This window comes from Alteromonas sp. Cnat3-28, assembly GCF_022348265.1.
In the GTDB taxonomy this organism is placed as follows: Bacteria; Pseudomonadota; Gammaproteobacteria; order Enterobacterales; family Alteromonadaceae; genus Alteromonas; species Alteromonas macleodii.
In genome coordinates this window covers 57,672-115,342 of record NZ_JAKREY010000001.1, presented here as the reverse complement: position 1 = coordinate 115,342, position 57,671 = coordinate 57,672, and the positions used below count along the sequence as shown (strand labels likewise).

The 57,671-nt window shown below is 44.1% G+C and carries 54 protein-coding genes and 6 tRNA genes (2 of these 60 cut by a window edge); 20 read left to right on the top strand and 40 right to left on the bottom strand.

Translation table 11 applies throughout. The annotated features are described in order from the left end of the window. The 11 genes from MHM87_RS00565 to MHM87_RS00515 all read left to right on the top strand — a co-directional run. On the top strand, nucleotides 1-71 hold the final stretch of the coding sequence (locus MHM87_RS00565) for a cbb3-type cytochrome c oxidase subunit 3 (RefSeq protein ID WP_014949591.1). 91 nt of this gene lie to the left of the window's left edge; 71 of the gene's 162 nt are visible here — the last part of the coding sequence; the start codon falls outside the window, past its left edge; its stop codon occupies nucleotides 69-71. A 16-nt stretch (nucleotides 72-87) separates the two neighbouring features. Next, entirely contained in the window at nucleotides 88-1,041 is a 954-nt protein-coding gene (gene ccoP, locus MHM87_RS00560; RefSeq protein ID WP_014949592.1) for a cytochrome-c oxidase, cbb3-type subunit III, read from the top strand. Nucleotides 1,042-1,257: 216 nt separating this feature from the next. Then, entirely contained in the window at nucleotides 1,258-1,737 is a 480-nt protein-coding gene (locus MHM87_RS00555) for a FixH family protein (RefSeq protein WP_039227668.1), read from the top strand. Continuing rightward, the gene (locus MHM87_RS00550; RefSeq protein ID WP_239257499.1) at nucleotides 1,737-4,259 is read left to right on the top strand and encodes a heavy metal translocating P-type ATPase; all 2,523 of its coding nucleotides are present in this window, start codon (nucleotides 1,737-1,739) and stop codon (nucleotides 4,257-4,259) included. Before MHM87_RS00555 ends, MHM87_RS00550 begins: the two co-directional genes overlap by 1 nt. Before the next feature lies 1 nt (nucleotide 4,260). Continuing rightward, nucleotides 4,261-4,491 (top strand): cbb3-type cytochrome oxidase assembly protein CcoS, encoded by a 231-nt coding sequence (ccoS, locus tag MHM87_RS00545; RefSeq protein WP_014949594.1) that lies wholly within the window; start codon nucleotides 4,261-4,263, stop codon nucleotides 4,489-4,491. Beyond that, the gene (locus MHM87_RS00540) at nucleotides 4,478-5,137 is read left to right on the top strand and encodes a sulfite exporter TauE/SafE family protein (protein WP_014976623.1); all 660 of its coding nucleotides are present in this window, start codon (nucleotides 4,478-4,480) and stop codon (nucleotides 5,135-5,137) included. Before ccoS ends, MHM87_RS00540 begins: the two co-directional genes overlap by 14 nt. Before the next feature lie 45 nt (nucleotides 5,138-5,182). Beyond that, nucleotides 5,183-5,920: a fumarate/nitrate reduction transcriptional regulator Fnr gene (fnr, locus tag MHM87_RS00535; protein ID WP_014949596.1), complete on the top strand. Its 738-nt coding sequence runs from the start codon at nucleotides 5,183-5,185 to the stop codon at nucleotides 5,918-5,920. A gap of 95 nt (nucleotides 5,921-6,015) precedes the next feature. After that, a protein-coding gene (locus tag MHM87_RS00530) for an IS3 family transposase (protein WP_156080643.1) occupies nucleotides 6,016-7,244 on the top strand; the annotation gives its coding sequence in 2 pieces (ribosomal slippage) (nucleotides 6,016-6,367 and nucleotides 6,367-7,244; 1,230 coding nt in all). Between the two features lie 222 nt (nucleotides 7,245-7,466). Beyond that, complete coding sequence (gene uspE, locus MHM87_RS00525) at nucleotides 7,467-8,390, top strand: universal stress protein UspE (protein WP_014949597.1); 924 nt, start codon at nucleotides 7,467-7,469, stop codon at nucleotides 8,388-8,390. 148 nt (nucleotides 8,391-8,538) lie between these two features. Continuing rightward, entirely contained in the window at nucleotides 8,539-9,492 is a 954-nt protein-coding gene (gene ttcA / locus MHM87_RS00520) for a tRNA 2-thiocytidine(32) synthetase TtcA (RefSeq protein ID WP_014949598.1), read from the top strand. Further along, complete coding sequence (locus MHM87_RS00515) at nucleotides 9,493-10,515, top strand: patatin-like phospholipase family protein (RefSeq protein WP_014979378.1); 1,023 nt, start codon at nucleotides 9,493-9,495, stop codon at nucleotides 10,513-10,515. A 14-nt stretch (nucleotides 10,516-10,529) separates the two neighbouring features. Here the strand turns inward: MHM87_RS00515 and MHM87_RS00510 are convergent, their stop codons facing one another. From MHM87_RS00510 to ovoA, 17 genes are all read right to left on the bottom strand, one after another. Then, on the bottom strand, nucleotides 10,530-11,177 hold the full coding sequence (locus MHM87_RS00510) for a DUF2987 domain-containing protein (protein WP_014976627.1): 648 nt from the start codon (nucleotides 11,175-11,177) through the stop codon (nucleotides 10,530-10,532). Then, nucleotides 11,174-11,965 (bottom strand): glucosaminidase domain-containing protein, encoded by a 792-nt coding sequence (locus MHM87_RS00505; RefSeq protein WP_014949601.1) that lies wholly within the window; start codon nucleotides 11,963-11,965, stop codon nucleotides 11,174-11,176. Before MHM87_RS00505 ends, MHM87_RS00510 begins: the two co-directional genes overlap by 4 nt. Beyond that, nucleotides 11,958-12,689 (bottom strand): stress protein, encoded by a 732-nt coding sequence (locus MHM87_RS00500; RefSeq protein ID WP_014949602.1) that lies wholly within the window; start codon nucleotides 12,687-12,689, stop codon nucleotides 11,958-11,960. Before MHM87_RS00500 ends, MHM87_RS00505 begins: the two co-directional genes overlap by 8 nt. Before the next feature lie 82 nt (nucleotides 12,690-12,771). Continuing rightward, complete coding sequence (locus MHM87_RS00495) at nucleotides 12,772-13,398, bottom strand: LysE family transporter (RefSeq protein WP_014949603.1); 627 nt, start codon at nucleotides 13,396-13,398, stop codon at nucleotides 12,772-12,774. A 12-nt stretch (nucleotides 13,399-13,410) separates the two neighbouring features. After that, entirely contained in the window at nucleotides 13,411-14,136 is a 726-nt protein-coding gene (cobB, locus tag MHM87_RS00490; RefSeq protein WP_049588221.1) for a Sir2 family NAD+-dependent deacetylase, read from the bottom strand. Between the two features lie 82 nt (nucleotides 14,137-14,218). Beyond that, nucleotides 14,219-15,049 (bottom strand): sulfurtransferase, encoded by an 831-nt coding sequence (locus MHM87_RS00485; protein WP_049588222.1) that lies wholly within the window; start codon nucleotides 15,047-15,049, stop codon nucleotides 14,219-14,221. Between the two features lie 122 nt (nucleotides 15,050-15,171). Further along, nucleotides 15,172-15,669, bottom strand: a complete 498-nt coding sequence (gene tpx, locus MHM87_RS00480; protein WP_014949606.1) for a thiol peroxidase — start codon at nucleotides 15,667-15,669, stop codon at nucleotides 15,172-15,174. A gap of 74 nt (nucleotides 15,670-15,743) precedes the next feature. Further along, entirely contained in the window at nucleotides 15,744-16,436 is a 693-nt protein-coding gene (locus MHM87_RS00475; RefSeq protein ID WP_014976631.1) for a DTW domain-containing protein, read from the bottom strand. Between the two features lie 128 nt (nucleotides 16,437-16,564). Next, nucleotides 16,565-16,651 (bottom strand) — tRNA-Leu (locus MHM87_RS00470). A gap of 59 nt (nucleotides 16,652-16,710) precedes the next feature. After that, nucleotides 16,711-16,784, bottom strand: a tRNA-Cys gene (locus MHM87_RS00465). A gap of 41 nt (nucleotides 16,785-16,825) precedes the next feature. Beyond that, nucleotides 16,826-16,901: transfer RNA gene (locus tag MHM87_RS00460), tRNA-Gly, on the bottom strand. 169 nt (nucleotides 16,902-17,070) lie between these two features. Continuing rightward, entirely contained in the window at nucleotides 17,071-17,643 is a 573-nt protein-coding gene (gene pgsA, locus MHM87_RS00455) for a CDP-diacylglycerol--glycerol-3-phosphate 3-phosphatidyltransferase (RefSeq protein WP_014949608.1), read from the bottom strand. 123 nt (nucleotides 17,644-17,766) lie between these two features. Continuing rightward, nucleotides 17,767-19,584: an excinuclease ABC subunit UvrC gene (uvrC, locus tag MHM87_RS00450; RefSeq protein ID WP_239257498.1), complete on the bottom strand. Its 1,818-nt coding sequence runs from the start codon at nucleotides 19,582-19,584 to the stop codon at nucleotides 17,767-17,769. A gap of 31 nt (nucleotides 19,585-19,615) precedes the next feature. Then, nucleotides 19,616-20,260 (bottom strand): UvrY/SirA/GacA family response regulator transcription factor, encoded by a 645-nt coding sequence (gene uvrY / locus MHM87_RS00445; RefSeq protein ID WP_014949610.1) that lies wholly within the window; start codon nucleotides 20,258-20,260, stop codon nucleotides 19,616-19,618. 180 nt (nucleotides 20,261-20,440) lie between these two features. Further along, nucleotides 20,441-21,169: a pirin family protein gene (locus tag MHM87_RS00440; protein ID WP_069944393.1), complete on the bottom strand. Its 729-nt coding sequence runs from the start codon at nucleotides 21,167-21,169 to the stop codon at nucleotides 20,441-20,443. A 207-nt stretch (nucleotides 21,170-21,376) separates the two neighbouring features. After that, the gene (locus MHM87_RS00435; RefSeq protein ID WP_239257497.1) at nucleotides 21,377-22,840 is read right to left on the bottom strand and encodes an aminotransferase class I/II-fold pyridoxal phosphate-dependent enzyme; all 1,464 of its coding nucleotides are present in this window, start codon (nucleotides 22,838-22,840) and stop codon (nucleotides 21,377-21,379) included. Between the two features lie 137 nt (nucleotides 22,841-22,977). After that, nucleotides 22,978-25,089: a 5-histidylcysteine sulfoxide synthase gene (ovoA, locus tag MHM87_RS00430; protein ID WP_239257496.1), complete on the bottom strand. Its 2,112-nt coding sequence runs from the start codon at nucleotides 25,087-25,089 to the stop codon at nucleotides 22,978-22,980. Nucleotides 25,090-25,517: 428 nt separating this feature from the next. Between ovoA and MHM87_RS00425 the strand changes: the two genes are divergently transcribed. After that, nucleotides 25,518-25,919, top strand: a complete 402-nt coding sequence (locus tag MHM87_RS00425) for a hypothetical protein (RefSeq protein WP_014949614.1) — start codon at nucleotides 25,518-25,520, stop codon at nucleotides 25,917-25,919. Between the two features lie 70 nt (nucleotides 25,920-25,989). Here the strand turns inward: MHM87_RS00425 and MHM87_RS00420 are convergent. The 4 genes from MHM87_RS00420 to MHM87_RS00405 form a co-directional block, all read right to left on the bottom strand. Then, nucleotides 25,990-26,081 (bottom strand) — tRNA-Ser (locus tag MHM87_RS00420). 401 nt (nucleotides 26,082-26,482) lie between these two features. Further along, a tRNA-Ser gene (locus tag MHM87_RS00415) sits at nucleotides 26,483-26,574 on the bottom strand. Between the two features lie 169 nt (nucleotides 26,575-26,743). After that, nucleotides 26,744-27,634 carry a class III extradiol ring-cleavage dioxygenase gene (locus MHM87_RS00410; RefSeq protein ID WP_239257495.1) on the bottom strand — a complete coding sequence of 297 codons (891 nt, stop codon included), beginning with the start codon at nucleotides 27,632-27,634 and terminating at the stop codon, nucleotides 26,744-26,746. A 177-nt stretch (nucleotides 27,635-27,811) separates the two neighbouring features. Continuing rightward, a complete protein-coding gene (locus tag MHM87_RS00405) occupies nucleotides 27,812-28,261 on the bottom strand; it encodes a DoxX family protein (protein ID WP_061095150.1) in 450 nt (149 codons plus the stop codon). 194 nt (nucleotides 28,262-28,455) lie between these two features. Here MHM87_RS00405 and MHM87_RS00400 point away from each other — a divergent pair, with 194 nt between their 5' ends. Continuing rightward, nucleotides 28,456-29,361: a LysR family transcriptional regulator gene (locus tag MHM87_RS00400; RefSeq protein ID WP_239257494.1), complete on the top strand. Its 906-nt coding sequence runs from the start codon at nucleotides 28,456-28,458 to the stop codon at nucleotides 29,359-29,361. A 182-nt stretch (nucleotides 29,362-29,543) separates the two neighbouring features. Here MHM87_RS00400 and MHM87_RS00395 read toward each other — a convergent pair whose 3' ends face one another. Together MHM87_RS00395 and MHM87_RS00390 are read right to left on the bottom strand one after the other, a co-directional pair. Next, nucleotides 29,544-31,010: a DUF3360 family protein gene (locus MHM87_RS00395; RefSeq protein ID WP_239257493.1), complete on the bottom strand. Its 1,467-nt coding sequence runs from the start codon at nucleotides 31,008-31,010 to the stop codon at nucleotides 29,544-29,546. 143 nt (nucleotides 31,011-31,153) lie between these two features. Next, a tRNA-Ser gene (locus tag MHM87_RS00390) sits at nucleotides 31,154-31,245 on the bottom strand. A gap of 239 nt (nucleotides 31,246-31,484) precedes the next feature. Between MHM87_RS00390 and MHM87_RS00385 the strand changes: the two genes are divergently transcribed. From MHM87_RS00385 to MHM87_RS00360, 6 genes are all read left to right on the top strand, one after another. Next, nucleotides 31,485-32,150 carry a Bax inhibitor-1/YccA family protein gene (locus MHM87_RS00385; RefSeq protein WP_014949619.1) on the top strand — a complete coding sequence of 222 codons (666 nt, stop codon included), beginning with the start codon at nucleotides 31,485-31,487 and terminating at the stop codon, nucleotides 32,148-32,150. A gap of 55 nt (nucleotides 32,151-32,205) precedes the next feature. After that, nucleotides 32,206-32,595 (top strand): sulfurtransferase complex subunit TusD, encoded by a 390-nt coding sequence (gene tusD, locus MHM87_RS00380; protein ID WP_014976653.1) that lies wholly within the window; start codon nucleotides 32,206-32,208, stop codon nucleotides 32,593-32,595. Next, nucleotides 32,595-32,963, top strand: coding sequence for a DsrE family protein (locus tag MHM87_RS00375; protein ID WP_239247687.1), 369 nt, complete (start codon nucleotides 32,595-32,597; stop codon nucleotides 32,961-32,963). The genes tusD and MHM87_RS00375 overlap by 1 nt, the downstream gene beginning before the upstream one ends. Continuing rightward, entirely contained in the window at nucleotides 32,963-33,283 is a 321-nt protein-coding gene (locus MHM87_RS00370) for a DsrH/TusB family sulfur relay protein (RefSeq protein WP_239257492.1), read from the top strand. Before MHM87_RS00375 ends, MHM87_RS00370 begins: the two co-directional genes overlap by 1 nt. Continuing rightward, on the top strand, nucleotides 33,280-33,627 hold the full coding sequence (locus MHM87_RS00365; RefSeq protein ID WP_014949623.1) for a TusE/DsrC/DsvC family sulfur relay protein: 348 nt from the start codon (nucleotides 33,280-33,282) through the stop codon (nucleotides 33,625-33,627). The genes MHM87_RS00370 and MHM87_RS00365 overlap by 4 nt, the downstream gene beginning before the upstream one ends. 270 nt (nucleotides 33,628-33,897) lie before the next feature. After that, nucleotides 33,898-34,335, top strand: a complete 438-nt coding sequence (locus tag MHM87_RS00360) for a host attachment protein (RefSeq protein WP_014979395.1) — start codon at nucleotides 33,898-33,900, stop codon at nucleotides 34,333-34,335. Nucleotides 34,336-34,411: 76 nt separating this feature from the next. On the opposite strand, the gene MHM87_RS00355 is transcribed toward MHM87_RS00360, so the two are convergent. The 9 genes from MHM87_RS00355 to lrp all read right to left on the bottom strand — a co-directional run bounded on the left by MHM87_RS00355 (nucleotide 34,412) and on the right by lrp (nucleotide 48,198). Next, nucleotides 34,412-35,125, bottom strand: coding sequence for an SOS response-associated peptidase family protein (locus MHM87_RS00355; RefSeq protein WP_239257491.1), 714 nt, complete (start codon nucleotides 35,123-35,125; stop codon nucleotides 34,412-34,414). Between the two features lie 144 nt (nucleotides 35,126-35,269). Next, the gene (locus tag MHM87_RS00350; protein ID WP_239257490.1) at nucleotides 35,270-37,234 is read right to left on the bottom strand and encodes a S9 family peptidase; all 1,965 of its coding nucleotides are present in this window, start codon (nucleotides 37,232-37,234) and stop codon (nucleotides 35,270-35,272) included. A 65-nt stretch (nucleotides 37,235-37,299) separates the two neighbouring features. Next, entirely contained in the window at nucleotides 37,300-40,233 is a 2,934-nt protein-coding gene (locus MHM87_RS00345; protein ID WP_239257489.1) for a TonB-dependent receptor, read from the bottom strand. A 496-nt stretch (nucleotides 40,234-40,729) separates the two neighbouring features. Beyond that, nucleotides 40,730-42,031 carry a serine--tRNA ligase gene (gene serS / locus MHM87_RS00340; protein ID WP_239257488.1) on the bottom strand — a complete coding sequence of 434 codons (1,302 nt, stop codon included), beginning with the start codon at nucleotides 42,029-42,031 and terminating at the stop codon, nucleotides 40,730-40,732. Between the two features lie 10 nt (nucleotides 42,032-42,041). Continuing rightward, entirely contained in the window at nucleotides 42,042-42,425 is a 384-nt protein-coding gene (gene crcB / locus MHM87_RS00335) for a fluoride efflux transporter CrcB (RefSeq protein WP_014949631.1), read from the bottom strand. Nucleotides 42,426-42,497: 72 nt separating this feature from the next. After that, a complete protein-coding gene (locus MHM87_RS00330) occupies nucleotides 42,498-43,805 on the bottom strand; it encodes a replication-associated recombination protein A (protein WP_239257487.1) in 1,308 nt (435 codons plus the stop codon). Then, entirely contained in the window at nucleotides 43,792-44,616 is an 825-nt protein-coding gene (gene lolA, locus MHM87_RS00325; protein ID WP_239257486.1) for an outer membrane lipoprotein chaperone LolA, read from the bottom strand. Before lolA ends, MHM87_RS00330 begins: the two co-directional genes overlap by 14 nt. Nucleotides 44,617-44,632: 16 nt before the next feature. Continuing rightward, nucleotides 44,633-47,428, bottom strand: a complete 2,796-nt coding sequence (locus tag MHM87_RS19945) for a DNA translocase FtsK (RefSeq protein WP_239257485.1) — start codon at nucleotides 47,426-47,428, stop codon at nucleotides 44,633-44,635. A gap of 284 nt (nucleotides 47,429-47,712) precedes the next feature. Next, nucleotides 47,713-48,198: a leucine-responsive transcriptional regulator Lrp gene (gene lrp / locus MHM87_RS00315; protein WP_014949635.1), complete on the bottom strand. Its 486-nt coding sequence runs from the start codon at nucleotides 48,196-48,198 to the stop codon at nucleotides 47,713-47,715. A 185-nt stretch (nucleotides 48,199-48,383) separates the two neighbouring features. On the opposite strand from lrp, the gene ald reads away from it, so the two are divergent. Continuing rightward, nucleotides 48,384-49,517, top strand: a complete 1,134-nt coding sequence (gene ald / locus MHM87_RS00310; protein WP_239257484.1) for an alanine dehydrogenase — start codon at nucleotides 48,384-48,386, stop codon at nucleotides 49,515-49,517. Nucleotides 49,518-49,632: 115 nt separating this feature from the next. On the opposite strand, the gene pyrF is transcribed toward ald, so the two are convergent. The 8 genes from pyrF to aroA form a co-directional block, all read right to left on the bottom strand. Beyond that, complete coding sequence (gene pyrF, locus MHM87_RS00305; protein WP_014949637.1) at nucleotides 49,633-50,331, bottom strand: orotidine-5'-phosphate decarboxylase; 699 nt, start codon at nucleotides 50,329-50,331, stop codon at nucleotides 49,633-49,635. A gap of 6 nt (nucleotides 50,332-50,337) precedes the next feature. Further along, nucleotides 50,338-51,507, bottom strand: a complete 1,170-nt coding sequence (gene lapB, locus MHM87_RS00300; protein WP_014949638.1) for a lipopolysaccharide assembly protein LapB — start codon at nucleotides 51,505-51,507, stop codon at nucleotides 50,338-50,340. Then, nucleotides 51,507-51,764 carry a lipopolysaccharide assembly protein LapA domain-containing protein gene (locus MHM87_RS00295; protein ID WP_014949639.1) on the bottom strand — a complete coding sequence of 86 codons (258 nt, stop codon included), beginning with the start codon at nucleotides 51,762-51,764 and terminating at the stop codon, nucleotides 51,507-51,509. Before MHM87_RS00295 ends, lapB begins: the two co-directional genes overlap by 1 nt. Before the next feature lie 129 nt (nucleotides 51,765-51,893). Then, nucleotides 51,894-54,236, bottom strand: a complete 2,343-nt coding sequence (locus MHM87_RS00290) for a PilZ domain-containing protein (RefSeq protein ID WP_014949640.1) — start codon at nucleotides 54,234-54,236, stop codon at nucleotides 51,894-51,896. A 206-nt stretch (nucleotides 54,237-54,442) separates the two neighbouring features. Continuing rightward, nucleotides 54,443-54,730 carry an integration host factor subunit beta gene (gene ihfB, locus MHM87_RS00285; RefSeq protein WP_014949641.1) on the bottom strand — a complete coding sequence of 96 codons (288 nt, stop codon included), beginning with the start codon at nucleotides 54,728-54,730 and terminating at the stop codon, nucleotides 54,443-54,445. 76 nt (nucleotides 54,731-54,806) lie between these two features. Continuing rightward, nucleotides 54,807-56,477, bottom strand: a complete 1,671-nt coding sequence (rpsA, locus tag MHM87_RS00280; protein ID WP_014949642.1) for a 30S ribosomal protein S1 — start codon at nucleotides 56,475-56,477, stop codon at nucleotides 54,807-54,809. A 118-nt stretch (nucleotides 56,478-56,595) separates the two neighbouring features. Continuing rightward, the gene (gene cmk, locus MHM87_RS00275) at nucleotides 56,596-57,267 is read right to left on the bottom strand and encodes a (d)CMP kinase (protein ID WP_039227644.1); all 672 of its coding nucleotides are present in this window, start codon (nucleotides 57,265-57,267) and stop codon (nucleotides 56,596-56,598) included. A 183-nt stretch (nucleotides 57,268-57,450) separates the two neighbouring features. Next, nucleotides 57,451-57,671 carry the final stretch of a 3-phosphoshikimate 1-carboxyvinyltransferase gene (gene aroA / locus MHM87_RS00270; protein WP_239257483.1) on the bottom strand. It continues 1,063 nt past the right edge of the window, so the window shows 221 of its 1,284 coding nt (coding positions 1,064-1,284); the start codon falls outside the window, past its right edge; the stop codon is at nucleotides 57,451-57,453.

Genomic DNA, 57,671 nt, shown 5'->3' with positions numbered 1-57,671 from the left:
AGAAAAAATTCGATGAAGCTGCAAACCTAGTGTTTGCAGACGAAGAAAAAGAAAAATCAAAAGAAGATTAGCAGGAGTCTCGAACTCATGAGTATGTTTTGGACAATTTGGATTTCAGTGATAACCCTAGGGTTAATCATTGGTTGCTACTTCCTTCTTCGCTGGTGCCTTTCTAACAAGACTGGCGTAGCTGAAGGTGAGTCAATGGGCCACGAATTTGATGGTATTGAGGAGTTGAACAACCAACTTCCTCGCTGGTGGACAATTATGTTCTACATGACCATCGTTTGGGGCTTTTTATACCTAGCGCTTTATCCTGGCCTAGGTGCGTATGAAGGTATTTTGGGTTGGAAGAGCTCTAACCAAAATATTCAATCGCTAGAAGAGTCAGCTCAGGCGCGTATTGATGCTAAAGAGCAAGGCTACCTAGTAGAATATGACCGTGAACTAGATTTCGCTGCCGAGAAGTTCGATCCGATCTTCGAAGCGTATGCACAAGTTCCTGTTGAAGAACTGGCTAAAGACCCAGAAGCAAATAAAGTAGGTCAGCGTTTGTTCCTACAAAATTGCTCTCAGTGTCACGGTTCTGATGCACGTGGTCAAAATGGCGGCTTCCCTAACCTAACGGACAACGACTGGTTGTACGGTGGTTCAGGTGCGAAAATCGTTGAAACTCTTACGCTTGGTCGTAAAGCAGCTATGCCAGCATGGCTAGATGCTATGGGTGAAGACGGTATCGAAGAAGTGGTTAACTACGTACTTAGTTTAAGCGGTCGCGATGTGGACCCTCAGCTTGCAGAAGCAGGTAAAGCTCGTTTCGCAGCGTGTGCGGCTTGTCACGGTATGGACGGTAAAGGTAACCAAGCACTTGGTGCACCAAACCTTACTGACAATATCTGGCTATACGGCGGCAGCCACAGAGCGGTAACAGAAACGCTTACTTACGGTCGTAACGGTGTAATGCCTTCATTCAAGAAAACCTTGGGTGATGACAAAATTCACGTTGTTGCAGCGTATGTATACAGCCTTTCAAATGATTAATGATTTAAATCATTAAATATCTTAAAAAGCCTCGTTACTACGGGGCTTTTTTTATGAGAAAATACAGCGGTATAGAGAGTGCCATGCGAACATTCTTTGTACACTTTTAACATGTCTCGCCAACACTATATTTATCATTATTTGCCGGCTTTACGTGTAGTTGGGGAAGTAAAAATAAATATGTTGTTAGTGAAGTAAATACGAGAAAAGATTTCGATGAATAGACCCTGGTATAAAGAGTTCTGGCCCTGGTTTTTAATTGCCGTTCCTATCATTACCCTCATCATGGGTGGCGTGTTATTAAACCTTGCTATTTCTACCGAAGATAGCTTGGTGGTAGACGACTACTACAAAGAAGGAAAAGCAATTAATGCCCGTCTGGACAAAGAAGCCATAGCCCGCCGCATGAATATCACCACTGATTTAACCATTGAAGATGGAAGCATAGCGCTGCAATTTCATTCGGGGATTCCTCAAGAAGGTAACGCGGTTAAATTAAGTTTCTATCACGTAACGCTAGAAGAGCGCGATGTTAGCGTTTTATTGAGTCGCGACGCTAACGGTATTTATCGCGGCTTTATTGAAGAAAACCTTGACGGTAAATGGCGCATATCGCTGACGCCGATTGATGATAGCTGGAAAATTCAAAACACGGTCTATCTGCCCCACACTGGCAAAATGAAATTCAATCCATAATGACGAAGCACGACTGTTACCATTGCGGCTTGCCTATAGCGAGTCCAGACAATGGGAAATTTACTACTGTCATTTTAGGGCAACAACGAGACATGTGTTGCCCTGGCTGCTTAGCGGTAGCTGAAGCGATCGTTAACAACGGCCTTGAAGACTATTACCAGTTTAGAACCGAACCGGCGCAAAAATCTGACGACAGTATTTTAGAAACGTTAGATAAGCTAAAAGTCTATGACGACCCTTCCCTTCAAGAAGAGTTCGTGTTTGAAGAAGGTCAGGACAAACAGATTCAGTTGACCCTTGAAGGTATTACATGCGCTGCGTGTGGCTGGCTTATCGAAAAGCAGTTGTCAAAAGTTGAAGGAATAAAGCAAGTCGCGGTGAATGTACAAGAGCGCCGCGCTTTAGTCACTTGGTCACCGTTTCAAATTAAGCTTAGCCAAATTCTATCTACGCTAAAACGCATTGGTTATGTTGGGTCACCATTTCACCCCGACGAACACGAAGCCAGCTATAAGCGCGAACAAAAAACCTTTCTTAAAAAGCTTGGCCTAGCAGGCATTATGACCATGCAGGTAATGATGCTGATGACGGGGCTTTATTTTGATTGGTTTGGCGCCATTGAGTTAGAGACCCGCCAATATTTTTATTGGGTTGCCCTTACACTTACTACACCTGTGGTGCTGTATTCAGGCAGCAACTTTTATATGGGCGCCGCTAAAGCGCTAAGCGCCAAAACGGTTAATATGGACGTACCCGTTACGCTCGCAATATTCGGTACTTACATTGCTGGAATTCGTTCTACAGTATTAGAGCAAGGTGAAGTGTATTTCGAATCCATTTGTATGTTTATTTTTCTGCTGTTACTTAGCCGATTCTTAGAACATCGCAGTCGTCATCGCGCCGCACAAATCTCTGCCAATATGATGCAGTATGTGCCCGTATCAGCTACCAAAGTAAATCCGGATGGCAGCCTAACCGAGTGTCTGGCTAAGCAGCTAAAAATTGACGACGTAGTGCTGGTGAAGCCTGGTGAAACAGTCCCCATTGATGGGGTGGTAACGGACGGCAACGCAGCGGTTGACGAATCTATGCTTACCGGCGAGTTTAACCCCGTGCGTAAGTCGAACAGTAGCCCGGTATACGGCGGCACGGTTTGTCAAGATGGTACGCTAACCATTACGGTTACGCAGACCCTCAAAAATGCGCTGGTAAATCAAATTGTACGGCTGCAAGCAAGTGCGATGGCGAGTAAACCTAAAGCAGCGCAGATAGCCGATAATTTTTCTCGCTATTTCGTTACTGCGGTATTGCTGATTTCGGCGTTAACCTATGGCTTTTGGGCGTATCAGGGTAGCGACGAGGCATTTTGGATCACCATATCGGTGCTGGTTGCCACCTGTCCTTGCGCATTAGGATTGGCTACGCCATCAGCGTTAACCTGTGCTATGGCAAAGTTAAACAGACAAGGTATTTTATTAAAACGGGCCGATGCGCTTGAACAAATTACTGACATTGACACTATCGCATTAGACAAGACCGGTACGCTCACAAAAGGCAAGTTCACTATTTCAAATGCCTGGTACGCAGACGGTGTGGATAGTGACAGTGCGCTATCAATTGCACGCGCTTTGGAGTCACGCTCTGAACATCCAATTGCCAAAGCCTTTAGCGACGGTATAGCCTTTAGCGACGGTATAGCCTTTAGCGACGGTATAGCCTTTAGCGACGGTATAGCCTTTAGCGACGGTATAGCCTTTAGCGAGAATTCTGCCTCTAGCGGCAGTGCTGACGTTATCGATAGCACGGTACACAAAGTGACTAATTTTACCGTTACGCCAGGAGGTGGTATCAGCGGTGAGATCAATGACACGTTGTTTTCTATGGGTTCTGCAGCATTCAGCGTTCACGAATCTCAGCTAAAACTCATTGAAGCGTTCCCTTCAGCTAACGTGTTTCTCACGGTTAAGGGGCGTATTATGGCGGCGTATGAAGTAAAGGATTCACTAAGAGAAGATACGCAAGAAACTCTCGATATATTAGCTGCAAGCCATACCCTCGCCGTTTTAAGTGGTGATACACAGCAAAACGTTAATGCGCTTACCGCACCATTGCCAATTTCGACCGCTAAAGGTGGCCTAACACCTGAGCAAAAGTACGAAGCCGTTCAAGCTATGCAGCAATCTGGCGCGAAAGTGATGATGATGGGTGACGGTATTAACGACGCTCCAGTTCTTGCCAGTGCTGATGTGGCAATTGCAGTGGGTAATGCCACAGACGTGGCTAAAACTGCCGCCGACGTGATACTGCTTGGCGATCAGCTGCTTTCTGTACCAGAACTTATTCGAACTGCGCACCAAGTGAAGCAAAAAATAAGGCAAAATATTGGCTGGTCGGTAGGTTACAACGTTTTGATCTTACCTTTCGCCGTATCAGGCCTACTTTCACCGTGGATGGCTGTTGTTGGTATGTCGTTAAGCAGTATCATTGTGGTCACAAACTCAACGCGACTCTTGAGCAAATAGCATGAGTATTATTTACGTATTAATTCCAATCGCCATCATCATTGTTGCCGTCGCTATCGTGATATTCTTTTGGGCGGTGAAAACCAATCAATTTGAAGATTTAGATCGCCAAGGTTATAGCATACTGTTTGACGATGATCTTCCGCCAGAAGAAAAAAAGCTAGCTGAGCAACGCAAGCAACTTCAAGACAGTAAAGTAGACAAAAGCCAAGCGCCACATGGAAGGGATTAACTACTTCTCTGCCTTTCTTATCGGCTTAGCCGGTGGAGTTCACTGTGTGGGAATGTGCGGTGGAATTGTCGCTGCGCTAAGGATGGTATCGCCTAAAGGCGCTTCAGCACTACCCTATACCCTTGCCTATAACATGGGACGTATAGTGAGCTACACTATCGCCGGAGCAATAACCGGGGCACTTGGAAAAATTGCAGCAGATTATATACCTCTTGCCAACTATGCCCTTTCCCTACTTAGCGGAATCATGTTGCTTCTACTGGCGTGTTATTTGGGTAAGTGGTGGACTGGCTTAACAGTGCTGGAAAATGCGGGTAAAGGCCTATTTTCCAAAGTCCAGCCGCTTTCAAAACGCTTTTTGCCATTTAAGACCCCTTTAAGTGCGTTGCCTTATGGTTTTATTTGGGGTTGGCTTCCTTGCGGTTTGGTGTATTCCACACTTACCTGGTCTCTCGCGGCGGGTAACGCGCTAGAAGGCGCTGCTATTATGTTCTTCTTCGGTTTGGGTACATTACCCACCTTGCTCGCTGCAAGCGCTGGTAGCCAATATATTGTTCGAAGTTTTCAACATAATCATTTTAGACAAATTATTGCAGTAATAATGGCAATATATGCCGCTTATCTTATTCATGGCGCAATCGTTTAAAAATGGGTGTATTATTGTCGGGTATTCTTTTAGAGAGCGTGCATTATGAGCAAAGGAAGCCAATTTTCTATTCACTGTCAAAACTGTAGTTTCAGTCACCTGTGTTTACCGGTGGCGTTAAACAAAACAGAAATCGAGTCTCTTGACGATATTATTGAACGCAAGAAGCCGCTTCATAAAGGTGACACGCTGATTCAAACTGGTGATAAATTCCGTTCTCTATTTGCAGTGAGAACCGGTTCATTCAAATCATTTGTGACTAATACCGAAGGTGAAGAACAGATTACCGGCTTTCACTTTCCTGGTGACATTATCGGTTTCGATGCATTAAGAGAGAACAAACACCAAAGCTATACCTCTGCGTTAGAAACTGCCATGGTGTGTGAGCTTCCCTACGAGACCCTCGACGAAATGTCAGTGCAATTTCCAAAGCTGCGCCACCAAATCATGAGCTTCATGAGCGCTGAAATAAAACAAGATCACGACATGATCATGCTTTTAAACAAGCGAACCGCAGAAGAGCGTTTATTGTATTTTATATCACATCTTTCTCAGCGCTTTGAAGAGCGTGGCTTTTCCCATAGAGAATTCCACTTAACCATGACGCGCAACGAAATTGGAAACTATTTAGGGTTAACGATTGAAACGATTAGTCGTCTGTTAAGCCGTTTTCAAAAAGACAACATCATAAAAGTAGACGGCAAGCTTATTACTATTTTGGATTTCGATAGGCTAAACACCAAACTAGCGGCGCTTAACGGCCCTAGCGTTGTCTGCGGTTAGTCCTTTTTAAGTGTTAAATAAGGCGCGCACTAAGCGCGCTTTTTTGTAACCTGTTGTCCCGTCCTAAAATACGTTGACATAAAGAGGACTTCTTTATGACAACTTCAAGTAATCAAAGACCTAAGCGCACACAGCGTGATTACACCTTAGCTTTTAAATTGGGTGTGGTTGAGCGTGTAGAAAAAGGCGAATTCACTTATAAACAGGCACAAGCTCACTTCGGAATACAAGGAAGGTCGACGGTACTGGTTTGGCTCAGAAAGCATGGTAGACTCGACTGGTCGAAACCATTTCAGCATCCACTTATGCCAAGTTCAAAAGAAACACCAGCCGAAAAAATAAAACGTCTCGAGAGAGAATTAGCTGACGAAAAGCTCCGTAATAAAATCCTTAATGGAATGGTAGATATTATGGATAACGAGTATGGAGCGGGTCTCAGAAAAAAGTACTTATCCGGTACGTCTGGCAAGCCAAAAAAAGAAAAGAAATAAATTTGGCGGCAGCATGCCGGGTTGTGGGAGTATCGAGACAGTCGGTTTACCAGGCTGTTTCTCGCATGGAATGTAGAAGAGCAGAGCTATCGATAATTAAAGATTGGGTACTTTACTGGCGCAAGTATATGCCGCAAATAGGGACGCGTAAGCTCTATAAACTTATAAAACCAAAGTTGGTTGAGCATGGGATTAAACTAGGTCGAGATGGCTTTTTTACTTACTTAAGGAGCGAGGGGCTACTCGTTAAGCCAAAGAAAAGCTTTACCAAAACTACATTCAGTAAACATTGGATGAAAAAGCATCCAAATTTACTTAAGGAAGAAGGTCTGCATAATGCAAAGCATGTGCTTGTTAGCGATATCACCTATCTCGAATCCGACCAAGGTGTACACTATCTATCGTTAGTAACAGACTCTAGCACGCGTAAAATTGTAGGGCACCACTTGAGCTTGGACATGAGGGCTGAAAATGTAGTCAAAGCACTGAAGATGGCCGTCAGAGATAAACGATATGCAGGTAACAGTGTTCACCACTCAGACAGAGGGCTACAATACTGTTCAGCTATCTACCAGAATGAGTTGAATGCGAATGGGATCCAGCCGTCAATGACAGATGGTTACGACTGTTATCAAAATGCATTAGCAGAACGAATAAACGGTATACTTAAGCAAGAGTTCTTACTCTACCGATGTAAAACAATCGAAGAGTTGAAAATACTCGTTACCGAATCAATCAATATTTACAATGAAATGAGACCGCACTTAGCATTAGATATGGAAACGCCTAACGCAGTGCATAATAGAAAAGGCCAGCTTCGAGAGCTGGCCTAATAACTGTCAACCTATATTAGGACGACACATGTGTTAGCCACCTATCTACCCTTTCAGCGCCACGCCGGTTGCTCCATATTCAATTAGGTAGGTTCACTCATGGTCGCCTCGTAAAATTCTTGATCTAAAACAACTTACGTTTTTCCCAATGTCGTTTATAGTTAGTATTAGAAAGCTTCGATTTCGACAGCCGCTACTAAGTTTCGTAGTTAGGGGAACGTTATGATTGAGTGTAAACGAATTCTGGCCGTGGTAGATGCCGAGCGCGATAACCAACCTGCACTAAGCCGAGCTTATGAACTCGCTTCAAAAACAGGCGCTTCAGTTACCGCAATGATGGTGGTATACGACTTATCTTATGATATGACGACCATGCTTAGCCCGGATGAGCGCGAGTCAATGCGCGATGCAGTTACAAAGGAGCATGCAAAATGGCTTGCCACCCACTTAAGAGAACAAGGATTCACTGAAACTGATATCGTTGTAGAATGGAATAATCGTGCGTATGAGTCGATTATTTACTACACCCTAAACAATCAGATAGATTTAGTGGTAAAGGCAACCAAAAAGCACGACGATCTTGCTTCTGTTATTTTCACCCCCACCGACTGGCATTTAATGCGTAAATGCCCTCGGCCAGTATTGCTCGTTAAAGAGCACGACTGGCCAGAAGGAGGAGAGATTATTGCTGCAGTAAACGTAGGCAGTGAAGACGATGAGCATGCCGCACTTAACGATAAGCTCACCCTCATTGCTAACGACTACGCCTCTTTATTGAAAGGTAGCGTAAATTTGGTCAACAGTTACCCTTCTACACCACTTAATATCGCCATAGAAGTGCCTGAGTTCGACCCCGATACCTATCACGACGCGGTAAAAAATCATCATTTAAAAGAAATGCGTAGTCACGCGTTAAAGTACGGTATTCCTGAAAACAAATGCGTAGTAAGAGAAGGCCTTCCGGAAAAAGTTATCCCACAAGTGGCAAAAACACTGGATGCAGAGCTGGTTGTTATTGGTACCGTTGGCCGTGTGGGAATTTCAGCGGCCCTAATTGGTAACACTGCAGAACACGTAATCGACGAACTCAATTGCGATGTGCTTGCAATTAAGCCTGATGGATTTGTGTCGCCGTTGTCGGTGTAGTCTTTTCATCAAGTCTACATAGCCCGTGTTTGCCGTTACTTAGCGGCCAACACGGTATGTCACCAACAAATTTAACTTCACAAGCATGGTCTCGAAAAGCCGCTTTAATGTATAATGGTGGCTTTATCACAAACCAAGCTAGTTAATTATGAGTTTAGGCACAAACAGTGCTGACGCGTCGCCATTAAATGCTGCGCAAAGTAAGCAAAAGTACAACTTCAACAAACTTCAGAAACGACTTCGCCGCAATGTGGGTAAAGCCATTGGCGATTTCGGTATGATTGAAAACAACGACAAAGTAATGGTGTGTTTATCTGGCGGTAAAGACAGCTACACCATGCTAGATATTTTATTGTTTTTAAAGAAGATTGCGCCTATTCACTTTGATATCGTTGCGGTTAATCTTGACCAAAAGCAGCCTGGTTTCCCAGAACATATCTTGCCTGAATATCTAGAAAGCATTGGCGTTGACTACAAAATTGTAGAAGAAGACACCTACTCTATTGTTAAAGACAAAATTCCAGAGGGAAAGACGACTTGCTCTCTCTGTTCTCGCTTGCGCCGTGGTATTCTGTACCGCACGGCAAAAGAGTTAGGTGCGACTAAAATTGCATTAGGTCATCACCGCGACGACATGCTAGAAACGTTTTTCCTCAATATGTTTCATGGTGGCAAGCTTAAGTCTATGCCGCCAAAGCTAGTCAGCGACAACGGTGAACACATCGTTATTCGTCCATTGGCGTACTGCACAGAAAAAGACATCGAGAAATATTCTCAGGCCGCTGAATTTCCGATTATTCCGTGTAACCTTTGTGGCTCACAAGAAAACCTACAGCGCCAAAACATAAAGGCTATGCTTCAAGACTGGAACCGTCGCTTCCCAGGTCGTATAGAGTCGATGTTCCGTGCGCTTCAAAACGTAGCGCCTTCACACTTAATCGACAGCAACCTTTATGATTTTAAAGCTATAGCTACACAAGAAGGCCCGGTAGAAGACGGTGATATCGGGTTCGATGAACCTTCTTTCACTACAGAAAATAGTACGGACTTCAGTGATGAAGATAATACTATTGAAGTAATAAACATTATGGAACCTAAGTAAATGAAAATCGGACTTGCGCTAGGTGCCGGTGCCGCAAGGGGCTGGACTCACATTGGCATAATTGAAGCATTAGAAAAACTCGGCGTAAAAATTGACGTTGTAGCGGGATGCTCTATTGGTGCCTATGTTGGTGCTGCCTACGCAAGTGGCAAGCTGGAAGGATTGAAAGAGTGGGCCTGTTCCCTTAGCGACTGGCAGGTACTTGCTCTTATGGGTGTAGGACTTAGACGCGGCGGCATTGCCAGCGGACAGAAGGTTTTCGACAAGCTAGCAAGCGAGTTTTGTGAATCGACTTATGAAGACATGCTTAAGCCGTTTGCGGCTGTGGCTACCGACCTTTATACCGGCCGTGAAGTAGTGTTTAACTCTGGTCCTATCGGAGACACCATTCAAGCATCCTGCGCTATTCCCGCACTTTTTGCGCCCGTAGCACATGGTGATCGTTGGTTGGTAGACGGTGCCGTTGTAAACCCTGTACCGGTGAACTTATGTCGCCAATTAGGGGCCGATTTTGTAATCGCGGTTAACCTTAACGCCGATTTCCGACCACTTCGTCTTGAAAAGTTGAGACAAGATCATGAAGAAAACCAGCGCAAAACCGAGGACTTTTTTACAAAGAGTCAAAACGTACTACGCCAATGGTTCTCTCCTGACAACAAAGAAGAAAAAGCCCTAGAGAAAAAAGATGAAAAAGACAGCGTCTCGGCTGGCAATGTAAAGACTGAAGAAGGCATTGCTTCTGATGTGATTGAAAAAGTGGAAGAAGAGTTGACCGAAGTCCCCGCTAAAGTGAACAAGCGAAACCCGCCGGGAATTATGAGCGTGATGAGCAGTTCACTTGAGATACTTCAAGCTCGCGTCACACGTTCACGTTTGGCTGGCGATCCGCCTGACATTCTTATTGAGCCTCAGCTTACCGACGTGGGTATTATGGAATTCCACAGAGCCGAAGAGCTATGCGCGAAGGGCGAAGAGACCATCGCGCGTTTAGCAGAGCAAATTAGGTATCAGCTTCTTACCTAATCCCAAATATGCATTTAGCTTGAAGCCATAGCGGTAACACGTAGCGGCGCATGAGGCAGTGTTAAGCCTTTTGCGTCGTTGATCCAATCTTGTTCTAGATGCAATACGCCGTTATTGATTTGCACACCTTGTGGTGTAATGAAATCTAAATTCTTGTCATCAAACTGAATCATCAAGCCCTTTACCGAAGGCATCATGAAAGACAAAAAACTTCCCATTTCATTAAAGAAAGCTTCGTACTGACCATACAAAAACGTAAGGTCGTCTTTTGTGTAATACTGCTTAAGATATTCCGGCTTGGTTTCAAGTTGTACCGACATATCACACACGTTCGCGCGTTCGTTTAAATCGATGCGAACCAGTGCGTTGGCAAGTTTCAGGGCCTTTTCAGTAGGCACCGTGAATCGCCCTTCACCACTCACTTCTAAGGGCATTGTTTTCTTATCGGTTACGATAGACGCTCCGTTAACTTCACATAAACGCCCTTCGCCAACACGAACGAACCCGAATGCAAACTGAAGTGCTTGGGTATCTTCATTATCCAGCTTTTTAACATGGCTATAGAAACGGCTGTACTCAACATCTATCGTTTCAGCAGCAACGGAAGAACTGCCTACACCAATAAACAGAGATGAAGCAAAAAATAAAGCAGCGCGTATCATTCGGATAAAAACTCCTCGTTAAATAGGATCATAGTTTGAAGCTCTTCAACATAAGCGGCTCCTCGCTCAGAATAGTTCATTAGCCCTTCAGCTAACGCAACACCAGTAATAGGAATTTGGTTTGCACGCAGTCGACTGCGGATCTCTCTTAAATCCGCATACGCGTCGTGGCGGTTTAAATTTCGCATGTAGGTGTACGTTGCACGAGACAAACTGTCGAATTTGGCAACTTCATGAGATGCCCCATCGTTTCGACGGTTAGGAACAAAGCCACACCCCTTAGAGAAACACCATAAGCCAAAGAAGTTATAGCCCTTTCTTGCGAACCGGCTGGTGCCCCAAGCTGACTCATTCGCGGCTTGCACGAGCACGAGTTCGGCAGGTAGAACATCAATCTTTTGTAGCAGAGCTAGCAATTTTGATTTCAGCGGCTGCGTTGGCTTAACTCGATATTCCTCTTCTAACCATTCAAGCCTTGCCATATCTTCTTCAGAGAGCGTTTCGTTAGCTAACGCCTTTCTATATAAGGTTTGTACGTAATGTCTTAGCGTGAGTAGATACGCATTCTGCTTCTCTATTTCGGGACGTAAATAGTTAAAAAATGCCTCTTTCTTCTCTTTTACATCTGTATAGGCAGAGAAGTTAGGCACCGGCTTTTTAGCTTCAACCGTTTGCGGTATATCTAAAATATCCGGTTCGTCCTCAGTAAAAATTATGGCGTTAATGACGATTACCGCCAATACGCCTAACGTAATAAGGACAATTTTAAAGGTTTCACGCTTATGCATCGAAGCTAGACTCATTCACATCGTTTTCAGATGCTTCCGTGCTTACTCCCTGCTCGCCAATCAGTTCCTGATAGAGCAAGCCCATCATACTAAAATAAAAAGGTAATACCCAAATAAGTGAAAAGCCCAGCGTTAATGGCACCGACACAAACAGTAAAAAGAACACACCAAATATGCTGGCAATTTGAGCCCAGTATGCATTAAATACGCGACACGACAGGATGATCGCACTAATTGGCGTTAACTTTCTGTCAGCAACCAACATAAGTGAAAAGGACGATGCTAAATAAAAATAAACGCCGGGTATAATAAGCAACATCATACCTAGTTGAACAAGAATACTGTTCACTAGCTGAGTTAGCGCCAGCAAAAATATCAAGGGGAAAAACTGGAATACGGTAAATACTGAAGTTTTAGTGCCGCGGGCAACAAAAACGCCCATCATATACAACCCCGTCAACAGCGGGGCAACGATGCAGATTGCAACAATTTCTATGATAGACTGATGCTCGAATACATAGGTCCCATCGTCATTTATTGTGATGTACTGCTGAGCAAATACACCTAACACGACAAACGTCAAAAATAGAACAACACTTCCCTGCAGCAATGATGAAAAGTTTGCCTTTGTTAAACCGGCAGCGCGGCGCAATAGACCTTTGGTATCAAATTGATACTGTTTAGACAACGTATTGTTCAGGCGGTCTTGGTTTACGTCTTTCACACAACTCTCTTATCTTTTTGAAAAATCGGCGGGATTATACCAATTCACAAAAACAAATGCCTGTTTGTAAGGTAAACAAACGTTAACCTAGTACTAATTTCGCAGCTAAACCGACGAGTAGCACCCCCATCGCACGGTCTAACCAATACCCTTTTTTACCAATAAGCTCAGCTACTTTACTGGTGCTCAAAAGGTATGAAAGAAAACAGAACCACAGTCCAGTAGCTATAGCTAAATAGATACCGTAGCCAAGTTTCACTGTAAATGGAGTATCAATACTAATAATTGCAGTAAACAATGAGAGGAAAAATAGCGTTGCTTTTGGGTTTAGTCCATTTGTGAGAAAGCCCATCCAAACTGCGCGCTTTGCAGATATGTGGGATGTTTTCTTTTCAGCGTTAACTGCCTGGTCCTGTTTTACAGGCCCGCTTCTAAGCGCACCAAACGCAAGGTACAGTAAATAAGCTGCGGCGGCATAGCTAAACGTGGTGAATAACCATGGAGTAGTTGCAATAACCACACTAAGCCCCACTAACGAGTAAGCCACATGCAGTAATATAGCTAAGCCAATCCCTATACTGGTGTACATGGCGATACGTCTGCCATAGGCCACGCTGTTTCGAACAACCACCGCGAAATCTGGCCCTGGGCTAGCAACAGCCACAAGGTGTACCAACGCAATGGTAAGAAACTCATTCATATACTGCATGTCATGCGCCTCCTACAGTGCGTACTTTGATATTAATTGATCAACCCATTGTGGGACGATGTGAGAAGCAGGGCCTGTTAGCGATTCATCGAACAATGCATTAGTTACGCCCGGCTCCAAATTTGCCTCTATGGTGTGTGCGCCACTTTCTTTAGCGATCTGAACAAAACCCGCGGCAGGATAGACATTACCTGATGTGCCAATGGCAATAAACACATCAGCCTTTGAAAGCGCATCGTAAATCTCTTCCATGTACATGGGCATTTCACCAAACCACACGATATCCGGTCGTAAGGTTACTCTGTTGCAACACGGGCATTTAGTGGTGTGATCAAAACTATCACTCCAGTCAAAAGTCTGCTGGCTTATAGCGCAGCGCGCAGATAGCAGCTTGCCATGCATATGGTAAACAGACTGGCTTCCACCGCGCTCATGCAAGTCATCCACATTTTGAGTAACCAACATCAGGTTGCTACCGAACGCTTTCTCAAGTTTGGCCAGCGCCTCATGCGCTGCATTAGGATTCACGTCGTCTTGCTGTAACTGCGCACGTCGAGCGTTGTAAAAGCGATAAACTAAGCTAGGATTTTGTTCAAAAGCCTCTGGGGTGGCCACCTCTTCTACGCGATGATTTTCCCAAAGGCCGTCATTATCCCGAAATGTCTTTAATCCAGATTCAGCGGAAATACCCGCACCGGTAAGAATAACAATATTGGGTAGAGATTGATCAGATGGCATCAGGTTGTTCTTACTCTGTAGTTATAGCGCTAATTATACGATTAGCATGTTGTATATTTACTTAGTTAAAAGCCGCGACTCTTTACATACCTTTGACCACAGGATATTGAGTATCAGCGCCCCACTCTGACCAAGAGCCATCGTATACTGAAACCTGAGTAGCGCCGCACAATAATGCCGCCACACCAATTATGCAGGCGGTAACGCCAGAACCACACGTACAAATAATAGGTTTGCGTAAATCGATATTAGCGCGGTCAAAAATAGCCTTAAGCTGCTCAACTGGCAAAAAATGCCCGCTTTTGAGTAAGGTGTCAAAAGGAATATTAAACGCTCCAGGCATATGACCTGAACGTACTCCTTCACGAGGCTCTGACACTTCTCCTTTGAATCGCGGCGCGCTACGCGCATCAACAAGTTGTGCTTCAGTATTTATTGCCTGAAGAACTGCACCGGAATTTGCGAACCAACCAGGCCTAGGTGTAGCTTGATAGGTTAATTTTCCGTATTGTTGTTGTTCTGAAACCGGCAGCGCTGCTTTTTCCCATGCAGGCTGTCCGCCATTTAATATATAAACATCTTGGTGGCCCAACGCTTTTAACATCCACCACACTCTTGGCGCAGAATATATTCCACGGGTATCGTATACCGTAATAGGTGTATTCGCTGTTATACCCTGATTACCAAGATAAATTGCAAGGTCATTTGCAGAAGGCATACTGTGAGGGAGACCTGTAGTGTGATCGCTACCTTCACTATCTAAGTCAAAGTCGACTGACGCAGGTAAAACCATTGCCGTGCGCGTATCTGGTGTTTTTGAAACGGGGTCGTCCATTAACGCTCGTACAAGCGTTACCGGCTTTTGTTGCATTACATTTGCTAATTCACCAACTGAGAGCAATACCGATGCCATTACATTCTCCTAAAAGGCACCCACATCAGTGAGTGCCCTGTAATACCCCGATAAAACAAATCGGTACGTATTCAAACACATTACATAGTTAGCTAACCAACTAACCTATGTTGCGGATCTACTTAGCTAAGAGCTGCGATAGCCGCGTCGTAGTTCGGCTCTTCTGTTGTTTCTGCAACTTGCTCTGTGTAAACCACTTTGCCTTCGGCATCGATAACCACTACTGAACGAGACAGCAGCCCAGTAAGCGGCGCTGATTCAAAGGTAACACCATAGTCATCACCAAAGCTTGAGCGGAAAGTCGAGCCTGTAAGTACATTTTCAATACCTTCAGCACCACAGAAACGACCCGCTGCAAACGGAAGGTCTGCCGATACACAGATAACTGTAGTGTTATCCAATTTTGCCGCTTCTTCGTTGAATTTACGGACAGACATTGCACATGTTCCCGTGTCGATAGAAGGGAAAATGTTTAATACCACATTTTTTCCTGCAAGCTCAGACAGTGTTACTTCACCCAAATCTGCTTTCACTAATGTAAAGTCTGGTGCAGATGTGCCTACTTCAGGAAGCTGACCCTTTGTCGTAACTGTATTGCCTTGAAAAGTAACTGATGCCATTCGCTTTCTCCGTGTTTTGTTAATATGAAATAGTGGATGTAAAACAATACTTTCGCAAATAAAAGTGACGCTTTTTAAATGTTACTTTTAACCTGCGACTCTGCAAACGCAAGCTTATGCTGCAAATGAGGCTTACCTTTTAAATATTCCCGTCTAAACACACTGAAATAATGCGCTAAGGTTTGCGCCCCTTGCTTCTGTTCTGCAAGGTCTAAAACGCTAATACCAACTTCAGCAGTACAGTGTTGGAAATCATGGGTAGATTCGCGTAGTAAATAATCTGACGCTACGTCCATACTCACGCCCAACACAGGAAAGTCATGCAAGTAAGGGCTCTTCACGAACATTTTTTTTGCTTCACGCCACGTTCCATCCAAGAAAATAAATAGTAACGTTTTCCCAGTATTCAATGGTGGCGTATCAATACAACGTTCAGCTGCAGCATATTCGTGTGGAAATACCACGATAGGAAAATATTTTTCGTTGCGAAGTAACGCCAATAGCGCCTCTTCTGGCTCGGTGCGCTTCCACAAAAATGCGTGGTTATCTTTAACCACGTCCGCAATTAAACGACCGGTATTAGTAGGCTTATAATATTCGCCTTTGTACATCAAGAACAAAACCGCCACATCAGTGCCAGCCTCAGGCTTAAATTCACAAATACAGTTTTGCGTTGGAAGCAGACACGCGTCGCAGCGAACTACTTTACTCCCACGAGCGTGGAATGGACGTTCAGCACGAGATAACTCATCTAAACGAAGTGACATAACAGAATTCAAGATAGTACGTCTTTGCCAAAATTTTTATGGATTTTACCATAGTAATTTGTGATAAAAGAGCGCAATTATCTTATCAATTTTTTGATTTAAAGTTTGGAAAATTGGGAGTAGATAAATGGTGCCCGGGGCCGGACTTGAACCGGCACGCTGTTACCAGCGAGGGATTTTAAATCCCTTGTGTCTACCAATTTCACCACCCGGGCATCGGGTTGCTTTTCAGCAAAGGTGTCAGGCGTAGAACCTGATGCTGCGTTGCAGCGTTTGGAGGCGGAACCCGGAGTCGAACCGAGATAGACGGATTTGCAATCCGCTGCATAGCCATTCTGCCATTCCGCCAGATGCGTCTGGCGCGTGATTAAAACTCATCTCTAAGAGATTGGAGCGGGAAACGAGATTCGAACTCGCGACCCCGACCTTGGCAAGGTCGTGCTCTACCAACTGAGCTATTCCCGCATGTCTTAATCGACCATTTCGTTAGGTTGATGTCCTCTCGAAATGTGGGGTGCATTCTACCTACCCATTCAAAACTGTCAACACAAAAAAGCGTTTAAATTGAGATAAATGCGGTTTTTTATGATCGTTTGCTATTTTTTTATTCACTTTGATTAATGTACGATCAATTTCACTTTACTGCGCCACTTCGAAGGTGTGGCCAGGCCGCTTTTGTATAAACAAACATTGACCAAATTGACAGCACTGCTGAGAAATATAAAAGAATATAACCTAAAGAAACCCAATAAATAGTTATGCCCATAAAGGTTTCTAATCCCGACAACAAGCCAATTAAGGCTAACATTTGCGCAGTGGTTTTTGCTTTACCTATAAAAGACACTTTAACCGCATCCCTTACACCATTCGAACCCATCCATTCACGTAACGCCGACACATAAATTTCACGAACCAATAGCGCAATAGATGGCAACGTGATCCACAGGTTTGCATAACTATGAGTAATCATAAGAAGAGCAGCGCCCACAATGAGCTTGTCTGCTACAGGATCTAAGAATGCACCAAAAGGTGTAGACTGCTGTAGTTTTCTTGCTAGATAGCCGTCAAACCAGTCCGTTATTGCCGCAAGCCAAAAAATAAATGCGCCTGCCTCGTGCGCCCAGCGCCAATCAAGAAAATAAACAACTACAAATACAGGAATAAGGATTACTCGGAATAAAGTAATACAGTTTGGAACAGTCCACATAAAAAGTACGTCTCGGTGTTATGCCTCTATGGGCGTTTTAGCGCGGTAGCGTATAAGCTCTGCATCTTTCATTTTTCTAACACATTACCTTAATTTGTAATGCATTGCTTGTTACTCATTCATTTATTGATGAAGGTGGTCGTAAATAGTTTCCGCCAGTTCAGGGCTTATACCAGGTACATTTGAAATTTCATCTTTGCTGGCTTTCTTAAGACCCTGCAAGCCCCCCATGAATTTAAGCAGTGTTTGTCTGCGTTTTGCACCAATACCAGGTATGCTTTCCAAACTCGACGTGGTTTTAACTTTCTGGCGTCGGTTGCGGTGCCCAGTAATGGCAAATCGGTGAGACTCGTCGCGAATATGCTGAATAAGGTGAAGCCCTGGCGAATGGCTATCCATCGGCAGAACCTGATGGCTACCTGCCAGTATTAGTGTTTCTAAGCCAGGCTTACGGGTGGTGCCTTTTGCCACGCCTAACAGCATAGGCTTTTTATCATGGGGCCAATCTTCAAAAAACGCTTCTGCTTGGGCAAGCTGTCCTTTACCACCGTCTATTAATAGAAGGTCTGGTATTTTTTGCACTTCTTTCACTGACTTGTATCGACGTTTTAACGCCTGTGCCATGGCCGCGTAGTCATCACCTGGGGTAATGCCTTCTATATTGTATCGGCGATAGTCACTTTTGTGCGGACCTTCACGATTAAATACCACACACGAAGCCACCGTTTGCTGGCCAGACGTGTGTGATATATCAAAACACTCCATGCGTTGAATAGGCGTATCAACTTCCAGTGCCGCTTCTAAGTCGAGATAGCGTGCAAACACAGACTTTTGCTGACTGTATTGAGCATCTAACGCAGTTTGCGCATTTGACTGCGCGAGCTGCAGGTACTTGCGCTTCTCTTCCCTCGCCCCTTTAAAGAACTGAACCTTGTGCCCAGCTTCACTAGCTAGTACATCTGCTATCGCGTCTTCGTCAGTTAATGTATTGCCAAGTACTATCTGCTTTGGAATAACTTTGTTTCCCGCCAGATAGAACTGTAGGAAGAAAGATTCAAAAACTTCTTGTTCATCGGCAGTGTTGGGTACTTTGGGAAAATAGGCCTTGCTGCCTAACAACTGCCCTTCGCGAATAAACATTACCTGAATACACGCCATATTTCCTTTAAACGCAAACCCAAACACATCCATTTCGTCTTGAGTACCGGCAACCCACTGTCGTTCTTGCACTTTTCTTAGTGCATTAATCTGATCGCGGTAACGGGCAGCAGCTTCAAAGTTGAGTGCCTCGCTGGCTGCTTCCATCTTTTCCACCAGCCCACCAATGACCTGCTGGTTTTTACCTTTCAAGAACAAGCGTGCAAAATTGACCTGCTCTTTATATTCTTCATCGCTCACATAGCCTTCTACACACGGCGCACTACAGCGCTGCATCTGATACTGAAGACAAGGTCTGCTGCGTGCTCGGTAATAGCTATCTTCGCACTGACGTACGGGGAAAATTCGCTGCATTGAACGCAAGCTTTCTCGCACCGACCACGCACTGGGGTATGGGCCAAAGTATTCGCCCTTTTTCTTTTGAGGGCCGCGATGGAAAGAAAGCCTTGGATGTTCGTGGTCGGATAAGAAGATAAAGGGATAAGACTTGTCGTCACGCATGACCACGTTGTAACGCGGTTTGTATTTCTTGATGAAGTTGTTCTCAAGCAAGAACGCTTCGGTTTCGCTGTTTACAACCGTGACATCCATGTTCGCAATCTGACTAACTAGCGAACGCGTTTTGGCGTTATCAAGATTACTACGAAAATAGCTTGATACACGCTTTTTAAGGTTTTTGGCTTTTCCTACGTAAATAACCTCTTCCTGACTATTGTACATGCGGTACACGCCAGGTTGAGAGGTTAGATTCTTAAGAAATGCTGCTGAATCAAATGCAGACATAATCACTTTGACGTTGCGCGTCTAGTGACGCTTAAAAGGTGTTAGGATTGATAAGCTTATGACGATAGGCCAAGTGCGTTAGCTCTACATCAGAATTTACGCCTAACTTTTGAAACATTCGATAACGGTAAGTATTAACCGTTTTTGAGTTAATACTGAGTTCTCGGGCTATATCCGGCACTTTGTGACCTTCGGTTAATCGCATTGCTATTGTAAGTTCTCTACTCGATAGCTCGTCAAACGGATTATCCGAACTAGGCAATAACTTACCGATGGCGATGCTATTGGCCACTTCTTGATCAACATACTTTTGTCCTGCCGCAACTTTATGGATAGCGCGTATTACTTCGTCTGGCTCTGCATCTTTTGTCAGAAAACCGTATGCGCCTGCGTCCATAACTTGCATTGGAATAGGACTTTCCTTGTGCATTGAAACACAAATAACACGCGTATTTTCAGACATACGAACAATTTTCTTTGTCGCCTCCAGTCCACCAATACCGGGCATATTCACGTCCATGAGTACCACATCTGGCGCGTTTTTTCGGCACAAAAGTACCGCGTCTTCACCGTTCTTCGCTTCTGCGAGAATAGTAAAATCGTCTACGTCTTCCAGAATCCGGCGTATCCCTGTTCTGACCAAATCATGGTCATCTGCTAGGATTATTTTTATCACTCTAGTATCTCACTGACTTCAGTTTTACATACAACTGGAATAAAGACTGAAAATGCTCATTAATGAGAAGTATTACCAGCCTTTAACCTTATCCAAGTCATCATACCACGAGATAAGAATTCGTGAAGTAGAGATACACAATTTGAAACTAAATTATTGATCTAGATTACTTTTAGGCAGCTATTTAGGTAATTCAAACCACAAGGCCACACTTTCCTCTGAGGCTTTCAGACGAATGATGTCTTGCTCGTAAATACCCAAAGCATCGCCTGCCTCTATTTCAACTGCATTCGTTTCACTGTCTACCACAGCCTGTACATTACCGCTAATCATATGAAGGTAACCCTTTTGGTCTTCAGTGCCATGCTCCCATGTTTCGCCAGCTTTCAAAGTTAAACGGCTGATTGCCGCATTTTGCTTAATGCGTAATGACCCTTCCCTACCGTCATCACTTACTAATAATTCAAGCTTTGAATCATGGTTATTTCCACCTGCCTGTGTGCCAAAGGTTTTTTGCGCATAGCTGGGCGTACCGCCTTTTTCATTGGGCACAATCCAAATTTGCAGAAAGTTAACAGGCTCTTCAGTAGAAGGGTTAAACTCCGAATGCATAATACCCTTACCTGCACTCATTACTTGCACGTCACCCGCAGGCACTACGTACTCATTACCGGTATTATCCTTGTGCTTTAAAGCACCGCTCACAACATATGAAATTATCTCCATATCTCTGTGACCGTGGGTTTCAAAACCTCTGCCGGCCTGAACAACATCGTCATTGATAACCCGTAGCGCTGAAAACCCCATATGTTTTGCATCATAATAATGTCCAAACGAAAAGCTATGTTGGCTTTTTAGCCAGCCAAAGTTCACTTTTCCTCTTTCATTCGCTTTTCTCAAATACATCATCTTGCATTCCTTATAACCGTAAGCCGCCACTGGCTCTTCTCCCCAACAGGAGTAACGCTGGGCGATAAAACATGTGTCAAGGGCTAATTATTTAATAAGGCCATTTTAATCCTCTTTAATAGGAATAAAATGTCATATATTTGAGCTTATTATTCTAATATTTAGAATTAAACTAACTATCGGTCAACAGATGCGGGTTAAGCTACGCTAAGAAATAAAGCACAGTCTGTGCAGCGCGGTTTCTACAACCGCAGGGTGACAGGCTAAATTTAGCCTAATATGGTGTGGAGAACCAAAGGTCGCGCCGTCGTTACCTATCACGCCTCGCTCAATACATCCTTCCACAGTGGTCACGGGTGAATATTTGAGAGGTTGACGAGAAGCGTCACCTAAAGGAGCTCCATCCACAGAAGCGATACTGTTCGGCTGTGTTAAATGCGAAGGGAATGTTGAAAGGTCTAGCCACAAGAAATAACCAGCGCTGCCCATTGTATAATTAACAGATAAACCATAGTGCTCAAAGAAGCACACAACAAGCTTTCGGTTGAAGCTCAACGCACTTTTTACGCTGTCTAACCAAGTACTTCCCTTCTCATAGGCGGCAATCAACGCAACTTTTCCTAAGTTACTTGCGTTAAGGTGCCTGCTATTAATAGCTTGGGCAAACGTCTCTCTGATCGTTTTATCCTTAATGACCGCATACGATGCACCTGGAATACTCGCTAGGTTAAACGCTTTGGACACGCTATTAATGTGGATAATTCGTGGCAGTTGATGAGTATGGATGTTACCACCATTTAGACTTTCTTGGCGCCCCTTGCTCTTATTGCTTACCTCTGCACCAAACATGGGGATTAGCGTTGGTTCATTTGACGAGTTAAATGCAAACTCGCTGTGCACCTCATCAGTGATCATTAAAATATCGTTCTTGGCGCAGAAGCTCATAATAACACGCTGCTCTTCTGCACTTAACACTGTACCCGTAGGGTTATTAGGATGGCAAATCACGAATGCAGCCGCAGCACTGTCGAAGGCTGAAGTATCTATAGTTGAGTAAGAACCTTCGACGTCTTCCTGACGACTCTTGTCGCTACCCTTTGTCGCGGCAACTTCAGAAAGCTTAGTCTGAATTTGACGCGCGTTTTGAATGACTGGAATAGATACTGGTGTTAAGCCGTTATTTTTAATAGCCTCCGTTAAAGGGGAATAAGTTGGTGTTAATACCATGACTTTTTGACCAGGTTGGCAAAAAGTGTGAAGCGCAACGTCTATTGCTCCTATTGCGCTCGCAACATCCACAACATCGCCACTTTCTACTTTAAAGCGACTACTTTTTTGCGTGGTACGCTCAAAACGTTTTGCTACCGCGTCACCGATATCAAGGGACTGATATCCATAAGTAGAGCGAAGGTTTTGTGTAATCGCGCTGAGAATTTCATCACAAGGTGGGATGTCCATATCCGCTATCCACATTGGAATAGGGTCTTGCTGAGACGCGACAACGTTCGCTTGAGATGAAGACGCGCCCTGAAAGCGGCGAAATATCGCTGAATATTTAAGACGGGTTTGATCGAGTTTCAGGTGAGAAGGTGCCTGCCATACATCCTTGTAAGGCATAAACTCGCTTTGCATAGCGTTGAACACGGGGAAATGGCTTAGCGCGTTGCTCACCTTCACATTATCCTATTTATATAGCCTTACGCATTTACTATTGGCTAAAGGCCTTCTGAAATCTACTATACTTATAAGCACGTTACACGCGTACCGTGCTCACTTTACACTGCACACACGCTTTAATAGCCACCGTGTTATTCTATCTTTTCAAACACGTTAAATTCAGAAAGCGTATGCTGGTATTTCCGCTTTGTTTCTCGAATGACAAATGGAATGTCTTTAGGTTCAGCAATTCGTTTAAAGCTTTGACCTAATGCATCTTCAAGCGCCTGAGTAGAGCTAAGCGTTTCACCATTTTCATCTTTGTAGCCGCCCAACCATTCACTTCTTTCGGTATACTCTTCCAACCATGTAAAGGGGCTGGCGACAACGAGCAATCCACCTTTATTTAGCCGCGTGGCCATGTCCGTTAATACCTTTCTTGGACTATACACTCTATCAATAAGGTTGCCTAAGAAGATCAAGTCGTAGCCTGTGAATTGCGGCTTCAAATTACACGCATCACCTTGTGCGAAAGCAACCTTGTCTACACTGTCATCTAAACCGAGCGCAGAGAGCTTGCGCGCCTTAAACGACGAAAGTTCACCTTCTTCTATAAGGTTATAGCGTATTTCACCACGCTCTTGCATCTCAAACGCTGTTTTTATGAAGCGTGCAGAAAAATCGATGCCATCGACATGATCGAAGTATTTTGCAAGTTCAAAGGTAGACCGACCAACGGCACACCCCAAATCTAACGCTTTAGCGTGTTGACGCCCTTGCATAGCGTCAATACAAAACTGCGCACTGGCTTTAGCAAAATTAGGGACGCCGTAGTACTCGTCGCCGTAATGGAATTCACTGTATTGCGAAACCTGTGTATCACTTTCATAATCAAAATCGTTCACTGCTATAACTCGCTTTCCTTGAACATACCGAAACCCCGCGTGCTGAAAGAAGTGGCGCCTAAAAGCGTAACGACTATCTTTCATTGCTTCGTTACCTGTAGATACCCAACTACCGCCTTTAATGAGGTTATGCTTATTGTCGAATGTTGGTGTTGTAAAGTCGTCATATAGAGGATGAACGATAAAGCCCTCAAACGGATAGATGGGTGTTTCTGTCCATTGCCATACGTTGCCAACAACATCATAAAATTCGCCGGACTTATTAACATTAACAGGTTCACTCGACGCATACTTTTGCAGCGCTATGTTGAATCCTTCGCTGTATACGGTTTGTGTTACACCAGCCTGCTGTCGTAACGCTTGCCATTCATTTTCAGTCGGCAGACGAATAAGATCACCCGTTTTTTCACTCAAGTAGTTACAAAAAGCTTTCGCTTCATGATAATTCACATCCACAGGCCAATCTAAAGGTAGTGGATGCTCTTCAAGCATGCTGCGATATAAATAATCATCACCCTTTTTAATCCAAAATACAGGATACTGAGCTTTAGTGTATTCACGCCACTTATTGCCTTCAGCCTCCCAGTATTTTGCGTTGTTATAGCCGCCTTCTTGCACAAATGATAAAAACTCACCATTACTTACAAGAAATTTAGACGCACTAAACTCGCTAACGGATTCTTGCTGAGAACCATATTCATTGTCCCAGCCGTAATAAGCACTGTCCCACGCTTTGTCATTTATAACTTTCTGTGCCGGAACGGTCATTAAAACATTAGCCTCTAACGCTTCAGCATTAGTTTGCATAGTGCTACATGCAGGCCATTCTGGGCTGGGGCGTACCGATGCAATGGGTAGCTGTCTGATTAGAACAGATGAGGTTTCTAAATGAATACGTTCATGCTCTATTCCCATTACAACGGGCCACATTGGGCTTTCCCAGTCAATAGGCATGCTAAAAGACATGGTATCTATTAAATCACATACCAATGTGCGCACTTGATTACGATATTGACGCACCTCTTCCACCTTCGGCCAGTCGTAATTTTCATCGTTAAGATCATCCCAACTCATTTCATCAACACCAATGGCAAATAGCGATTCAAATTTTGGGTTAATGCGCTCGTTTATTGCCTTAGACAGTACTAATTTATTGATAAAGAAAGTAGCAGTATGACCAAAATAGAAAATTAACGGATGGCGCAACTTTTCAGGTCGTTGATAAAATACGTCATCATTGGCAAGACAAGAGAAAAGCGATTCGTAGGTATCAAAGGAATCGAGGAAATAAGCCTTAATTTCCTGTCTTTTTTGCTCAACTGTTCCGTCCCGTAAATTAAGTGTGGGCATTGCCTGCATAATGTCCTCTCGATTTTTGTTATTACTACCAACTGCGTAGGACCAGCGCCATAAGACTAAAAGAAGAGCGCTTTAAAATGCCGTAATGATTTCAGTTGATTGCTAACCCTTTATGTATACCAAGCTTTTATGAATAAAGCGCGACATAACTAGGTTTTTATGGAATGTCCTGTAATTACAAGATACAGACAGGATGAGATCAGAAAATATTTCATAACAAACTTATGCCTGCGATGATGCTGTGAAACACCGTTCAACTTAAAGCTCGTGATCATAAAAAGCATGGAGATACCGTTGGTTATCATGTTACGTTTACCTAGCTTACTAAATGCCCGATTCAACGTTGGCTAATAAGCTGCGTCGGTAAACAGCATACTTATACGCTTATACCTTCACACCTTCAGAAACGAAAAAGGATTTTTCTTAACATGAAATCAGTAATTTACATAGCAGTAACGCTGCTCTCGTTGTACGGTTCACCCGCGACTGCGGCTGACAACTATACTAATGCGCTTCTCAATGAAGCCGTTCGCAAAGGCAATAAGAGTACCCCTTTAATTGTAAACCCAACACTCACTATGGAGCGCCTATCAACCAGTGACGGAGAGATCACTTATCACTATCGCTCTATGACGTTGACTCAAAACAAAGGCGTTAATCAATTTGTAGAGGAACAACAAAAGAAGCTCTATCCGTATGTGTGCACTTCACCCTCGCAAGAAATTTTTAGGCGACATGGAATTACAGTTAATTATTTGTACAACGATAAGAATAATGATTTTTATGCGGTGATAAGTATCGACACTACAACGTGTAACGAGGTCGGTTGAAAACGTTCTAGCAGCACGTTTTTATTTGACCCATAAAAAAACCCGCAACTAAGTGCGGGTTTTTCGTATTTGGCGGAGAGTGAGGGATTCGAACCCCCGGTGGGTTTGACCCCACGTCTGATTTCAAGTCAGGTGCATTAAACCGGGCTCTGCCAACTCTCCTGAAGTGACGCTTATCTTAATGATTTACGTGACGCTGTAAAGCACTAATTTCAATTAAATCAATCAACTGGTGAAATATTCACCTTTTCGCAAGAATAATAACCATCTTGGTAGAAAATGACCTGCGTTCTCATTATTTAAAAACACTATTAGCGTTAACCTACTATAAATGCACGTAAAACTTAAAACGACGTTTTTTAAAAGCGATTGAAGTTCTCACTCAAAAATTCTCATTAGGTATTCTATGCACGTCGACAGTTCATGAGGCCAAAATGATAATGTTCGTTTAGCTTTGAACAATATAGTTTTGCGTAGGTTTCACTCTTGGCTATAGCCATATACTAAAGCGCGTAAATTTAACCCATAAAAAAACCCGCAACAATGTGCGGGTTTTCCGTATTTGGCGGAGAGTGAGGGATTCGAACCCCCGGTGGGTTTGACACCACGTCTGATTTCAAGTCAGGTGCATTAAACCGGGCTCTGCCAACTCTCCTGAAGTGCTGCGTATCTTAATGATTTATGTGGGACTGTAAAGCACTAATTTTAACATTTTTACTCAAACGACCAATTGATAATCAAAGTGTTCAAAATTTAATTGCTCTCGTTTAACGCAGGCGTTATTCAATCAGGTGTTGCACTGACGCGGCAATGTGAAGCACTGGTCAATCACACCACACAAACATGCTTGCAGGTTTGGTTAGAAGCGTTAAAGACATGGCTTTATCAGCTGCTCTATTATTAACACCATAACAAACATGGAGAGGGAGAAGGTGCTCTTCTCTAGGATGGGCGTATCGCGCATCCGGCGCGCTGTACCATTCAACAAGACGAGCTTTGCGTTCATTCTCGCTGTAGGCACTGGTCTGCATAGTTGTCTGAAGCCAGTTATTAAAGCGCGTTGCTTTTCGCATTGCCTCATCGGAGCTATCAAAAAAGCCCTGCATATTGTGAAAAGAAGACCCCGAGCCCAATACTAAAATATTCACTTCGTTCTTTGCTTCATTATTTACAGGTTCTACCCCGAGTTCAACAGCTTTCCTAATTGCTTCCCCCAATAGCACATGCTTTTTAGAATCCAAATCAGACGTAATGGATAGTTGAATACAGGGTACATCGGCACTGGGGTACATAATACTTAGGGGAATGAACATTCCATGATCGAAACCGCGTGCCCTATCCTCCCGTGCAGCAATGCCTTGTTCTGCTAAGCGCTTTAGTAATAAAGTTGCGAGCGCTACTTCTCCTTTGGCCGGATATTCAAGGGAATACGCCTCTTTAGGGAAGCCATAATAGTCATAAATCAAGGAAGGTTCTGGATGAGTAGTTACACAGACTTCAGTATCTTCCCAATGGGCACTAATCACTATGACTGCATCAGGCTTGGGTAAATCTGTTGATAATGCTTTGAGCGCTTCAATCATTTCAATGTGATAGGCAGGCGTTCTCGCCTCTCCCTCTGACTGCATTTCAAGAAGTGGAAGCGGCCCTCCACCATGAGAAATATAAGCGGTGTTAATTCGCACTGACGGGTGCGTTTGCGTTCGCTGTTGCATAAAAACCATACCTTGTTAGATGTAGAGAATACCATTCCTGCGTTCCCACGCGTCGCTAGGAAACTTACCAGCGTCTTCTGAGTGGGCAATTATCTACGCGGATTGATATAGGGGCTCCATAGCCATTGAAACCGGCGCATTTTGGCCGGTTTCGTTAGTCGTCGAATCTCACAACCGCTATTTATTAAGCTTGTGACTAATAAGAGAGTCGATTGAAAATTTACCGCCACCTTGAATAGCTAGCGCACCTGTTGCAGCAAGTAGCGTTAGTGCAAACTCGTAACCGTTGTTAGTCATAAATAAACCGTTTGCTGCATGTACACTAAAAATCGCAATCACCATTGTGAATGCACTTACTAAAGCGGCTGGACGTGTTAGAAAACCTATGATAAGTGCTAGCCCGCCAAAAAACTCAGCGCTGCCGGCCAGCAATGCCATTAAAAAGCCTGGCGCTAAACCAATGCTTTCCATCCACTGACCTGTGCCTTCTAATCCATAGCCACCAAACCACGCAAAAAGCTTTTGTGCGCCGTGAGCGGTAAGGATAATGCCCACAGGCACACGTAAAACCAAACTAGAAATACTGCTGTTAGAAGTAAAAATGTTTTTCAGAAATTGCTTGTTCATTGTTGAATCCTCAAAGTCTCTCGTAATTGAAAGTGTCATATCTAAAAAGTGATGAACGCTCCGCCTGACTTCATTGAGTTGGCACAGCGCTAACCTGATGCATATAGAATAGTTACCAACACCTATTGAATAAAGCGGTTAAATATTGAATGATTACCAACAATTTGTTGTTTATAGAGACGAATGACTAAACGATGGATAAATTATCGCTACTGAAAACCTTCTGCGTTGTTGCGAATGAAGGCAGTTTTACAAAAGCTGCAGAAAAGCTAGACACGTCAAACCAACTCGTAAGCAAGTATGTTGCCGAATTAGAGAAGCAACTTGATACGCGTTTATTCAATCGCACTACAAGAAAAATTCACCTAACCGAGGCTGGTCAACAGTGTTTGCAACATGCAAATCATATTCTTGAAAGCGTAACCGATATGGAAAGTCAGCTTGGGTTGCTCAATACAGAAGCAAAGGGAGTTCTGCACGTAAGTGCCCCTGTCTCTTTCTCAACATTACATTTAGCGAGTGCACTCAGTGCGTTTCAACAAGCACACCCTCACGTATCGATAAACTTGCAGCTAAACGATAGAAAGATTGATGTGATAGACGAAGGCTTTGATGTAGCAATACGTGCAGGTCACCTAGTTAACTCGTCGCTGGTGGCCAAGAAAATCACAACGATAAAGCTGGCCCTGTGCGCTTCACCAGCCTACCTGGAAAAATATGGCACACCGCAACATCCAGCTGAATTAAAACCTGAACACTATCTTGAGTACTCCTACGTCAACTACGATAACGATAAATCAGCGCTTATTGCGGCGCTCAAAGCAAATGCCCAGACTGTGACGCCTAAGCTAACCGCCAATAATGGAGAAGTCCTAACCAATGTAGCAAAGCAGGGTGAAGGTTATGTACTTCAACCTACCTTCATTGCCGGTGAAGCGCTCAAAAACGGGGAACTCGTGTCCATACTGGACGATTTCGTACCGCAAGCTATCTCTTTGTATGCGGTCTATCCTCATCGTAAGCTCATTTCTAATAAGCTAAGGGTTTTCATTGACTTTTTATCAAGCTATTTTGAAAGTACGCCCTACTGGGACAAGTAAATCGCGGTACGCGTAACGCTTAATTTATGTGGTAAAAACGTAACTTCAGTGTATGAGGGATATCAGCTTAATAAATTAAATAATAACGGCGTGGAGAAACACCTCCGACGCCGTTCGCGTAATAGCCTATCTGGTTTCAGTGACTTAAACTTTAAAGGAGTAACCTTACCCTAAAGCCCTCATCACATTCTGAAGGTTTCCATAATCGCGGGCACCCCCGGGAACATACCAATTAGTGCCATAACGGTACATAACACCAAAAACGTAATTCCTGGAATTAGCCAGCGCCCTGCTTTGCCGAGCTCTCCAGCTCTATCTTTGCACCCAACGAGCCCCAAATTATCCAAAAGCATGGTAAAAGACCATCCGAATACTGGATTAACTAATACAGAGGAGATCACCACCAATGCGGCAGATTGCGTCGTTTTACCTTCACGCGTCATTTGCATACCGGCTTCCATTAGCGGCAGAAAGACCCCAACAATAAGCGCTACGCAAAGCACTGGCGGCCAAATTGCTAGATCCATGGGGTAACCCCAAAGTGCCGCTACAACGCACAAAAACCCAGTAACTAATGCACCACCGGGTATGGGTCTGCGCGCGATTGAAGCCGGAATAATGTAGGTCCCCCACGAAGATGAGATATTCCCCCCTCCCAATAGGCTTCCCACTGCCTGACGACTAGATGCAGCAATCATGGTGTCATCTATATTCATGTGCGCTCGTTCACTTTTTTTAGGGTAGCTAAGCTTTTGGAAGACTTGATGACCTAAGAAATCTGGCGACCACATAGACACAGCCAGCACAGCAAAAGGCAGCACAGCAATGAAATGTGACCAGTCTGGCAGGCCTAGTTTCCAACCTGTGTCTTCCCCCCACCAATAAGCAGGGTTCAAGTTAGGCATACCCGGCGACGTTGTGAACTCAAATGGCGCACCGAAGGAAAACGCAATGACCGCCGCCATCACCGCACCAAGCGGAATGGCTAGCCAACGCTTTTGAATATGCTCTAGCCATGCATACATTAAGATAGTGGCAATGATCACCACGAAGGCTAAGTAAGCCATATCGAAGCTTTCTGCCCACGCAAAGAGTTTCTTCACCTGGCCTGTAATGCCAATAAACCCTAAATACAACAGCAACCCACCGCATACACCGTTACTGGTTAGCCTAGCAAGCACACTGCCGCCCTTCGTTATTCCTAAAATAAAACCAAAGAGTCCAATGAGCAGACCGAGCGCCATGGGATGGCCGCCAGATGCAACAATAAGGGGTACCAAGGGCAGTAAGGGGCCGTGTGTACCTGCTAAATTAGCTGACGGGTTCAGAAAACCGGAAATCAGAACAACGAACAAGACTGCTGCAATGAGTAATTCAAAGCGCACGTTTTCAATAACAAACTCAGGAGATAGCCCTAGCGGTGCTGCGAATGCACCTACTACGGCGGCAACCATAACGATTTTTCCTATGGTCGCCGCCATGCCTGGCACGAAGTCTTCCCACTCAACGCGGTAGTCTTTACCAGGCAGGTTCAACCGCCAACGTTTTGGAGAAAGTACTTGAAGTTCGTGATTTAAATATTCGTCTCTTGATTTAAAACTAGTGCTCGGTTTGTGAAGATTTTGATAAGAAGAACTTTCTTGTGACACATAACACCTTTAGATTGCGCGAAGAAAAGCGCAAGCCTAAACATGTGAATGGAATGTAACAATGCGACTGTGGTCTTATACGAAAGTCTAACGTGGAAGACGGGCATAAAAAAACCCGCAACAATGTGCGGGTTTTCATAATATGGCGGAGAGTGAGGGATTCGAACCCCCGGTGGGTTTGACCCCACGTCTGATTTCAAGTCAGGTGCATTAAACCGGGCTCTGCCAACTCTCCTGAAGTGCTGCGTATCTTAATGATATTTTTATGACTGTAAAGCGAAAAATTAAAAAAGTTGTCTAAGTGCCGAGATTTCAACCAAATAGACTGTTTAGCACGTATAAGAGATGTTTTTATATTCACCTGACACCATTTTCATCTGAAACTACTTGAAAATGGGAACTAAAACCCATACAACATACACTAAACAATTGTGTACCATTTTGGTCATATCATAAGTCCTGTTGGAGGAAACAATGGATCAACGTTCGATGTATTCAAGTGCATCTCAACCATCGGTATTGCAGACGAACAAGGTTCTACGCAACACCTATATGCTGCTTGCGATGACACTGGCGTTTAGTGCGGTTTGTGCTGGTATAGCAATGGCAGTAGGCATTTCTCCTATGATGTCTCTTGTTATGACTATCGGCGCTTTTATTACGTTATTTGTAGTTCAGAAAAAAGCTGATTCAGCATCTGGTATCTACTGGGTGTTTGCATTCACGGGTTTAATGGGTGCATCACTAGGTTACACGCTTAATTTCTATCTAGGCGTTGCGGGCCCAGGCTTGATCATGGAAGCGCTAGGTGCAACAGCTCTTGTGTTCTTCGCGCTTTCTGGCTACGCACTTACCACTAAGAAAGACTTCTCGTTTATGGGCGGATTCTTGGTAGTAGGTCTAGTTGTAGTGCTTGTAGCTGCTATTGCGAACATCTTTTTCGCAGTTCCAGCGGTAAGCTTAGCAATCAGTGCAGCGATTGTGTTTATTATGTCAGGTTTCATCTTGTTTGATACAAGTCGTATCATTCACGGTGGTGAAACAAACTACATTCGTGCAACAGTTTCGCTATACTTGAACATATACAACTTGTTCACGTCTATCCTTCACCTTCTAGGTGCGTTTGGTGGCGACGATTAAAACAGCGTTAAAGGTTTAAAGAGAAACACCCCTTAACCGGGGTGTTTTTATTTGTATGGCAGAATATTCAGTACTTATCACATCATCACCGTTTCAAGGCGATACAGCGTTACGCGCCCTCTCCTTTGCACAAGGTGTAATCGATAATGGTGATGTAATAAACAACGTTTTCTTTTATAGCGAAGGTGTACACCACACCAATAACTTAATGCTAAAGACGGGCGACGAGCTGTTCGTACTTGATAGCTGGAAGACTCTAGCTACTGAGCACAACGTGAAATTACTTGTATGCATTACCGCCGCCGTTAAGCGAGGTATTGTTAGTGAGTTAGAGGCGAAAGAGAATGGGTTGTCTCAGGCCAACTTAACCGCGCCTTTCGAGCAAGCTGGCTTGGGCGAATTCTTCACTGCGCTCCATGATTGCAACAGGTTGGTACAATTCTAATGGCGCAACTACTTATTAGGTTTACGCAAAGCCCTTTTTCCAATGCTAAAAGCCAAGACGGTTTAGATTTTGCGCTTGCTGCCACAAACTATGGGCACGATGTTAAAGTGCTTTTTGAAAGCCAAGGTGTACTGCAGCTTGTTAAGGCAGCGTCTACCAAAGGACTAAAAAATCACACCAAACGTTTAGCTAGCATGCCGTTTTTCGATATCGAAGAATGCTTTGTGTGTAAAGCAAGTGCAGATACCTACGACATTGAGCAGGTTCTTTCAAATAACAGTTTAGTTGATGAGCTAGACTGTGAGTGGATAACCCCGGAAGAAAAGGTCACGCTTATCCAAAGCGCAGATCATGTGGTGACATTCTAATGCTTATTACTATTTCAACGCCAAATTTGTGTACTGAATACAAACAGCTTATTGAAGCCACTTATGAGCAATCGACTTCTACTTATGTTGTATTTGTTGGTGATGGCGTTTATGCCCCTGCATTAAACACCGCGTTTTTTGAGCGGCTGGCCAATACGCTAGAAAGCACGGTAAAAGACAAATCAACGCTAAACCTGTCGTTCTTGAGTACAGATGCGAATACCAGGGGCGCAAATCTTCCCGAACATATTAATCCTATTTCTCACAAAGAACTTGCTGCAATATCAGCAAAAAATCAGCACTGGATACCCCTTTCATGACACAAGAAACCTATAGCTTCAATTATAAAGGGCAAGCGATCCCTACAGACAAAGCCGGGTATTTACTCGACTATACCCTTTGGGAAGAAGATATGGTTGAGTTGCTGGCGCAAGAAGAGAACATTGAATTAACAGAAGCCCACTGGGAAGTGGTGCGCTTCGTACGCGCATTCTATGAAGAGTACGAAACCAGCCCAGCAATTCGTGCTTTGGTGAAAGCTATGGCCAATAAGTTTGGGCCAGAAAAAGGTAATAGCCGCTACCTGCAGCGACTCTTTAAAAAAGGCCCGGCGAAGCAAGCCACTAAACTAGCAGGATTACCTAAACCTGCGAAATGCTTGTAAAGGCGATCGCACATTATATTTAAAGTGCTAGCGCCCCCGGCTAGCCTTCTGCTAAAAGCACTTGTTGATTTGCTTCACGGGTTGAAACCCGATTTAAGGTAGCTATCAGAAGAGCCACCCTATTGTTAACTGTTTTAGCCTTGGTGTTGATATTGCAACTCCCCTCCTACATTGGCGTTTTATCTCGGGTTTCAGGCATATTTTTCATACTTGCCTTTTACCGAACACCATAAACGTGAATGTTTTACATAAATGGACATAGGAGGCTGTATGACAGTTCAAAAACACTACGTAATTGTGGCCAACCACGACGACGCCACAGCTTACACCTATACCAACCACGGAAGTGCACTTGTTGAAGTAAAAAAGTGGCATAACGAGTTTAGTGGCGCGAGTGACCAAGACATTTATACAGATAAACCCGGCAGACAATCGGCTCCCGCTTCGCAAGTACCAGGCGTTGATAGCATGAATCGAAAAGATGCCGCCGAACTCGAAGATGAACGATTTGCTAGTGACATTGCTGACTGGCTAGATGGTGAGCGTAAACGAGGTGCGTTGGGCTCGATAGATATTATTAGTGGGCCTGGATTTCTTGGTAAATTGAGAAGCGGAATGTCATCTCAATGTTCAGACGTCGTCGACAAAGAAGTGAAAAAGAATGTTTTAGGCGCGGACGAAGAAACCTTGCTTTCCTACCTTAAATAAAACGTTATTTAGTAGTTAGATTGTCACAGGCGGCTGTTGTCATTGCCGCCTTCTCTTACTCGCTTATAAGTAAAAGTTAGCGGTTTTCGTCAGCTTTTAACACATTAACCTCACCGATTGCCTCGGCGCTTTTAAACGTCTTTACTCGCGTGACTTCAAGATCGGTATAAACACGAGGATTATTCAAAATATATTCTACCTCATTGTTCAATGAGCCTTGTGTGTCAGCCGCTAACCACGCATTTATCGCATGTGCATTATGTGGAAGAAAGCAAGGAATGGATTTTTCATGATACTGACTAAACCCCTCTACGGGTGGGCGCGTCACTACTGCACAGGAAAATAGGCCATTACTAAACCGCCGGTATACCGCGCCAATTAACAATGCACCAGTAGCCGGTTTCATTAAAAAGTGCGCTTTTCCTTTACCAAGTGGGTTTGACTCCCCTACTGCAGTTGCGACAACCACAGCGCGTCGTTCACGAATGAACTTGCTCCAATAAGGGCTTTCTAAATTACGGGCATTGAATGTGGTTCTGTTGCCAACCTCTAACGTGTCGCCAACGGGCTTAGCATCAAACCACCATGTAGCATCGATGGTGCTATCACCAGATACAATTAAATTGGTAATTTGTCGTTCAGGCACTTTTCCAAATGCAGGATAAAAGTCAATAACATTGCTTGTGGAAGATTCATTGACAAAAAGCGGAATGGTTTGTGTAAGCCCGACTTCTTCAAGTAGCGCAATAACGTCAGGTGAGTCAGTAATACGCTGTATAAATCCGCACATAAGTCCTCGTATTGAAAAATGCTTCCGCCATTTTAAAATTCTATAGGTTCCATATCTCAAAATATTGCATGGTAAATGAAAAAAAGGAAAAGGGATTCACCCATTTCCTTTTTTTAAAGATAAACCTCAGTTTGTTCAGTCTAACTATTTAGCGGTGTGTTTATCAAAAAACTCAATCATTGCAGTCCAACGCTCGACGTTGTTTTCTTCTTTATAGAAACCGTGTGCCTCGCCAGACTTCATCATCCATTCGTACGGTTTATTGCGCTTTTCTAACTCTTCTCGTAACGCAAAAGCATGCTCTTTGGGTACGCGGACATCTTCCTCACCTTGGATGATGAATACAGGTACCTTTATTTTATCGACGTTTTTTACCGGAGATTGGCTATCACCATCAGGCAATACACGATTCAAGTAGTTTATACCAGATTGAGACTCTGGAATGTCGCCTGCAGATTTCATCAGTGCTAGGTCATACACTCCTACAAAACCTACTGTACACTTATATAAGTCAGGTTCTCTAATGACACTTTGGAGGGCGGCATAACCACCATAAGAAGCACCATAAACACACATTCTATTTTGATCAACAATGCCTTGCTCAATTAGATAATTGACGCCGTCGGTCATATCGTCAATCATTAGTGTTCCCCAAGATTTGAAACCTGCTTTCAGAAATTCTAAGCCATAGCCTCCTGAACCTCTGAAATTAGGTTGGAATACAGCATAACCGTGAGCCGCCAACACTTTAGCATCGCTTCTCATTTCAGTAAGTGTATCTTTTATACCGTGAGGACCACCGTGTGGATGCATTATTAAAGGAAGGTTTTTTGATACACCTACTGGTAAAGTAAGAATGCCCGAAATCTCCTGACCATCTCTTGCCTTATAGGTAACAATTTTAGATTGGGGCATATCAAAATCGTTTAACCATGGTCGCGTATCAGTCAGTTTTGCTAACTGTTTTTTATTTTTATTAAACAGATAATAAGCCGTGGGTTGATTAATCCCGCCAACTGCTACAATCATCTTTGAGCCGTCATACGTCGAAGATGTGATAGACACTACACTGCCCTTAAACGCTTGACGTAAACTAGCTAAAATTCGTTGTTCATCAGTATTTTTAACTTCACTAAAGTAAGTAGCACTGAGGTCTTTATGTTCATATTCCGCGCCTATGACTTCTTGCACTTGCCCTCTAACTTCGTGCAATATCGGCTCCACATCAACCATTTCATGGGCAGCTAAAACAGTGTGCTTTTTAGTATCAATGTTATAAGTTGCGACAGCATCTGTGTCAGTTTCAATAGTACTAAGTCCAACTAGCGTTTTATCATCGGCCAAAAATACTAATGGATTGAAAAATGAATCAAATGATTCCGCCTGAAATGCCACTTGCCAGTCGTCGTCTACTGAACTTCGTACCATTAGCGTTACTTGATTATTTTCATTAGGATCTGAGCTCGTCATTGCCAAAGCTTCACCTTTGCTGTTGGTTATGATTCGTAAGCTATCTCCTGTGGATTTATACATACGTAACGGCATTCTACCCAACGATGCTTTTCGCCCATTGCTCACCTTCATTTTATAGAGATCCAAAAAAGGCTCTTTTGTTGACCCTTGAACGCTAAAAACGACGATGGCATCTGGATCGTCTGGTAAAAAATCTACGACCTGAGAGTATCGGGTATCACCACTTTTAGAGCGGTAGCCAGTGAGGATCACGTTATCACTGCCATCTGCATCCATCGCTAACAACTCTCCAGTCGGGACTGGTTGCTCTAGGGCGCCGACTTCACGCACCATGCTCAGTAAGAGACGTTCATCATTTAACCAGTTGAAACTGCCGACTGACTCTTTTCCCCTTCCTCGAGTGATCGATTGTACTTTTTGCTTTTCAATATCAAGTACCGTAAGGAAAACAACGCCATCATCATCTCTGGAAGTAGATGCCAGATATTTACCATCGGGGGATATTTTAATTTGTAAATACTGAGAGTGTTTTGCTAAAGCCTCTAAAACGGGCGTTTTCACTTCAGCATTTGTAGAAAAAGAGAAAGCTAGGCTTCCCAGCATAATCGTTTTCAAAAGCGATAAACGAGCTTTCATTTATAATTATCTCCATGTAAAAAAGCCCCCTATATTCGGGGGGCTTAAACAATCAAATCACTAGATTAAAAGCTGTAGCGAACATTAGCAAATACGCGACGACCAATAAAATCATATTGAGAAAATAGCGCAGCATTACCCAACTCAAATCCGCTCGCAGAAATACGAGGAGGCTCTTCATCAAATAAATTAGCTACACCTACGATGACGTCAAAATCTTCGTAAGCAAATGAGCCAGACACCGCGTGGTAAGTTGTCCACCTCGTTTCGTCAATAAATGTTACTGTCTCATCATTCAGCGTGGTCGTGTTTGTTTCACTACCGTAGTACTCGTAATCATTAGTAGAGTCAAAGTAACTGGCCGTCCACGTTATACTCCAGTCATCTTTACCATAGGTAAGACGAGCTACACCTGTATGCTTAGGAAGACCATTTTCGCCTACTTCGTTGTTGTACGGTGAATCTTCAAATAGTAGACCGTACTTTTCAATTTGCATTGTATGTTCTACTCGGAATCGAACATTACCCCAATCGAACTCTTCGTCGTAAGTAAAATTATAATCTACACCACGAACACGCTGATATGAGATGTTTACGTATCCACCGTTAACCACATCTATACCATAATCGTTAGTTTCACTATCGTTACGACGCGTAAATAAATTACACAATGGTTCATTTTCAAAATCGATAGAGTCGTAACAGCGATCGACAATATCAGCACCACCAAGGTTGTCTATCTCATTTGAGATCTCGATATTGAAATAATCGATAGAGAAAGCATAAGTATCTTCGGGGCTGGTCAAAACAAGACCGATGCCTTCTGCAACAGAAGTTTCCGCTGAAAGACGCCCTTCACCGCCGCTCGTAATAAGTAAAGCTGAACTGCCGCCCTGATCATAATCAGCAGGAATGCCATCAGCCTGACAATTCGCGAAAACAGTATCGGTAATATTACCCGCTTCAAATTCACTTACATAATCAAGACATGGGTCAACAGATAACTGACCGCTAAAACCCGTCTGCTCAGCAAGATAAAGCTCATAGAGGGCCGGCGCTCTAAATGAAGTACCACGGCTAGCACGGACACTAACACCATCAACAATAGACCAGTTCATACCTAACTTAAACGTGGTGTCGTTGCCGTAAGTGTCGACATCATTCCAACGACCAGAGGCTGTCAGATCTAGTCTTTCTATGCCGGTTATACCTTCAAGAAGTGGAATTTTTACTTCTGCATAAATAGCTTTGGTTAACTGATCGCCAGCGGTGATGCCACCACCAGATAGCCCCCACGAGTTGCCATTTAACGTGTGCTCTCCAGGCGTATCTTCAATTTCATCTTTCTGGATTTGGAAACCAAACGCAGCGCCAACCTCACCAGCAGGAAGAGAAAAAAGATCACCCGTCACGTAACCTTCAAGCGTTTGTTGGTCGTAAGTGGTTTTTCCATTATCTCGTCCGAACAAAAAAGCTTCTTGTGCAGGCGTTCGATCACCATAGAGAAAATTAGGATCTGTCCACGGAATATCAACACATGTATTACCGCTAAATTCTGTTACCTCTCCAGAACAACTTACGCCATTAAAGGCATTGCTCTGCGCCATCCACATTGCATCATCATAGATGATATCCTGACCGTATTTACCGTCATTGTGGCTATATTGATAAGAAAGATCCCAGGTCCAAAAACCGATGTCGCCGGTAGCGCCGATTACGCCTCTAGTGTAATCGACTTCAATTTCAGAACTGAAATGATCGGTTAGTGCTACTGCCATTACACTACCATTACCATCAAAGCCATCTAAAACATCAGTTGGAAGTCGCGGAATATCGGCCGTCCAAAATTGGCGGTAATCATCAGTTTTTGTTTTACGTTTACTATAAATAAACTCACCGTAAAGTGTTACGCCATCTGATAAGTTATAATCTCCGGTTGCATAAATAGATGCATTCTGTGTTTCTGGTACTACCGTTTGTTGCCCCAGGAATGGATGATTTAAGTCCCACCATCCTTCACTTTCATAATTATCATTGAAAGAAACCGGATACCAACCTTCCGGTGTAGTGAACCCTACATTTGCATCATTAAAACTCTCAAAACCATTGTTTGCAAAAAAGTTGTCGTAGTCATAAGCAGCGTTCAAACCACGGCCATATGCATCATTAACACCACCCGAAAGCCACAGGCCATAACCGGCTTCACTACAATGATAGTCGCCAGTGCGCGGGTCAATTGGGTCGGCACGAGTTCCATCTTGGTTAAATTGAAGACGTTCAGTACAGTTAAAGTAGTCACGGTCTCCACGGCGAAGCATAGACACTTTACGATAGTCAGCGGTTACACGAAACGAGCCTTCAGAGTATTCTTCACCGAATGAAATGTTAACACGACGGTCTTCACCACCAGATTCCATCGGCTGACTAATATCAACGTTGATGGTCTTCTCATCACCTTTTTTAGTGATGATATTAATTACGCCTGCTACCGCATCAGATCCGTATAGCGCCGATGCACCATCTTTCAGTATCTCTACACGCTCAACAGCTGAAAGTGGGATACTATTCAAATCAAATGCAGAAACACCACCACGAGTACCGGCGGGCCCGGCACGACGGCCGTTTAACAATATAAGTGTTCGATTTGGACCAAGGCCTCGAAGACCTACCGTTTCTGCACCTGTACCACCATCAGTAACATAGCCTACGGTAAGTGCCGCAGTGATTTGACTTGAACCAGAAGCAGCGGTGCTTGTACGAAGTAGCTCGCCAAGTGTTTTTAAACCTTCACCTTCGGCGTCGGCAACTGAAATGATGTCTATAGGCGTATCATTAGCAAAAGAGTCTGTGCGGATACGAGATCCTACCACTGAGATCTGCTCTACTGTGTCAGCGTCTTTTTCTACCGTGTCCTGAGCAGAAACGAAAGGAGTAGCACTTATTCCAAGTGCGACGATTATCCCCTGAGATAATCTATTAAGTGTGTTTCGATTTTCCATATCTATTCCCTGGAAATTTGCTTTCCGGACAAACAGAAACACCCGATGGGTAAGTCCGTTTATCCATGAAGCTTTCTTATGTAGGTAAAATGTAAATGCGACCTATTTTCATTTTTGAAGCTTGGGGAGATTTACATTTCATTAATGTTACGCAATGCGCAACATTAGCCAAAAGTATAAGATATAGTTAAAAGTGTCAATTGTGACATTAGTGACTGAAATATAAGTAATTTAAGAGGAAAAACGCTTTTTATTTACATTTAGAAACAACTTTGATCGCACTAATAAATGAACCATAAGATGCTGTTTATATAATAAAATTATTACGTGTAAAGATAATTTTGCGCTGACTATACACGTCACTTTTTGATAGGTATGGAAGTAACGATGTAAAAAGAAAAAACCCGATAACTCTTCACAAGATATCGGGTTGTTATTAATTAAGTCGCAACTATTAGACTTAAATTAATGTTGTGATTTAAACTGAAAAGTAAATTTACACGCTATTCGCTGTGATAACCTCTTGGCCTGCCATGTAAGGCACAAGCGCCTTTGGAATCGTAACGCTTCCGTCTGCCTGCTGATTGTTCTCTAAAATAGCTACAAGCGTACGCCCTACCGCTAAACCAGAACCATTCAATGTGTGAAGAAGTTCAGTTTTATTCGTTTCTGGGTTACGGAATCTAGCCTGCATGCGTCGTGCTTGGAAGTCCAACATGTTTGAACATGAAGAAATTTCACGATAGGTATTTTGCGCAGGCAGCCATACTTCAAGATCGTAGGTTTTACATGCACCAAAGCCCATATCACCAGTACAAAGCAACACTTTGCGGTACGGTAATTCTAGCTTTTGAAGAATAACTTCTGCGTGTCCTGTAAGTGCTTCTAGCGCGTCAAAGCTCTCTTCCGGCTTAACTAACTGTACAAGTTCTACCTTGTCGAACTGATGCTGACGAATAAGGCCCCGGGTATCACGACCGTACGAACCAGCTTCTGAGCGGAAGCAAGGCGTATGTGCTGTCATTTTCACAGGCAGTGATTTCGCATCTAATATTTCATCGCGTGCAATATTAGTTAGCGGAACTTCCGCCGTTGGGATTAGGCTAAGCCCCTGTCCTTCTTCAGTTGCTGGCTTGGTGTGAAATAGATCCTCACCAAATTTAGGCAGCTGACCTGTGCCATAAAGGCTGTCAGCATTAACCAAGTAAGGCACATACATCTCTTGGTAGCCATGCTCTTGTGTATGGGTATCTAGCATGAACTGAGCAATTGCACGATTTAGGCGAGCAATATCGCCGCGCATCACTACAAAGCGGCTTCCCGTAAGCTTACTTGCGGTGGCGAAATCTAAGCCGTTGTTTAAGCCTTCAGCCACATCAACATGATCTTTAACTTCAAAATCAAACGTGCGTGGTTCGCCCCATCTAGAAATCTCAACATTGTCATCTTCGTCTTTACCCGCTGGTACAGACTCGTGCGGCAAATTAGGAATGCCTTGCGTAAGGGTGTTAATTTCTTCCAACAGTTCGCTAAGTTCCGCTTTAGCGGCGTCAAGCTCGTCACCAAGCTTACCCACTTCAGCCAATAGCGGTGCAATATCTTCGCCCTGCGCTTTTGCTTTACCAATGGATTTACTTCGTACGTTACGCTCGTTTTGCAGATCCTGTGTTCTGGACTGAAGTGTTTTTCTTTTTTCTTCAAGCGAACTGAAAGCTGCTACATCGAGGTTAAAACCACGGGCAGCTAATCGCTTAGCTGTTTGTTCTATATCGCTTCGCAAACACTTTGGATCTAACATGTGTTTCTAATTATCCTTTCATCAATTGAATGGCTAGCCAACCTGCTATTAGGCAAGCGCCAACGTTAAGAAATACATTTGCTGCGGCTTTAAGCCACAACCCGTTTTCTAATAAAGTTAAGGTTTCAACGGAAAATGTTGAGAATGTAGTAAAGGCACCTAATAGCCCTACACCGATAAGCGCTCGGTAAGGAGAGTCGCTTAAATCATGACGTTCGATAAAACCGTACAGTAATGCGAGTGCAAACGACCCGACCACATTCACCGTTAGTGTACCAAACGGCATGTGTTTTCCAAATAAGGAATCAACACTTGTGGTAACAAAATAGCGTAAACAGGCGCCGGTCGCACCGCCAGCGGCAATAAAACAATACAAAGCTAACCCTTGAGGCACGAAAACTCCCTAGCGCATTTTTTATTAACTAATTCATATAATCTGAACTAGTTGAGTTACTTGTCTGCAACTTTACCTTTTATTGTTACTTCTCGCATTAAGTGAATCGAGAAATTCACGCTTGGCTTTCAAAGCTTTCTCTAAACCGCGTTCATTAGGGTTATACAAGCGAGTTCCGGTAAGGCTTTCTGGGAAGTAAGACTCACCCGCGGCAAACGCGTTCGGCTCGTTGTGAGCATAGCGGTAACCATCGCCGTGACCGAGCTCTTTCATTAGCGACGTAGGCGCATTGCGTAAATGCATGGGAACAGGTGCATCAGAGGTTTTACGTGCCAATGCTTTTGCTTCGTTAAACGCCATATATACCGCGTTACTTTTTGCAGCTAACGCACAATATACCGCAGCTTGAGCAATAGCGCGCTCGCCCTCTGCAGGCCCTACTCGGTGAAACGTGTCCCAGGCATTAATACAAAGCTGCATTGCTCTTGGGTCGGCATTACCAATGTCTTCAGACGCGATAGCAAGTAGACGTCTTCCTACATACAGCGCATCTCCCCCGCCATCAAGAATTCTTGCGTACCAGTAAAGGGCTGCGTCTGGATCTGAGCCTCTAACAGATTTATGAAACGCGGAGATTAGGTCGTAGAAGGTGTCGCCTTTATTGTCGTAACTAGCAACTTTCTCGCCTACCGCATGCTCAACATCACTTACGGTTATTTCGTATGCTCCGGTGAAGTCGGCAGCAAGCTCTAAATAGGTGAGAAGACGACGTGCGTCGCCGCCACTTAAATCGATAAGCGCGTTTCTGGCTGTTTCTTCAATACCAAGGGCTCTGTCACCCAGACCTTTTTCAGTATCGCTTAGCGCTCTCTCAACCAATTCAGACAGTGCTTCGTGTTCGAGTGTCTTTAGCACATAAACACGTACACGAGATAAAAGCGCTTTATTTAATTCGAACGAGGGATTCTCTGTCGTTGCGCCAATAAAGGTAACAACGCCAGACTCAACAAATGGAAGAAACGCGTCCTGCTGACTTTTGTTGAATCGGTGTACTTCGTCTACAAACAACAAGGTTCGCTGGTTATAACGGGCGTTTTCTTCAGCCGTATCCATGGCGGCTCTGATGTCTTTTACCCCAGAGGTAACCGCAGAAATACGCAATACAGATGCGTTGGTGTATTGAGCAATGAGTTCAGCAAGGGTAGTTTTACCGGTACCGGGCGGCCCCCACAAAATCATAGAATGACAGTGACCCGCCTCTAACATTTTACGAAGAGGCTTACCTTCGCCAAGTAAGTGTTCTTGACCGCTGTACTGCTCTATGGTGACCGGGCGCATTCGCGCCGCGAGGGGCGCGAAATCTTGATTAACGCTGGTCATCAATTATGAAGCTGTCTGGAATATCAACTGAGAACGTATCAGCGGGCACTGGAAAACGCGTTTCAATATTACTGAACACCAAAGTGCTGATTTGCTGTTGCGCATCGAGCATATTAAGCGAAGCGAGTTCACTGTCTTGGTTAAAGGTTAATGTAAGCGTTGCGATTTGGCCGCCTTGTTCTTTAGGCGTGATTTGGTAGCTTTTTGTTGCGCTAACACCATTGATGTTGTCTGCCGCGCCCTTTTCAGGTTTTAAAGCCGATGAACCGCTATTTAATTGACTGATAGAGAACTTTGACCACGTTGCTTCATCTGTCGATGTAAGCAAAACAATAGGGTTATCTTTAATCGCATTGTCTTGAGATAGGACTGTCACCTGCTCTACAAAGGTATCCACATTCCAAACCGCTTCGCCATCGGCAACCAAAAGGGTTTCATCAGGAAACGTTGTTTCCCAGCGAAGCTTATTAGGGCGGGTCATGGTCAGCGTGCCTTGTGCTTCGTGAACGACATTTTGCTGTGCATCGACTACTGTTTGCGCAAAACTTGCGCGAAACTGCTTCATATTGCTTAACAACGCCTGCAGTGACGTACTCGCAGAATCATTGATAAGCGATGAAGTTTTGGGCTGACTGGTGTTTACTATGGCATTAGCCTGATTAGCGTCATGAGCACTGACAACCTCGTGAGCATTGTTGTTGCCTATATTTGAACCTGTAGTACCTAATTCTACCGCAGCGTTAGCAGCAGTCATTGCTGTACCTGCCGTTACCAATGCACTCACAAAATAAACCGAAACTGCTTTATTCATTTATTCAATCCATTCGTTATTCTTTGTGGGGCGGCGGTGCAAGAACCTCACGGTTCCCGTTATGCCCCTGTGCACTTACGACACCACTCATTTCCATTTGTTCAACCAAGCGCGCAGCCCGATTGTAACCAATTCTAAACTTACGCTGCACACTCGACACACTAGCTCGACGTGTTTCAGTAACAAACGCCACGGCTTCATCATAGAAGGCATCAAATTCTTGATCCTCACCCTCAGGCTGTTCGCCTGGCAGTAAGACTTCAGCCGTCGCTTCGCCATTCAGGATCTCATCAATGTATTCAGGCTCACCACGTTTCTGCCAGTCTGCAACTACAGCATGTACTTCGTGATCATCCACAAATGCACCGTGAACACGGGTTGGCACAGGGCTACCAGGAGGCAGATAAAGCATGTCACCCATCCCTAGCAAAGTTTCTGCGCCTTGTTGGTCTAGAATGGTTCTTGAGTCTATTTTACTAGAAACTTGGAATGCACAACGGGTTGGAATGTTGGCCTTGATCAGACCTGTAATAACATCTACAGATGGACGCTGTGTGGCAAGGATAAGATGGATGCCCGCAGCACGTGCTTTCTGCGCGATACGTGCAATAAGCTCTTCTACTTTTTTGCCCACTATCATCATCATGTCGGCAAATTCATCGACCACTACCACGATAGCAGGAAGTTTGGCTAAGTCAGGCGCTTCAGCATCCATACTTTCTTCATTCTTCCACAGTGGGTCCTTTATTGGTGTGCCATTAACAATAGCTTCTTCTACTTTCGCGTTATAGCCCTTTAGGTTACGCACGCCAAGAGCGCTCATTAGACGATAACGACGCTCCATCTCACCCACGCACCAACGAAGGGCATTGGCGGCTTCTTTCATGTCGGTAACCACTTCAGCAAGCAAGTGAGGTATGCCTTCATAAACGGAAAGCTCAAGCATTTTCGGGTCAATCATGATCATGCGAACATCTTCTGGCGTGCTCTTATAAAGCAAACTAAGAATCATAACGTTCACACCTACAGATTTACCTGAACCTGTAGTACCCGCAACCAAAAGGTGAGGCATTTTGGCTAAATCGACCACCACTGGCTGACCTGAAATATCAGCGCCCAACACCATGGTTAATGGTGATTTATTAGACTGAAAAGTATCGCAGCTAATAACTTCGCTCAGCCGCACCATTTCACGTTTTTTATTCGGCAGTTCTAAGCCAATTACTGACTTACCCGGAATAACTTCCACTACACGCACCGAGATAGCTGACATAGCGCGGGCTAAGTCTTTCGACAGTCCTGAGATCTTGCTCACTTTTACCCCAGGTGCTAAATCAAGCTCAAACCGGGTAATAACAGGGCCAGGGAACACGCCAACCACCGTCGCTTCAATGTTAAAGTCAGCCAGTTTTTCCTCTACCAAACGAGAAATACCTTCAATCTCTTCTGGCGTAAGCGGGTTTTCATGTTTGTCGGCACGTTCAAGTAAATCAAAGGACGGCATAGGTGGTAAATCAGGATCTAACTCACCTGCCCTCGCCTTCACGGGTTTGGCACCTAGTGCAGCAGGCGTAAATGCTTGGTTAGCACCTTGACTTGCTCCCTGAGTTTCAACAGTTTGCGACTGTAGCGTTTCCGTATTTGGTTCGCTACCTTCAACAGATGGCGCGCTGTTATTTGCAGAAGTTATTGGCTTGCTTCCAGTTTCGTAAGGCAAGTCTTCATCAAACTCTTCTAAGTCGTCGAAGTTAATATGCGGACTTTGCTGCGCTTGGTGTTTATGCTCATGTTGACTGCTATCATCTTCTGACTGAACTGAGTCATCTTGGCTCGATTTACCCAAACCCACTTTGTCTTTAAAGCTACCAGTAACCGCACTACGCATACCTGACAATGAGAACGACGACTTTTTCGTCTCAGCTGCATCTACATCTGCACTTGATGTCGCATCGTCTTCCTCGGCGTTGACAGTATCGTTGGGATTAGATTGAACAGACTTGTCTCCGTCATAGGTATAAAACGGCGGTTCATCATCTACATCGTCAATGCCAAAGGTAGGCTCACTGCGTGATGGCGTAGTTTTCTGTGTCTGTGATGGTTTTGTCTGTGCAGTAGAAGCCAAAGGTTCAGCGCGCATACTAGTAATATCTAGCTCTGCACCTTCGTCGCCACTTTGATTAGACGATTTGTTAGCTAGGGCTAGTCGCGGCATTTCGAATGCTAACAAACTCTGAGGCGCTGAAAGAGTCTTGCGTCCTAACCACAGCGTACCTTCACCTAACCTGTCGATAATAGTGAGCCAGCTAATACCCGTTAGTAAGGTAAAGCCCGTACAGAAGAAACAAAGAAGTAGCAAAATTGTGCCAGCGGTATTGAAGTAAGGCACTAGCGCTGAACTAATTACGTCGCCAACAAAACCGCCGGCTGAAAAGTTGTAGATGTCGTCAAAATTTATACTGGCGATGCCCGTTGCACCGAGGGCCATCAACAGCCCACCGATAATTCTTAATCCAATAGTAAGGTAATCGAATTCATCGAGTTCTTTAATGTGTTGGAATAGAAACCACCCTAAGAAGGCGGAGCCGAAAGGCAGCAAATACGCTAAAAAACCAAATGAGAATAGCAGAAGATCAGCGACCCACGCCCCTGTTGCTCCAACCCAGTTGTGAACGTCGAGTTGTAATCCAGCCTGACTCCAACCTGGGTCTCCTGGATGAAAAGATGCTAGTGCCAGCAATAAGAAGAAGGCGAAAACACAGGCGATAATCATACCTGCTTCCCACACTCGCTGAACCCCTGTTAATCGCGCCATAACCCTAAAAAACCTTCAATTTCCATCGCATGTATTACCGCAGATAACTTTTTACGCTATGCGGTAACCGCAGTACTAACCGCAACAAAGAGCTTAGCGAACTCTTTGCTATTCCTACATAATTATTATTGATTTACTTTTTGGTAAGTTACTGAGCGCACAACTGAATTAATACACCCATCCCCTACCCTGTGCTTTAGCGTGCTGTTAATCCTTTGGTAAAACACAAACACTGTATTTTTGCACAGCCTACCACAAAACCACGCTATTGAGCCACGCTTTCATTACTTCAAATTAATGCGCAGCGACGATGTACTTTTTACTTCTTCCATCACAACGTACGTCCGCGACTCACTCACTCCGGGCAAGCGCAGTAAAGTATCACCTAATAATTTCCTATAACTTCCCATATCTGCAACGCGTGCTTTAAGAAGGAAGTCAAAATCTCCGGACACCAGGTGACATTCTTGTATATCGTCATGCAGTTTTACCGCAGCAGAAAATTCTGCAAAGATATCTACCGATGTTTTCGTTAACGTAATCTCTACGAACACAAGCATAGCCGCGCCGAGCTTTTCTGGGTCAACGACAGCATGATATCCTTTTATATAGCCCTGAGCCTCCAGCCTCTTAACTCTCTCAAGACAAGGGCTGGGGCTTAATCCCACTTCTTTAGCAAGTTCGACGTTTGATATACGCCCGTTTTTCTGTAACTGTACCAGGATATTCCTGTCTATTCGGTCTAGGTGTTTTGGTGTCTTTACCAGCATATAAAATATCTTAAAAGCATCTTTTAGGAGAATTATATGCTACAAACGCCCATTCTTCAGCAGATAGTTCGTTTTTTTATCACGTATACTCCGCAAATATGTTCACGTGCTTCAAAGCCGAACACTATTTATCAAAAGTTCAACCAGAGCCGCTTAGAAGCTCAGTATAAGATTAAGGACTATACATGTTAGTTGGTGTACCAAAAGAAATTAAGAACCACGAATACCGTGTTGGCTTGACGCCAGCAGCTGTAAAAGAGTTTGTTAGCCACGGTCACAGTGTTTTAGTAGAAACTAACGCAGGTGACGCAATAGGTTTCACTAACGAAATGTATGTCGAAGCAGGCGCAGCCATTGCATCAACGGCTGAGCAAGTGTTTGCTGAAGTAGAAATGATCGTAAAAGTTAAAGAGCCTCAGCCTAACGAGTGCAAAATGCTTCGTAAAGGCCAGACACTATACACCTACCTACATTTAGCGCCTGATCCTACGCAAACAAAGCTGCTTGTGGAATCTGGTGCAACTTGTATCGCATATGAAACAGTGACTGACGACCGCGGTGGGCTTCCACTACTAGCACCAATGAGTGAAGTAGCTGGCCGTATGTCGGTTCAAGCTGGCGCGCACTACCTTGAAAAAGCACACGGCGGTAGCGGTACACTTCTTGGTGGCGTTCCGGGTGTAGCACCAGGTAAAGTACTGGTTATCGGCGGTGGTGTTGTTGGTACTAACGCAGCAAAAATGGCACTAGGCCTTGGTGCTGACGTTACTATTCTTGACCGCTCGCTTCCTCGCCTTCGTCAAATCGATGATATCTTTAACGGACAAGTAAAAACGGTTTACTCAACCGTTGACGCTATCGAGCACTACTCTTCAAAAGCTGACCTTGTTGTTGGTGCGGTACTAATTCCTGGTGCAGCAGCTCCGAAGCTTCTTACTCGCGAACAAATTAAGGCAATGAAACCTGGTTCAGTGCTTGTCGATGTTGCTATCGACCAAGGTGGATGTTTTGAAACATCGAAAGCGACCACACACCAAGACCCTGTTTATGTTGTTGACGATGTAGTTCACTACTGTGTTGCAAACATGCCTGGTGGCGTTGCGCGTACTTCTACAATGGCACTTAACAATGCCACATTGCCATTTGGTCTAGCCCTAGCTAACAAAGGCCCAGCGAAAGCTATGCTAGAAGACAAGCATTTGCTTAACGGCCTAAACGTGCACGAAGGTAAGGTAACTTACAAAGCTGTGGTTGACGCGCTAGGTGAAGAACTAGGCCTTACCTATACACCAGCTGAAGTAGCGCTTAAAGGCGAATAATTTCTAAAGATTAGTCTCGGGTAGGGCTGTGGCCATACCCTTGAATAAGAATATCGGAATAAAAAAGCTCGGTATGTGAACATCACATCCGAGCTTTTTTGTATTTGAAATAAGTCTAACCGTTTATTGATGCGTTTACTGCTTTCAGTACGGCAATAGGGTCTTCCGCTTTAGTGATAGGTCTTCCCATAACTAAATAGCTCACGCCAGCTTTCATAGCATCGGGAGGCGTCATGACGCGCTTTTGATCACCAGCATCTGCGCCTACTGGGCGAATACCTGGTGTAACTAGCAGAAAATCGTCGCTGTGTTTTTCGCGTAATGCGCTGGCTTCCTGCGCTGAGCAGACAATGCCGTCTAATCCTGCTTTTTCTGTTAGTGCCGCCAGACGCAGCACTTGTTGCTCTGGTGTCACACCGCTTACTACATCCGCCAACTGCGCTTCATCCATGCTGGTAAGAACGGTAACCGCAATAAGTTTAGTTTGAGGGTTGCTGCTTGTTGCAATCGCCTCTTTAGCTGCTTGCATCATAGGTAGGCCGCCCGATGCATGTACGTTTACCATCCATACACCCAGCTCCGCCGCTGCTCTACACGCTTTCGCTACAGTATTTGGAATGTCATGGAATTTGAGATCTAAGAAAACGTCAAAGCCTTTAGCGATTAGCGCTTTTACGAATTCCGGTCCAAATAAGGTGAACATCTCCTTGCCCACTTTTAGCTTGCACAAGCTTGAATCTAATTTATCAACAAACGCCAATGCAGTGTCTTTATTGTCATAGTCTAATGCAACAATAACGCGTGGGTCATGCATGTTCTTTTATTCTCCGTCTAGCCCTTTGATAGGTTTTACTACGCCCCACTTTTTACAGCTAGGACATAACCAATATAATTTTCGACCGGAAAAGCCACAGCTGCCACAGCGGTATTTAGGGCGCTGCAACATTTGCTTTTCCACCAATTCTTTAAGTAAGCGTAAGCTATCAGCCGTGGTTTTATCTGAAAGCTGGTCAATGTAAAGCCCCATAAGGGTTTTAAAGCCGCGCATAGTCGGGCGTTTGCGAAGTTGCTCAAGTAAGTATTCAGCCGCCTGTGCCGTTTCACCGCGCTTCATAAGCACATCAACCATGGCTAAATAGGACGTAGCACACTCTTGCCAGTGCGCTTCTAAGTTCTTCTGAAAACTTTCCCAGTCGTCAGTTTCTTCAGCAATTTTTTCCAAACTGGGTACCGCTTCGCTAAACCAGTTGATATCGCGTTCGGCCACTTGCGTAAAGTACGCGTTGGCATCAGTAAAGCGTTTTTGATCAAGCGCTATATCACCTAACATAAGCCACGGCCTAACCGCATGTTCGTCGGCGTTTACCGCTTTTTGTAATAAGGTCAATGCCGCCCCTTGGCTATCGTTCTTCAACTCAACCGATGCTTGTTCACAATAAAAGTGTGCAAGGCGTTCGCACAAATCATCATTGTCACCATGACACTGCACCATACGTTCGGCTAATTCTATGGCTCTTTCCCACTCTTTCGTGGTCTGGTAGATACTGAAAAGTTGCTGTTGAGCTACAAGGTAGTGTTTATCGCTGTTAAGCAGTTGAAGAAAAGCATTTTCAGCACGCTCTAGAAAGCCTGCTTGTGTGTAGTCGTGACCAAGCTCCCTCAGTGCATTTTCTCGTTGGGCAGGTTGAAGCTCATCGCGGCTAACTAAATTCTGGTGGACTTTAATTGCGCGGTCTATTTCACCTCGGTGACGGAAAAAACTCCCCATCGCGATATGCGTCTCTACTGTGTCGCTATTCACGTTAATCATTTTGATTAGCGTATCGACTGCTTTATCAGGTTGGTCTGAGAGAAGGAAGTTTAGCCCCTTGTAATAATGCTTAGATAGAATGCTAGACTGCTTTCGCTGCGCTTGACGGACACTATTTCGGCCCATTATCCAGCCGTAACCTGCCGCAACAGGCAAAAGGAGAAACAGCAGTTCGAGCATTAGTGTTCTTGTTCCAGACTCTGTATTTTAGACTGCGCAGACATCAGCTGAACACGTAATTTTAGCCAGCTCATTAGCATTACCAAAATTCCGATACCAACGCCAATTGAAAGTGTTATCGCTATTAACGTCGATAAGCGAAGATTCGCCTGAGCAATTAAATAATTAACTGTTACTTGTGCTTCATTTTGTGAGCCAATGACAAACGCGATCGCGAGCAGCACCAAAATGATAAGAAACGTTAGGATCCCTTTCAACACTCAACCCTTTTTTGTTGATTTATTTACAAGAATAGCAAAATGCGAAAAGAGATAACACTAAAAGCGTAAGTGAAATGATGTTATACCAATCCGCATAGATATTTGCCCACTCAGAAGGCTCTGGCATTAAGCCGCGCCTTCGCTTTCTAGATCCTGACGTTGGGGTTTGGCAATAAGATTGTCTACCACTAAATCGTGGTGAAGGGCTGACATATTAGTAATAAAAATACAGTGTGTATAACCCGCCTGCATCGTTTCGAGCTTGTCATACATGGCTTTGTCTAGCTTTGATAGCTGGGCAAGACGCTTCTTAGTTAACGGCGTTATCGCACCGTGACACCGGATAGCGGTGACATCTGTGGCGCTGAGATGTATTTTTTCTTCATCTAACTGAGTTTTTATCTGTGTTCGCAACTTAGAAAAAAGGAAGTCGCGTTCTTTTATATACACTAAGCGGCTGTCGCTCTTTCTAACGCAGTGAACCACTAACGCTTGTTCAGATGTTTCTTTGAACATCGCCTCTAGAATTTGTGACTTGGGCTTAGCCTGCCCTTTGTCTGCAAAAAAGCCGTGCAGTGGGATAATATTTTGAGTGCGCGAAAAAGGATAAAGGTCATCAGATGCGTCACTTTGATACACCGTTTTGAGCCTGTCTAACGTAAAGCGGTTCATCACACATAGTACCGATAAAGACGGCATATGCCTAACCGCCAATTCCCAGATATAACGGTGAGTTGAGCGTTGAATACGCGCAATATCTCTTACTTTGAAATACGCGGTATTTTCTTCAACCATATGATCGACGCTCGAGCTCACTTTAGCCTTACGTGTATCTTCAACAAGGCACAACCTCACCACGCCCGTTTCCGCTTGGTAGTGCACAACCTTATATTTTTCACCTTTAATTTTCAGTTCCGGTACTGAAACACGAATTTCCTTTTGTAGCTCACTTTTCGGTGCAACAATTAACTTCATTCCACTTGCACTTAAATCAGCAACCCGCGCATCAATCGATGTCAGCAGTCCAACTTTAATAGAGGCAGGTTTATCAATAACGTAACGTGTCTCACTGCGTCTATCTAAATCCTCTTCCATTACATAATCAATTCGCCAATTATTGCCGCTAGCCCTCAAGGTTTTTGACAAGGGTTTGAAATCGCATTTTGCTGAAAGAGTCAGATTAGTAAGATAAGCAGACACGTCTTTACAGTAAAGAACATGGGAGATCTGCGCCAGTTGCTCAAATTCTTTACTGGCAATATCGTGAATAGCAAACGCTTTTTGTTTATCTTCTCGCGTCACGCTATCAAGTCGACAATGGGTACAGATGAAGTCGCCACTTTTGGCAAGAAGATAAACCAACGCGTTAAGCTGTTTTAATGCTAGCAGTTGTCTATGCGTCGCTGTTATTTGAACGTTACCATTTTTGGTTTTGATGTTGCCATGAAAGACATATGCTTCATTATACTTGCGTAGCTCGTCAACTAACGTCGCGAAGATAGGCTTATCTTGTAGGCTAGCCAAGAGTTTTTCGGCGTCGTTATGCTCGACATTGGCTTTGGTAAACAGGGCAATAATGGGCTTAAGCGACTTCTTCTCTGGCGCGAGAAACACGGGCAACCACGGGCTATTTTCAAGTATTCGGTCGCGTTCTAGTTCTTGCATGGCGCGTTCTATTTCTAAATCACGCTGCAAAGGCTGTTTATACGCGGTAATCGCTACATATCGTTTAAGGGTTGCAAGAAAGCCTTTATCCACGTCGTCTTGAAAAACAAACGATGTCTCATACTTCCCTAAGTGCTTGTTGTATTTTACCGACTCTAGTTCAAGCGTTATTTCAGTCGGTTCTTTAGTAAGTCCTTTAACTTCAGGAATAGTGAACGTAATAATGTCACCAGTAGAAGCGTTCGGTGGCCTTTTCGTTTCAAGAGCAATGCCTTTGTGTGACATCGAACTGATTGAACAATGACGGCCTTTCTCAAAATCGGGGGAAGAAATAGTAAAGTTTGGACGAATTGCGATGTCATCGCCGAAATCTATATCAGTAAACGATTGGCTTTCAACATTAAAAGCATCGACAATTTTTTTGAACTGTTCTTTTTTTATTTGGTTTTGGTAGAAGTCTGAGTTCATTACTGACTCAAACACGCCTACCGTATATCTGTCTTGATAAAGCGATGTTTCGTTTTTGAGTATCTGCGCGCCGACTTTATCAAGGCGCATTTGAACCCCGAAGTGCTTGAATTTCATGACGGGGAATTGAGCAAAGGCAGAGTTATCAGCAGGAGCGTCGGTTAACGACGTTAATCGAACAACCTCCTCTTTTACTACTTTTCGAACACTACTAGGTAGACGCTTCGAAAACTTGTTAATTCCTTCTAACAGCTTGTTTTGTTGTTCATAAGGAATTAACGCGCGAATGAGCGGCTGATATTGTTTTATTATTGCTTGTTCGTCGCCGGCTGACATTACTTCTATGAATACCGTTTATTATTATTTGAACAATATATAACCCTATTCGAGTTGGGGTCAATAGGTATCAAAAATTAAACGAAAGTATATCAGCAATAACGAGTGCCTTATTTTAGCTAAGGCAAATAAACTATTGAATTTTGCTAAATAACAATAAGGCAGCAGACACAAAAAAGCCGCTTTTCAGCGGCTTTTAAAATGCATTATGCGATTGAGGCGTCTACCCTTTCGCGAAGCTCTTTACCAGGCTTAAAGTGCGGTACATATTTACCGTCAAGTTTCACTGTCTCACCCGTTTTTGGGTTTCTACCTACGCGTGGAGCGCGGTAGTGAAGAGAGAAACTGCCAAAACCTCTAATTTCAATACGCTCACCCTTTTGAAGAGTTTGTGCCATTTGCTCTAGAAGTTCTTTTATCGCTAGTTCGAGTTCCTTCGCCGGAATATGACGCGCTTGATCCGCGAGCCGTTCAATTAATTCAGACTTGGTCATGCTTAACCTCATTGTCAATATTATTGTTTAAACAGCTATCGCGAATTGGGTGTGCATCTGCACACCCACAAAAGCATTATTCGCCTTTAGCAGCTTTAAATGCTTCTGCCATCGCGTTAGCGAAACCAACATCTTCTTGCTGGTTAACTTTATCGATAGCTTCTTTTTCGTCAGCCTGATCTTTCGCTTTAACAGATAGGTTAACAGTGCGGTTCTTACGGTCAACGCCCATGAACTTCGCTTCGATGCTATCACCAACGCTTGCTACTTCTGTTGCGTCTTCAACACGCTCTACAGCAAGATCTGCAACGCGGATGTAGCCGTCAACTTCTTCAGCTAGGTTTACAGTAACGCCTTTCGCATCAACTGCTGTTACTGTACCAGTAACGATAGCACCTTTCTTGTTATCTGTCAGATACTTGTTGAAAGGATCTTCTTCGATTTGCTTAACGCCAAGAGAGATACGCTCACGCTCTGGGTCGACTTGAAGTACAACTGCAGAGATTTCGTCGCCTTTCTTGTAGTCGCGAACCGCGTCTTCACCAGACTTGTTCCAGCTGATGTCAGAAAGGTGAACTAGACCGTCGATGCCGCCGTCAAGACCGATGAAGATACCGAAGTCAGTGATTGACTTGATCTTACCAGACACTTTGTCACCTTTTTCGTGTGACTCAGCAAATGTTTCCCAAGGGTTAGCAATGCACTGCTTAAGACCTAGAGAAATACGACGACGCTCTTCGTCAATTTCAAGAACCATTACATCTACAGTGTCACCTAGGTTAACAACTTTAGATGGGTGGATGTTCTTGTTAGTCCAATCCATTTCAGAAACGTGTACAAGACCTTCAACGCCGTCTTCGATTTCAACGAAGCAGCCGTAGTCAGTAAGGTTAGTAACCTGACCGTTGATCTTAGTACCTTCTGGGTAACGAGAAGCAATTTCTTGCCATGGATCGTTGCCCATTTGCTTCATGCCAAGAGAAACACGCTGCTTCTCTTTGTCGAACTTAAGTACTTTAACGTTGATTTCGTCACCAACATTCACGATTTCACTTGGGTGCTTAACGCGCTTCCAAGCCATGTCAGTGATGTGTAGAAGACCGTCTACGCCACCAAGGTCAACGAACGCACCGTAATCGGTAAGGTTCTTAACGATACCCTTGATTTCATGACCTTCTTCAAGGTTAGCAAGAAGCGTTTCGCGCTCTGCGCTGCTTTCTGCTTCGATAACTGCACGACGAGAAACAACAACGTTGTTACGCTTAGCGTCAAGCTTGATAACTTTAAATTCAAGCTCTTTGCCTTCAAGGTGCGTAGTGTCACGTACCGGACGTACGTCAACAAGAGAACCAGGAAGGAACGCGCGTACACTGTTAACTTCAACAGTGAAACCGCCTTTAACTTTACCGTTGATAACGCCTTTGATAGTAGCTTTATCTTCGTAAGCTTTTTCCAGCTCAACCCACGCTTCGTGACGCTTCGCTTTTTCGCGAGAAAGGATAGTTTCACCGAAACCATCTTCAACTGCATCTAGTGCTACGTCTACTTGGTCACCGATAGCGATTTCTAGTTCGCCTTCAGCGTTTTTGAATTGGTCAGCTGGGATAGCACTTTCTGATTTCAAGCCTGCATCAACAAGAACGATGTCTTTGTCGATAGAAACAACAGTACCTTTTACAATTGAACCAGGACGTGTTTCTAGTTCTTGTAAGCTTTCTTCAAAAAGTTGTGCAAAATTTTCAGTCATAAGTCTCAAATAACTTTTAAGTTGATATCCACGCTTCTTATCCGGATAACGCGGGGTTATTAAAATTAGTCGCCACTTCCTGTAGCAACACTGCTTTGGATGCGATCAGCTCTCGTCATTAAAGGCGTGAGGAAATAATATCCATCGCTTTTTCAAAGACTTGGTCAATATCCAAGTCCGTTGAATCTATAATTACTGCATCTTGTGCCGGTACCAAAGGAGCCACTGCACGCTGTGTATCGCGCTCGTCTCTTGCCTTGATATCGGTTAAAAGGCGCGCAATATTAACATCCATGCCCTTTGCTTTCAACTGGCTATAGCGGCGTTCTGCACGGGCTTCTGCGCTTGCTGTAAGAAAAATCTTTACAGGCGCTTCGGGAAATACCACTGTACCCATGTCGCGACCGTCGGCAACAAGACCAGGATCTTGTTGGAAAGCACGCTGTCTGCGAAGTAGTGCTTCGCGAACCCGGGGTAATGCCGCAACTTTTGACGCCACGGCGCCAACTTCTTCGGTGCGAATATCGTCAGTAACGTCTTCGCCTTCTAAGATTATGCGAGTGCTATCGCCATTCGTCTCGAAACTAACATCAAGACCGGTTGCTAGAGGAACAACACATTCTTCATCATCACACGGAAGGTCGTGGTGAAGTGCAGCAACTGCTAATACGCGGTAAATTGCGCCGCTATCTAGAAAGTGCCACCCTAATTTCTTTGCCAGCAAGCTACTTAACGTACCTTTACCAGCACCACTAGGACCGTCAACCGTGACTACGGGTGTGGAATGCATACCTGCTCCATCGTTTAAATTACTAAAAATCGCGCGCAATTATACGCTTTAGTGAGAGATAAGCAATGCCGCCTCTAATTGGCGGCATTGAACATCAGGTTTAACCTGATTCAGATCAATGGGGCAAGTAAGGCGATTACCGGCATTGCCTACCATTATTTATGAGGAATATTTTTTGAGCCTTTACGCGCTATACAGTGTTTTAAAGCGGGTAAAGTAGTCTGGGAACGTTTTGCGCGTGCAGCCCGGGTCGTTTATTGTTACCGGCGTATCGCTTAACGCAACAAGCGAGAAGCACATGGCAATGCGATGGTCGTTATACGTGTCTATCTCAGCATGTTTTAGCGAGTCAGTCGGCCACACTTTAATATAGTCATGCCCTTCTTCCACTTTCGCACCCAACT

What these genes read in the sequence shown, in the direction of transcription:
- ccoP (WP_014949592.1), top strand. Translation starts at nt 88, where the DNA reads ATGAGTATGTTTTGGACAATTTGGATTTCAGTGATAACCCTAGGGTTA.
- MHM87_RS00555 (WP_039227668.1), top strand. Translation starts at nt 1,258, where the DNA reads ATGAATAGACCCTGGTATAAAGAGTTCTGGCCCTGGTTTTTAATTGCC.
- MHM87_RS00550 (WP_239257499.1), top strand. Translation starts at nt 1,737, where the DNA reads ATGACGAAGCACGACTGTTACCATTGCGGCTTGCCTATAGCGAGTCCA.
- ccoS (WP_014949594.1), top strand. Translation starts at nt 4,261, where the DNA reads ATGAGTATTATTTACGTATTAATTCCAATCGCCATCATCATTGTTGCC.
- MHM87_RS00540 (WP_014976623.1), top strand. Translation starts at nt 4,478, where the DNA reads ATGGAAGGGATTAACTACTTCTCTGCCTTTCTTATCGGCTTAGCCGGT.
- fnr (WP_014949596.1), top strand. Translation starts at nt 5,183, where the DNA reads ATGAGCAAAGGAAGCCAATTTTCTATTCACTGTCAAAACTGTAGTTTC.
- uspE (WP_014949597.1), top strand. Translation starts at nt 7,467, where the DNA reads ATGATTGAGTGTAAACGAATTCTGGCCGTGGTAGATGCCGAGCGCGAT.
- ttcA (WP_014949598.1), top strand. Translation starts at nt 8,539, where the DNA reads ATGAGTTTAGGCACAAACAGTGCTGACGCGTCGCCATTAAATGCTGCG.
- MHM87_RS00515 (WP_014979378.1), top strand. Translation starts at nt 9,493, where the DNA reads ATGAAAATCGGACTTGCGCTAGGTGCCGGTGCCGCAAGGGGCTGGACT.
- MHM87_RS00510 (WP_014976627.1), bottom strand. Translation starts at nt 11,177, where the DNA reads ATGATACGCGCTGCTTTATTTTTTGCTTCATCTCTGTTTATTGGTGTA.
- MHM87_RS00505 (WP_014949601.1), bottom strand. Translation starts at nt 11,965, where the DNA reads ATGCATAAGCGTGAAACCTTTAAAATTGTCCTTATTACGTTAGGCGTA.
- MHM87_RS00495 (WP_014949603.1), bottom strand. Translation starts at nt 13,398, where the DNA reads ATGCAGTATATGAATGAGTTTCTTACCATTGCGTTGGTACACCTTGTG.
- cobB (WP_049588221.1), bottom strand. Translation starts at nt 14,136, where the DNA reads ATGCCATCTGATCAATCTCTACCCAATATTGTTATTCTTACCGGTGCG.
- MHM87_RS00485 (WP_049588222.1), bottom strand. Translation starts at nt 15,049, where the DNA reads ATGGCATCGGTATTGCTCTCAGTTGGTGAATTAGCAAATGTAATGCAA.
- tpx (WP_014949606.1), bottom strand. Translation starts at nt 15,669, where the DNA reads ATGGCATCAGTTACTTTTCAAGGCAATACAGTTACGACAAAGGGTCAG.
- MHM87_RS00475 (WP_014976631.1), bottom strand. Translation starts at nt 16,436, where the DNA reads ATGTCACTTCGTTTAGATGAGTTATCTCGTGCTGAACGTCCATTCCAC.
- pgsA (WP_014949608.1), bottom strand. Translation starts at nt 17,643, where the DNA reads ATGTGGACTGTTCCAAACTGTATTACTTTATTCCGAGTAATCCTTATT.
- uvrC (WP_239257498.1), bottom strand. Translation starts at nt 19,584, where the DNA reads ATGTCTGCATTTGATTCAGCAGCATTTCTTAAGAATCTAACCTCTCAA.
- MHM87_RS00440 (WP_069944393.1), bottom strand. Translation starts at nt 21,169, where the DNA reads ATGATGTATTTGAGAAAAGCGAATGAAAGAGGAAAAGTGAACTTTGGC.
- ovoA (WP_239257496.1), bottom strand. Translation starts at nt 25,089, where the DNA reads ATGCAGGCAATGCCCACACTTAATTTACGGGACGGAACAGTTGAGCAA.
- MHM87_RS00425 (WP_014949614.1), top strand. Translation starts at nt 25,518, where the DNA reads ATGAAATCAGTAATTTACATAGCAGTAACGCTGCTCTCGTTGTACGGT.
- MHM87_RS00410 (WP_239257495.1), bottom strand. Translation starts at nt 27,634, where the DNA reads ATGCAACAGCGAACGCAAACGCACCCGTCAGTGCGAATTAACACCGCT.
- MHM87_RS00405 (WP_061095150.1), bottom strand. Translation starts at nt 28,261, where the DNA reads ATGAACAAGCAATTTCTGAAAAACATTTTTACTTCTAACAGCAGTATT.
- MHM87_RS00400 (WP_239257494.1), top strand. Translation starts at nt 28,456, where the DNA reads ATGGATAAATTATCGCTACTGAAAACCTTCTGCGTTGTTGCGAATGAA.
- MHM87_RS00385 (WP_014949619.1), top strand. Translation starts at nt 31,485, where the DNA reads ATGGATCAACGTTCGATGTATTCAAGTGCATCTCAACCATCGGTATTG.
- tusD (WP_014976653.1), top strand. Translation starts at nt 32,206, where the DNA reads ATGGCAGAATATTCAGTACTTATCACATCATCACCGTTTCAAGGCGAT.
- MHM87_RS00375 (WP_239247687.1), top strand. Translation starts at nt 32,595, where the DNA reads ATGGCGCAACTACTTATTAGGTTTACGCAAAGCCCTTTTTCCAATGCT.
- MHM87_RS00370 (WP_239257492.1), top strand. Translation starts at nt 32,963, where the DNA reads ATGCTTATTACTATTTCAACGCCAAATTTGTGTACTGAATACAAACAG.
- MHM87_RS00365 (WP_014949623.1), top strand. Translation starts at nt 33,280, where the DNA reads ATGACACAAGAAACCTATAGCTTCAATTATAAAGGGCAAGCGATCCCT.
- MHM87_RS00360 (WP_014979395.1), top strand. Translation starts at nt 33,898, where the DNA reads ATGACAGTTCAAAAACACTACGTAATTGTGGCCAACCACGACGACGCC.
- MHM87_RS00355 (WP_239257491.1), bottom strand. Translation starts at nt 35,125, where the DNA reads ATGTGCGGATTTATACAGCGTATTACTGACTCACCTGACGTTATTGCG.
- MHM87_RS00350 (WP_239257490.1), bottom strand. Translation starts at nt 37,234, where the DNA reads ATGAAAGCTCGTTTATCGCTTTTGAAAACGATTATGCTGGGAAGCCTA.
- MHM87_RS00345 (WP_239257489.1), bottom strand. Translation starts at nt 40,233, where the DNA reads ATGGAAAATCGAAACACACTTAATAGATTATCTCAGGGGATAATCGTC.
- serS (WP_239257488.1), bottom strand. Translation starts at nt 42,031, where the DNA reads ATGTTAGATCCAAAGTGTTTGCGAAGCGATATAGAACAAACAGCTAAG.
- MHM87_RS00330 (WP_239257487.1), bottom strand. Translation starts at nt 43,805, where the DNA reads ATGACCAGCGTTAATCAAGATTTCGCGCCCCTCGCGGCGCGAATGCGC.
- lolA (WP_239257486.1), bottom strand. Translation starts at nt 44,616, where the DNA reads ATGAATAAAGCAGTTTCGGTTTATTTTGTGAGTGCATTGGTAACGGCA.
- MHM87_RS19945 (WP_239257485.1), bottom strand. Translation starts at nt 47,428, where the DNA reads ATGGCGCGATTAACAGGGGTTCAGCGAGTGTGGGAAGCAGGTATGATT.
- lrp (WP_014949635.1), bottom strand. Translation starts at nt 48,198, where the DNA reads ATGCTGGTAAAGACACCAAAACACCTAGACCGAATAGACAGGAATATC.
- ald (WP_239257484.1), top strand. Translation starts at nt 48,384, where the DNA reads ATGTTAGTTGGTGTACCAAAAGAAATTAAGAACCACGAATACCGTGTT.
- pyrF (WP_014949637.1), bottom strand. Translation starts at nt 50,331, where the DNA reads ATGCATGACCCACGCGTTATTGTTGCATTAGACTATGACAATAAAGAC.
- lapB (WP_014949638.1), bottom strand. Translation starts at nt 51,507, where the DNA reads ATGCTCGAACTGCTGTTTCTCCTTTTGCCTGTTGCGGCAGGTTACGGC.
- MHM87_RS00290 (WP_014949640.1), bottom strand. Translation starts at nt 54,236, where the DNA reads ATGTCAGCCGGCGACGAACAAGCAATAATAAAACAATATCAGCCGCTC.
- ihfB (WP_014949641.1), bottom strand. Translation starts at nt 54,730, where the DNA reads ATGACCAAGTCTGAATTAATTGAACGGCTCGCGGATCAAGCGCGTCAT.
- rpsA (WP_014949642.1), bottom strand. Translation starts at nt 56,477, where the DNA reads ATGACTGAAAATTTTGCACAACTTTTTGAAGAAAGCTTACAAGAACTA.
- cmk (WP_039227644.1), bottom strand. Translation starts at nt 57,267, where the DNA reads ATGCATTCCACACCCGTAGTCACGGTTGACGGTCCTAGTGGTGCTGGT.